General features: G+C 68.3%; 50 protein-coding genes, 1 tRNA gene, 1 other RNA gene and 4 pseudogenes (1 of these 56 running past the window's edge). 27 read left to right on the forward strand and 29 right to left on the reverse strand.

From position 1 onward, the window contains the following. Positions 1 to 988 (forward strand): WS/DGAT domain-containing protein (locus RJ05_RS01220; protein WP_217998991.1); only part of this gene is annotated, 988 nt, incomplete at its 5' end. On the opposite strand, the gene RJ05_RS01225 is transcribed toward RJ05_RS01220, so the two are convergent. Next, complete coding sequence (locus RJ05_RS01225; RefSeq protein ID WP_211357663.1) at positions 989 to 1,441, reverse strand: SRPBCC family protein; 453 nt, start codon at positions 1,439 to 1,441, stop codon at positions 989 to 991. A 280-nt stretch (positions 1,442 to 1,721) separates the two neighbouring features. On the opposite strand from RJ05_RS01225, the gene RJ05_RS01230 reads away from it, so the two are divergent. Beyond that, a complete protein-coding gene (locus RJ05_RS01230) occupies positions 1,722 to 2,498 on the forward strand; it encodes an SDR family oxidoreductase (RefSeq protein WP_036532014.1) in 777 nt (258 codons plus the stop codon). A gap of 10 nt (positions 2,499 to 2,508) precedes the next feature. Here the strand turns inward: RJ05_RS01230 and RJ05_RS01235 are convergent, their stop codons facing one another. Further along, a complete protein-coding gene (locus tag RJ05_RS01235) occupies positions 2,509 to 2,865 on the reverse strand; it encodes a hypothetical protein (RefSeq protein ID WP_228828966.1) in 357 nt (118 codons plus the stop codon). Between the two features lie 178 nt (positions 2,866 to 3,043). Between RJ05_RS01235 and RJ05_RS01240 the strand changes: the two genes are divergently transcribed. Then, the gene (locus tag RJ05_RS01240) at positions 3,044 to 4,063 is read left to right on the forward strand and encodes a phosphatase PAP2 family protein (protein WP_051016069.1); all 1,020 of its coding nucleotides are present in this window, start codon (positions 3,044 to 3,046) and stop codon (positions 4,061 to 4,063) included. On the opposite strand, the gene RJ05_RS01245 is transcribed toward RJ05_RS01240, so the two are convergent. Then, complete coding sequence (locus RJ05_RS01245) at positions 4,044 to 4,748, reverse strand: DUF8020 domain-containing protein (protein WP_036532017.1); 705 nt, start codon at positions 4,746 to 4,748, stop codon at positions 4,044 to 4,046. The two genes, RJ05_RS01240 and RJ05_RS01245, sit on opposite strands and share 20 nt — an antisense overlap. A gap of 240 nt (positions 4,749 to 4,988) precedes the next feature. Here RJ05_RS01245 and RJ05_RS01250 point away from each other — a divergent pair, with 240 nt between their 5' ends. Together RJ05_RS01250 and RJ05_RS01255 are read left to right on the forward strand one after the other, a co-directional pair. Then, positions 4,989 to 5,705 (forward strand): MBL fold metallo-hydrolase, encoded by a 717-nt coding sequence (locus RJ05_RS01250; RefSeq protein WP_036532019.1) that lies wholly within the window; start codon positions 4,989 to 4,991, stop codon positions 5,703 to 5,705. Between the two features lie 10 nt (positions 5,706 to 5,715). Next, positions 5,716 to 6,497 (forward strand): annotated as a pseudogene (locus RJ05_RS01255) (Mut7-C RNAse domain-containing protein). On the opposite strand, the gene RJ05_RS01260 reads toward RJ05_RS01255, so the two are convergent. From RJ05_RS01260 to RJ05_RS01270, 3 genes are all read right to left on the reverse strand, one after another. Next, positions 6,494 to 7,384 carry a preprotein translocase subunit SecD gene (locus RJ05_RS01260; RefSeq protein WP_138445794.1) on the reverse strand — a complete coding sequence of 297 codons (891 nt, stop codon included), beginning with the start codon at positions 7,382 to 7,384 and terminating at the stop codon, positions 6,494 to 6,496. The pseudogene RJ05_RS01255 and the gene RJ05_RS01260 sit on opposite strands and share 4 nt — an antisense overlap. A gap of 114 nt (positions 7,385 to 7,498) precedes the next feature. Then, positions 7,499 to 7,583: transfer RNA gene (locus RJ05_RS01265), tRNA-Ser, on the reverse strand. Between the two features lie 88 nt (positions 7,584 to 7,671). Continuing rightward, positions 7,672 to 8,646: a hypothetical protein gene (locus tag RJ05_RS01270; RefSeq protein ID WP_036532023.1), complete on the reverse strand. Its 975-nt coding sequence runs from the start codon at positions 8,644 to 8,646 to the stop codon at positions 7,672 to 7,674. 120 nt (positions 8,647 to 8,766) lie between these two features. Here RJ05_RS01270 and ffs point away from each other — a divergent pair. Further along, an RNA gene (ffs, locus tag RJ05_RS29720) (signal recognition particle sRNA small type) lies at positions 8,767 to 8,861 on the forward strand. 106 nt (positions 8,862 to 8,967) lie between these two features. Next, a complete protein-coding gene (locus RJ05_RS01275; RefSeq protein ID WP_036532026.1) occupies positions 8,968 to 10,257 on the forward strand; it encodes an aspartate aminotransferase type Ic in 1,290 nt (429 codons plus the stop codon). A 131-nt stretch (positions 10,258 to 10,388) separates the two neighbouring features. On the opposite strand, the gene RJ05_RS01280 is transcribed toward RJ05_RS01275, so the two are convergent. Continuing rightward, entirely contained in the window at positions 10,389 to 11,195 is an 807-nt protein-coding gene (locus RJ05_RS01280) for a methyltransferase domain-containing protein (protein WP_036532029.1), read from the reverse strand. 150 nt (positions 11,196 to 11,345) lie between these two features. Then, complete coding sequence (locus RJ05_RS01285; protein WP_036532032.1) at positions 11,346 to 11,792, reverse strand: acetyltransferase; 447 nt, start codon at positions 11,790 to 11,792, stop codon at positions 11,346 to 11,348. 132 nt (positions 11,793 to 11,924) lie between these two features. On the opposite strand from RJ05_RS01285, the gene RJ05_RS01290 reads away from it, so the two are divergent. The 4 genes and pseudogenes from RJ05_RS01290 to RJ05_RS01305 all read left to right on the forward strand — a co-directional run bounded on the left by RJ05_RS01290 (position 11,925) and on the right by RJ05_RS01305 (position 15,783). Continuing rightward, positions 11,925 to 12,497: an HhH-GPD-type base excision DNA repair protein gene (locus RJ05_RS01290; RefSeq protein ID WP_036532034.1), complete on the forward strand. Its 573-nt coding sequence runs from the start codon at positions 11,925 to 11,927 to the stop codon at positions 12,495 to 12,497. 128 nt (positions 12,498 to 12,625) lie between these two features. Next, on the forward strand, positions 12,626 to 13,186 hold the full coding sequence (locus RJ05_RS01295; RefSeq protein ID WP_036532036.1) for a dihydrofolate reductase family protein: 561 nt from the start codon (positions 12,626 to 12,628) through the stop codon (positions 13,184 to 13,186). A 163-nt stretch (positions 13,187 to 13,349) separates the two neighbouring features. Then, positions 13,350 to 14,063 (forward strand): DUF8020 domain-containing protein, encoded by a 714-nt coding sequence (locus RJ05_RS01300; protein ID WP_036532038.1) that lies wholly within the window; start codon positions 13,350 to 13,352, stop codon positions 14,061 to 14,063. Between the two features lie 452 nt (positions 14,064 to 14,515). Continuing rightward, a pseudogene (locus tag RJ05_RS01305) lies at positions 14,516 to 15,783 on the forward strand (ROK family transcriptional regulator). 191 nt (positions 15,784 to 15,974) lie between these two features. Here the strand turns inward: RJ05_RS01305 and RJ05_RS01310 are convergent. Next, complete coding sequence (locus tag RJ05_RS01310) at positions 15,975 to 17,603, reverse strand: DUF2207 family protein (RefSeq protein ID WP_036532041.1); 1,629 nt, start codon at positions 17,601 to 17,603, stop codon at positions 15,975 to 15,977. Between the two features lie 328 nt (positions 17,604 to 17,931). Between RJ05_RS01310 and RJ05_RS01315 the strand changes: the two genes are divergently transcribed. Beyond that, on the forward strand, positions 17,932 to 18,846 hold the full coding sequence (locus RJ05_RS01315; protein WP_036532043.1) for a neutral zinc metallopeptidase: 915 nt from the start codon (positions 17,932 to 17,934) through the stop codon (positions 18,844 to 18,846). Between the two features lie 422 nt (positions 18,847 to 19,268). Then, positions 19,269 to 20,288 (forward strand): neutral zinc metallopeptidase, encoded by a 1,020-nt coding sequence (locus tag RJ05_RS32085; RefSeq protein WP_228783584.1) that lies wholly within the window; start codon positions 19,269 to 19,271, stop codon positions 20,286 to 20,288. 6 nt (positions 20,289 to 20,294) lie between these two features. Here the strand turns inward: RJ05_RS32085 and RJ05_RS01325 are convergent, their stop codons facing one another. The 3 genes from RJ05_RS01325 to RJ05_RS01335 all read right to left on the reverse strand — a co-directional run bounded on the left by RJ05_RS01325 (position 20,295) and on the right by RJ05_RS01335 (position 24,135). Continuing rightward, the gene (locus RJ05_RS01325) at positions 20,295 to 20,987 is read right to left on the reverse strand and encodes a TetR/AcrR family transcriptional regulator (RefSeq protein ID WP_036532049.1); all 693 of its coding nucleotides are present in this window, start codon (positions 20,985 to 20,987) and stop codon (positions 20,295 to 20,297) included. Further along, positions 20,984 to 23,257, reverse strand: coding sequence for an MMPL family transporter (locus RJ05_RS01330; RefSeq protein WP_036532053.1), 2,274 nt, complete (start codon positions 23,255 to 23,257; stop codon positions 20,984 to 20,986). Before RJ05_RS01330 ends, RJ05_RS01325 begins: the two co-directional genes overlap by 4 nt. A gap of 71 nt (positions 23,258 to 23,328) precedes the next feature. Then, the gene (locus tag RJ05_RS01335; RefSeq protein ID WP_036532055.1) at positions 23,329 to 24,135 is read right to left on the reverse strand and encodes a hypothetical protein; all 807 of its coding nucleotides are present in this window, start codon (positions 24,133 to 24,135) and stop codon (positions 23,329 to 23,331) included. A 262-nt stretch (positions 24,136 to 24,397) separates the two neighbouring features. Between RJ05_RS01335 and RJ05_RS01340 the strand changes: the two genes are divergently transcribed. From RJ05_RS01340 to RJ05_RS01365, 6 genes are all read left to right on the forward strand, one after another. Further along, positions 24,398 to 27,091, forward strand: a complete 2,694-nt coding sequence (locus RJ05_RS01340) for a DNA polymerase III subunit gamma and tau (protein ID WP_036532058.1) — start codon at positions 24,398 to 24,400, stop codon at positions 27,089 to 27,091. 415 nt (positions 27,092 to 27,506) lie between these two features. Further along, entirely contained in the window at positions 27,507 to 28,718 is a 1,212-nt protein-coding gene (locus RJ05_RS01345; RefSeq protein WP_036532060.1) for an acetyl-CoA C-acetyltransferase, read from the forward strand. A 109-nt stretch (positions 28,719 to 28,827) separates the two neighbouring features. Further along, entirely contained in the window at positions 28,828 to 30,978 is a 2,151-nt protein-coding gene (locus RJ05_RS01350; RefSeq protein WP_036532063.1) for a 3-hydroxyacyl-CoA dehydrogenase NAD-binding domain-containing protein, read from the forward strand. After that, on the forward strand, positions 30,941 to 31,564 hold the full coding sequence (locus tag RJ05_RS01355) for a hypothetical protein (RefSeq protein WP_138445796.1): 624 nt from the start codon (positions 30,941 to 30,943) through the stop codon (positions 31,562 to 31,564). Before RJ05_RS01350 ends, RJ05_RS01355 begins: the two co-directional genes overlap by 38 nt. Before the next feature lie 165 nt (positions 31,565 to 31,729). Next, positions 31,730 to 31,921, forward strand: coding sequence for a hypothetical protein (locus RJ05_RS32090; RefSeq protein ID WP_228784616.1), 192 nt, complete (start codon positions 31,730 to 31,732; stop codon positions 31,919 to 31,921). Positions 31,922 to 32,170: 249 nt separating this feature from the next. Continuing rightward, on the forward strand, positions 32,171 to 35,884 hold the full coding sequence (locus RJ05_RS01365) for a serine/threonine-protein kinase (RefSeq protein ID WP_036532069.1): 3,714 nt from the start codon (positions 32,171 to 32,173) through the stop codon (positions 35,882 to 35,884). Positions 35,885 to 35,896: 12 nt separating this feature from the next. Here the strand turns inward: RJ05_RS01365 and RJ05_RS01370 are convergent, their stop codons facing one another. Both RJ05_RS01370 and RJ05_RS01375 read right to left on the reverse strand, forming a co-directional pair. Further along, positions 35,897 to 37,213, reverse strand: coding sequence for a class I SAM-dependent methyltransferase (locus RJ05_RS01370; RefSeq protein ID WP_036532072.1), 1,317 nt, complete (start codon positions 37,211 to 37,213; stop codon positions 35,897 to 35,899). Further along, positions 37,210 to 38,649, reverse strand: coding sequence for an FAD-binding oxidoreductase (locus RJ05_RS01375; protein ID WP_081597112.1), 1,440 nt, complete (start codon positions 38,647 to 38,649; stop codon positions 37,210 to 37,212). The genes RJ05_RS01370 and RJ05_RS01375 overlap by 4 nt, the downstream gene beginning before the upstream one ends. A gap of 207 nt (positions 38,650 to 38,856) precedes the next feature. On the opposite strand from RJ05_RS01375, the gene RJ05_RS01380 reads away from it, so the two are divergent. Further along, complete coding sequence (locus tag RJ05_RS01380; RefSeq protein WP_036532146.1) at positions 38,857 to 39,291, forward strand: SRPBCC family protein; 435 nt, start codon at positions 38,857 to 38,859, stop codon at positions 39,289 to 39,291. A gap of 42 nt (positions 39,292 to 39,333) precedes the next feature. Here the strand turns inward: RJ05_RS01380 and RJ05_RS01385 are convergent, their stop codons facing one another. From RJ05_RS01385 to RJ05_RS01395, 3 genes are all read right to left on the reverse strand, one after another. Next, the gene (locus RJ05_RS01385; protein ID WP_036532076.1) at positions 39,334 to 39,687 is read right to left on the reverse strand and encodes a VOC family protein; all 354 of its coding nucleotides are present in this window, start codon (positions 39,685 to 39,687) and stop codon (positions 39,334 to 39,336) included. Between the two features lie 61 nt (positions 39,688 to 39,748). Continuing rightward, entirely contained in the window at positions 39,749 to 40,561 is an 813-nt protein-coding gene (locus RJ05_RS01390; protein ID WP_036532081.1) for a MerR family transcriptional regulator, read from the reverse strand. A 33-nt stretch (positions 40,562 to 40,594) separates the two neighbouring features. Further along, entirely contained in the window at positions 40,595 to 41,194 is a 600-nt protein-coding gene (locus tag RJ05_RS01395; RefSeq protein WP_036532084.1) for a hypothetical protein, read from the reverse strand. A 338-nt stretch (positions 41,195 to 41,532) separates the two neighbouring features. Between RJ05_RS01395 and RJ05_RS01400 the strand changes: the two genes are divergently transcribed. Next, positions 41,533 to 41,868, forward strand: coding sequence for a YbaB/EbfC family nucleoid-associated protein (locus tag RJ05_RS01400; protein ID WP_036532087.1), 336 nt, complete (start codon positions 41,533 to 41,535; stop codon positions 41,866 to 41,868). Positions 41,869 to 41,887: 19 nt separating this feature from the next. Next, complete coding sequence (gene recR, locus RJ05_RS01405) at positions 41,888 to 42,496, forward strand: recombination mediator RecR (RefSeq protein ID WP_014348574.1); 609 nt, start codon at positions 41,888 to 41,890, stop codon at positions 42,494 to 42,496. Positions 42,497 to 42,518: 22 nt separating this feature from the next. On the opposite strand, the gene RJ05_RS01410 is transcribed toward recR, so the two are convergent. The 7 genes from RJ05_RS01410 to RJ05_RS01435 all read right to left on the reverse strand — a co-directional run bounded on the left by RJ05_RS01410 (position 42,519) and on the right by RJ05_RS01435 (position 48,431). Continuing rightward, positions 42,519 to 43,160: a hypothetical protein gene (locus RJ05_RS01410; RefSeq protein ID WP_036532147.1), complete on the reverse strand. Its 642-nt coding sequence runs from the start codon at positions 43,158 to 43,160 to the stop codon at positions 42,519 to 42,521. Then, positions 43,157 to 43,372, reverse strand: a complete 216-nt coding sequence (locus tag RJ05_RS29730; protein WP_081597113.1) for a hypothetical protein — start codon at positions 43,370 to 43,372, stop codon at positions 43,157 to 43,159. Before RJ05_RS29730 ends, RJ05_RS01410 begins: the two co-directional genes overlap by 4 nt. Positions 43,373 to 43,490: 118 nt before the next feature. Further along, positions 43,491 to 44,201: a type 1 glutamine amidotransferase gene (locus RJ05_RS01415; RefSeq protein ID WP_036532091.1), complete on the reverse strand. Its 711-nt coding sequence runs from the start codon at positions 44,199 to 44,201 to the stop codon at positions 43,491 to 43,493. A gap of 11 nt (positions 44,202 to 44,212) precedes the next feature. Further along, the gene (locus tag RJ05_RS01420; RefSeq protein WP_036532095.1) at positions 44,213 to 45,445 is read right to left on the reverse strand and encodes a MurT ligase domain-containing protein; all 1,233 of its coding nucleotides are present in this window, start codon (positions 45,443 to 45,445) and stop codon (positions 44,213 to 44,215) included. A 37-nt stretch (positions 45,446 to 45,482) separates the two neighbouring features. Beyond that, positions 45,483 to 46,127 (reverse strand): pyridoxamine 5'-phosphate oxidase family protein, encoded by a 645-nt coding sequence (locus RJ05_RS01425; protein WP_036532099.1) that lies wholly within the window; start codon positions 46,125 to 46,127, stop codon positions 45,483 to 45,485. Between the two features lie 76 nt (positions 46,128 to 46,203). Next, positions 46,204 to 47,967 carry a hydroxysqualene dehydroxylase gene (locus RJ05_RS01430; protein ID WP_373365045.1) on the reverse strand — a complete coding sequence of 588 codons (1,764 nt, stop codon included), beginning with the start codon at positions 47,965 to 47,967 and terminating at the stop codon, positions 46,204 to 46,206. Positions 47,968 to 48,092: 125 nt separating this feature from the next. Continuing rightward, positions 48,093 to 48,431 (reverse strand): WXG100 family type VII secretion target, encoded by a 339-nt coding sequence (locus RJ05_RS01435; protein ID WP_036532104.1) that lies wholly within the window; start codon positions 48,429 to 48,431, stop codon positions 48,093 to 48,095. Between the two features lie 90 nt (positions 48,432 to 48,521). On the opposite strand from RJ05_RS01435, the gene RJ05_RS01440 reads away from it, so the two are divergent. Both RJ05_RS01440 and RJ05_RS01445 read left to right on the forward strand, forming a co-directional pair. Further along, entirely contained in the window at positions 48,522 to 50,213 is a 1,692-nt protein-coding gene (locus RJ05_RS01440; protein ID WP_036532107.1) for an alpha/beta hydrolase, read from the forward strand. A 1-nt stretch (position 50,214) separates the two neighbouring features. Then, a complete protein-coding gene (locus tag RJ05_RS01445) occupies positions 50,215 to 50,781 on the forward strand; it encodes an LppA family lipoprotein (RefSeq protein ID WP_051016077.1) in 567 nt (188 codons plus the stop codon). Between the two features lie 28 nt (positions 50,782 to 50,809). On the opposite strand, the gene RJ05_RS01450 is transcribed toward RJ05_RS01445, so the two are convergent. The 3 genes from RJ05_RS01450 to RJ05_RS01460 all read right to left on the reverse strand — a co-directional run bounded on the left by RJ05_RS01450 (position 50,810) and on the right by RJ05_RS01460 (position 52,480). After that, positions 50,810 to 51,184 carry a type II toxin-antitoxin system VapC family toxin gene (locus RJ05_RS01450; protein ID WP_036532109.1) on the reverse strand — a complete coding sequence of 125 codons (375 nt, stop codon included), beginning with the start codon at positions 51,182 to 51,184 and terminating at the stop codon, positions 50,810 to 50,812. Further along, positions 51,181 to 51,438 (reverse strand): type II toxin-antitoxin system Phd/YefM family antitoxin, encoded by a 258-nt coding sequence (locus RJ05_RS01455; RefSeq protein ID WP_036532112.1) that lies wholly within the window; start codon positions 51,436 to 51,438, stop codon positions 51,181 to 51,183. The genes RJ05_RS01450 and RJ05_RS01455 overlap by 4 nt, the downstream gene beginning before the upstream one ends. 70 nt (positions 51,439 to 51,508) lie before the next feature. Continuing rightward, on the reverse strand, positions 51,509 to 52,480 hold the full coding sequence (locus RJ05_RS01460; RefSeq protein WP_036532114.1) for an EamA family transporter: 972 nt from the start codon (positions 52,478 to 52,480) through the stop codon (positions 51,509 to 51,511). Positions 52,481 to 52,573: 93 nt separating this feature from the next. On the opposite strand from RJ05_RS01460, the pseudogene RJ05_RS01465 reads away from it, so the two are divergent. After that, positions 52,574 to 53,465, forward strand: a pseudogene (locus RJ05_RS01465) (LysR family transcriptional regulator). A 28-nt stretch (positions 53,466 to 53,493) separates the two neighbouring features. On the opposite strand, the pseudogene RJ05_RS29160 reads toward RJ05_RS01465, so the two are convergent. Then, positions 53,494 to 54,630, reverse strand: a pseudogene (locus tag RJ05_RS29160) (MinD/ParA family ATP-binding protein); the annotation flags it as partial. Positions 54,631 to 54,669: 39 nt separating this feature from the next. Here RJ05_RS29160 and RJ05_RS31245 point away from each other — a divergent pair. Both RJ05_RS31245 and RJ05_RS31250 read left to right on the forward strand, forming a co-directional pair. Then, positions 54,670 to 54,981, forward strand: a complete 312-nt coding sequence (locus RJ05_RS31245) for a hypothetical protein (protein ID WP_162140619.1) — start codon at positions 54,670 to 54,672, stop codon at positions 54,979 to 54,981. Positions 54,982 to 55,188: 207 nt separating this feature from the next. Next, positions 55,189 to 55,416: a hypothetical protein gene (locus RJ05_RS31250; RefSeq protein WP_138445828.1), complete on the forward strand. Its 228-nt coding sequence runs from the start codon at positions 55,189 to 55,191 to the stop codon at positions 55,414 to 55,416. A gap of 437 nt (positions 55,417 to 55,853) precedes the next feature. Here RJ05_RS31250 and leuA read toward each other — a convergent pair whose 3' ends face one another. Continuing rightward, positions 55,854 to 56,843 carry the 3' portion of a 2-isopropylmalate synthase gene (gene leuA / locus RJ05_RS01475; protein ID WP_036532117.1) on the reverse strand. 804 nt of this gene lie beyond the right edge of the window, so the window shows 990 of its 1,794 coding nt (coding positions 805–1,794); its start codon lies beyond the right edge, outside the window; it ends in the stop codon at positions 55,854 to 55,856.

Below are 56,843 nucleotides of genomic sequence, written 5' to 3' on the forward strand. Positions count from 1 at the left end.
CCCCTCGTCGCCGTCAGCGGCACCGCCCGCTACGCGGCCACAGCTGACGCGTCGCCTCGCGAGAACCGGGTGCGAACTGTTCCGGGCCGCCGTTGAAGCGGTCCGCCTCGGTTCGGCGGTCGCCGCCATTCCGGTGCGGATGGCGCGCACCATGGCCGGCGGTGTCAGCGCGTTTCGCGCCCAACGTGCGCTGGGGGAGTTGACCGAGGCCGGGAAGTTGCCCGCGGCGGGCGGCGGTTTCGCCGCGAGTGTGTTGAACGGCCCTGGCGAAGTCGGCGGCCATCGGGTCCGGATGATCGTGTGCCCGGCGGCGAAGTTGCGGACGTCGGGGTTCAGCGTGACGGTGCTGGTGTCGACTGCCGTGTCGATCGCGCTGCAGCGGTATCTGGCGCGACGGGGTGCGCTGCCGGACCGGCTGGGTGCGCAAATACCGATGGCGCTGCCCGCACCGGACCGCGCGGCTACCGTCGTCGGCAGATTCATGCGGCGGGCCCAGACGCCGCGCAACAACTACCGCAGCCTCGGCGTCGACCTGTGCGCCGACGAGCCGGACCCGACTCGACGCGCCGAGCGGGTCGCCGCCGATCTGGCCGCACGCCGCCGCCGCGCGGTCCACCCGCTGCTGTCGGTGCAGGACCGCGTCACCGCCTCGTTACCGGCCCCGATCCTGCGCCGCGACGTCGACCGCTACCCGATCGACACCGTCCCCGAAGCGCTCGCCGGCCACACCGTCATCTCCAGCGTCTACCGCGGCCCGGCCGACCTGACATTCGGCGGTGCACCCGTCCTGTTCACCGCGGGATTCCCCGCCCTCGGCGCCGTCATGCACCTCACGCACGGTGTCCACGGTCTCGGCGACACCGTCACGATCTCGGTGCACGCCGACCCCGAAACGATCCCTGACCTCGATCGCTATGCCGATCTGCTGTGCTCGGCCCTGGACGAGGTGAGTGTTGTCGGCCACGATCGCGGCCCAGCCATCGGCTGATCAGGTCTTGCGCACCGCAAGCTGATCGAAGACCCGGCGGTAGTAGGTGGTGAAGAACCGGCGGCCCATCAGCCGCATGACCAGCACGCCGATCCGCGCCGAATTGCTGATCGCGGTGTTGTCCCAGATGCCGTGCACGGTGCTGCCGCCGCCGGCGGTCGGCCGGACGATCACCGTGTGGTAGCTGCCGGCGGCGAGGTCATCGCCGCCGGTCACCGTCATCGTCACCGTGCCGGGCTCCGACCAGTCGTAGTGCCAGGTGGCGCTGATCGGCGGGAAGTCCTGACCCTCGCGGACGTCGGCGCTCGTCTCGCCGACGGCGTAGACCTCGTACGACTTGGCCGACAAGGCGGGCCAGCGGTCCGGGCGCTGGGGCGAGAAGTCGGTCAGTAGTTCGACCACCTGGTCTGGTGTCGCCGCGGTCGCGACGTCGAACTCGAATCGGGTACGCATGGCTGCCACTACTCCTTTGTGTCTTCGAGCAGCGCCTTCGGATTCGCGAAGTTCGAGGCGAAGTCTTTGCGCAGGCCGCGTGTCACCAGTGGGTCCGCGAGTGCGAACAGTCGGGCGCGAACTTCCTATCGAGATCTTCGCACCATCCGTGTGACGGTGGTCACTGTTCGGCCGGGCCGTCACATTCGGCTGTCCGTCCTCGTCTCCAGAGAGAGACCCAAAAACGGCTGATCATCACCGCAGGCGCTCGCCCGGTGACGCGACGGAACGGAGTACGGCGATGCCCACCGACATCTTGCTCACCGGCGGTACGGGGACTCTCGGGCGTCAGGTGACGCCGCTACTGCGCGAAACCGGCGTCCCGTTCCGGGTGCTCAGCCGCCGCGCCCCCGGTACCCGCGACGGCATCGAATACGTCACCGGCGATCTGTCGACGAACGAGGGCGTCGACGCCGCGGTGTCCGGCGCCGACACCATCCTGCATCTGGCCGGTGACGCCAAGACCGACGCCGACACCACCCGAACCCTGATGGAAGCGGCGGCCCGCGCGGGAGTGAGCCACGTCGTCTACATCTCGGTCACCGCGCCGGATTCGCTGCCGGTGCGGTACTACCGGCAGAAGGCGGCCGCCGAGCGGATCGTGGTGCAGTCGGGCGTCCCGTGGACGACGTTGCGGGCCGCGCAGTTCCACGACCTGCTGTTCGGCGTCGTTCGCGCGATGGTGAAATCCCCGGTGGTTCCCGCGCCCGGCGGGTTGCGGGCCCAGCCGGTGGAGACGGCCGAGGTGGCGCAGCGCCTGGTCGAACTCACTCTCGGTGCGCCCGCGGGACTGGTGCGCGATCTGGTCGGTCCCGAGGTGCTCGAGCTGTCCGAACTCACCCGTCAATATCTGCGGGCCACCGGCAAACGTCGGCTGCTGCTGCCGATTCGACTACCGGGGGCGATGGGCCGCGCCTACCGGTCGGGCGACAATCTCGTCTTCGGCTGCGACGTGGGCAAGCGCACCTGGGCCGATTTCCTGGCCGAACACACCGGCCCGGCCGCGCACGCCGGATGAGACGGCTCGCTCAGCGGGCGGTGGCTTCGACGGCGCCCGGCCCGACGCTGGCGCCCTCGAAGAACTGGGTTTCGCTCATGCCGAGGCGCGAGGTGACCAGCTCCAGGGCCAGCCGCACGACCGACGTCTCATCGGGCGCCACTACCTGCGACTGTTCCAGCCGGGACGAACCGCGTTCGACACGGATCCGGCAACGCCAGCCGCGCCCGGTGGAGTACGGCTCGGGGCGCCCGATCATCACGCGCACCGCGGCGCCGTCGACGGTGAACTGCTTGGTGGCCAGCAAATCGCCGGCGGAGGTGTCGGCCGCGATCATGCCGCCACGTCCGGCGCGGGCGCGGTGGCAGCTATTGGTGGTGTTCCCCATCGAAATCTCCCGGTCCCATGCGAACGGCCTGGGAGTCGTGCTGCTCCCGTCGGGCATGACCGTATCGGTTGACGACGAATTCAGCAACACATCAGCAAACGAATTCACCCGGGTGTCATCCGGTGGACTTGTGCCGGATGTAGTCCGAGTAACGGCGTCGTGCGTGGAGACTGGATAGATGGGCGTGCCAACGGCGAACGCTCCGGTCTCGCAACAGCAGCGACCGGCGCGCCGACTGTTTCGTAGCGGGGTCTGGTGCGGGTACCTGGCGGCCCTGGCCGTCGTCAGCATTGTCTTCGGTATACCCACCGATCGCATCTATCAGGCCGCGTGGATCATGGTCGGCATCGCGGCCTTCAATCCGTATCGGCCGTGGCGCGAGCACGTGCGGATCCTGATCGACTGGGTGCCGTTGATCGCGGCGCTGGTGGTGTACGACCACACCCGCGGCATCGCCGACAAACTCGGCATGCCGGTGCGGGTGGAGGAATTGGTCTCGGCGGAGAGTTGGCTGTTCGGCGGCACGATTCCCACGGTGTGGCTGCAGCAGCAGCTGATGACCGGCGACCAGCGGCCGTGGTGGTCGATTCTCACCGGCATCGTCTACACCAGCCATTTCGTCGTCCCGTGGCTGGTGGCGGCCATCTTCTATGTGCAGTCGCGCGGCCGCTGGTCGAAGTACATGCGCCGGATCGTGCTGCTGTCGTACCTGGGCCTGCTCACCTACATCCTGGTGCCCGCCGCGCCGCCCTGGTACGCCTCCCGGGAGGGCGTGATCCCCGAGGACGTGGGCCGGGTCAGCGGCTTCGGGTTCGGCATGGTCTCCTTCGACACGAGTGCCGATTGGCTGGAGGCGCAAGGCAATCTGGTCGCCGCCCTGCCTTCGCTGCACGCCGCATTCTCGCTGATGGTGACGGTGGCGCTGTGGCCGTACGCACCGAAGTGGTTCCGGGTGATCCTGGCGCTGTACCCGCCGGCGATGGCGTTCACCTTGATCTACGGCGGCGAGCACTACACCGTGGATGTGCTGCTGGGCTGGGCCTATGTCGGGGTGACGATCCTGCTCGCGCGGGCATGGGAGAAGCGGAGGCCGCCGCCTCCCGATGAACCGCGTGAGCCGCCGGTGGCCGACACGGAGTCGACTACCGACGGCGCTCGAGACGGGGTGAACCGGCCGCCTACTTCGCGCGCGGGGTGAACGGCTGATTGATCGTGGTGAAGTACTGGATCAGCGCCGCGATGGCGACGGGCGCGGTCACCAGCAGCTGGCCGGCGATGGTGCCGAGGGCGCCCATGGCGATGATGCCGCCGAGGCAGCCGACGGCCGCGGCCGGAATGAACGGTCCGAACATGCCGACGATCGTCGCCGCGGCCACCGTGGCGCCCGCGATACCGCCGAGGACGCAGCCGACGGCCGCGCCGCCGAGACCGCCGACCATCGTGCCGATCGAGGCGCCGGTGGCAATGGTGTCCTTCAGCCTGGTGAAGGCCGCGACCTCGCGGTCGTAGGGGGTGGCCCATCGGGCCTGGTCCTCGAAGGGCAGGGCAACCGGCCGGTAAACGGCGTGCTCGAGATCGAAGCGGGGGGTGAGGGTGGCGGTCAGGCCGTTGATCTCGGCGGCGATCGGGAAGACGAAATCGTCGACCCGGAACTCGAGCGGGGTGCCCGCGAGGACGGTGCCGTCGCCGGCCTTGATCGCGAAGATTCCGCCGTCGGTGCTGAGCGAGCCCGAATCGACGCTGATGACGGTGTTGGACGGGGTGGTGGTCGCGGTGAAGTTGACCGCTGCGGGAGTGTGCGGGTCCGCACCGGCAGGCCCGACCGTGAGGACGGTGGCCGCGATGGCCAGGGTGGACACGGCAGCGATCTTGCGCAAGAACATCGGACGAAACCTCCAGGGCGGCTGCTGATTCGAAGACGCCGGTAACCTCGCAGGCGCGGCTGAAGCCAGTCTGAAGCAACCTGAACGCGTCTTCAGCAAACGTGTTCCCGGCAGTGGAAACCGACCGAATACCTGTTCGAAGGACATTCCGGCGGCCGATATTCGCGAGTAAACTGCGAGACCGGTGTTCGACGCGCGTGTTCATGCAGTGGGGGGTAGGTACTAGCAGGGGATTCGGTTATGGATACCCACACCGACGAGATCGCGGACGGCATCTATCGCATCTCGACATTCATTCCTGAGGTCGGGCCCGCGGGGTTCACCTTCAATCAATTCTTGGTCGACGCCGAGGAACCATTGCTGTTCCACTGCGGCATGCGGGCACTGTTCCCGCTGGTATCGGCGCAGATCGAGCGGATACGGCCGGTCGAGCAGCTGCGCTGGATCACCTTCGGCCACGTCGAGGCCGACGAATGCGGCGCCATGAATCTGTTCCTCGCGGCCGCACCGAACGCCCAGGTCGCCCACGGTGTGATGGGTTGCGAGGTCTCCATCGACGATATAGCCGACCGACCGCCGCGCCGGATGGCCGACGGCGAGGTGCTCGATATCGGCGGCCGCCTGATCCAGCATTTCGACACCCCGCACGCCCCGCACAATTGGGAGGCGCGAGTGCTCTACGAGCAGACCACCGGGGTGCTGTTCTGCGGCGATCTGATGACCCAGCTCGGCAAAGGCCCGGCCCTGACCTCTGCCGACCTGGTGGAGCCCGCCGCGGTGGCCGAAGACCTCTTCCACTCGACCTCGCTCGGCCCGGCCGTCCCCGCTGCGCTGTACAAGCTCGCGGAGCTTCAGCCGACCACTCTGGCGATCATGCACGGCTCCAGCTTCGTCGGTGACGGAGCGACGGCCATGCGCGCGCTGGCCGGGGAGTACGAGCGGCGGCTGGCCGCCTGACAAGGCAGCCATGTCAGCAGGTGTCGAACTCCGCGTCTACGCCGAGCTGAACGACTTCCTGCCGCCGCAGGCGCGGTACCGGATGCTGTGGCGCCCGGTGCGCTCGCATCAGACGGTCAAGGATGTGGTGGAAGCGGCGGGCGTGCCGCATACCGAGATCGATCTGCTGCTGGTCAACGGCGAATCGGTCGATTTCGGTCACCGCCCGCGTCCGGGTGACCGGCTCGCGGTGTATCCGATGTTCGAGACCCTCGATATCGGATCGCTGACCCGGGTGCGGCCCCGGCCGTTGCGGGAGCCGCGGTTCCTCGTCGACGTCAACCTCGGCGGCCTGGCCCGGCTCATGCGGCTGATGGGGCTCGACATCCGCTGCGAATTCCACGCCGACGACGCCGAGCTCGCCCAGATCTCGGCCGCCGAACACCGCATCCTGCTCACCCGCGACCGCGGACTGCTCGCGCGGCGCATCGTCACCCACGGGGTGTTCGTGCGCGCGGACCGGCCGGTGGACCAGATCGTGGAGGTATCACCCGGCTCGATCTCGCCGACCGGCTCGCCCCGCTCACCCGCTGCGTGCGTTGCGGCGGCCTGCTGGCCGAGGTCGACAAGAGCCAGGTGGCCGATCGGCTGCAACCGCTGACCCTGCGCTATTACGACACCTTCCGGCAGTGTCGCGGCTGCGGGCGCGTCTACTGGGCAGGTGCTCATCAGCGTCGGCTCGATGACCTGATCGCCCGAATCCTCGCCGGCGTGGAGGCGCGCACGCGGGCCGCGTCCCGTCACGACACCTAGCGTTCGGCGAACGGCACCGGAAGCTTGCCGAAGCGCAGCGAGTTGGCCAGCTCCCCGGCCGATTCGGCGGTGAAGTTTCCGGCGATCTGGGTCTGGCCGGCCGACGTCGGCGAGACGACCATCGGCGCGCTGACCACCACGGTGTCGACCACGAAAGCGATGCGCCGGTTCACGTTCTCGGTGGTGAGGGCCTCGAACCGATCGGCGGCTTCGGCGGTGAACGTCACGTCGACCACATGGCGGTTCGACTGTGGATCGAGGTGGGCGCGCGCATCGGAGATCGCCCGATTGTCGAGCACCGAGGGGCCGAGTAGCAGCACTTCGGAGCCGTCGGCGGCACAGGTGACCAGCGGCAGCGCCGGATCGTCGGCCCCGCGCAGCGGATCGGTTGCGGCGCAGTCGAGTTCGGCGATCGCCTGTTGCTGCACCGCGGGATCGCTGCTCTGCCTGGAAATTTTGGCCGCAGTCGCGTCGGGTGCGGCCGGGCCCGAGCCCGTCGGGGGCACCGCGGTGAGAACCGGGCGGACGGCCAGCTCGCCGGTCTGCGCGAGCCTGCGAGCGGCGGAGCCATCGTCGTCGGGGACGGTGATCACCAGCGTGTCGTCTTTGATCGTGACGGTCGTGCCGGCCAACCCCATACCCTCGGCGCGCCACTGAATGATCTGCTTGGCCGCGCTCATCGTTTCCGGTGTCGGCGGTGTGCCGTCGGCGGTGCGTGCGGTGAGGACCACGGGGATGCCCGGCGGCGCTTGCGTCGTCGATGCGGGCGTCGTGGTCGGCTCGGGTAAGGCCTGACCGGCGGTGTCGCATCCGGTGACCAGGGCCACGCCGCAGATCAGCGTTACCGCGGCCCGCATCCGTCCGGACCGCACCCATTTGCTGCTCATCGGAACCCCCCGATCTCGGCTGTGTCCGTCCGAGGGTAATCGACGGGCCCGACAGCGCCCACCACAAACGAAAACCGGCCCGGTTGCTCATCGCATCCGGGCCGGTTCTCTCGGCGGAGGATAGGGGATTTGAACCCCTGAGGGCGTTAACCCAACCCGCGTTCCAGGCGAGCGCCATAGGCCACTAGGCGAATCCTCCGTGGTGCAGTATACCGGCTGGACCCTGGGCGATGCCAAACGGGCCGGTCGCGGCGCTCATCCGCCCCTGGTGCGCGGTGTGGCGCCGGTTATTTGCGCAGGGCGTCGAGCACCTTCTTGACCTGCGCGCGGGCCGCGGCGTCGATGCCGTCACGGTCGAAGCTGCTCATGGACGAGACGCTGATCTCGACCTTGACCGAGATATTGCTGTCGTTGACGGCGACGACGTGGTCGAGCGTGCTCGGGATGTAGTTGTAGGTGTGTTCCTGGGTGGCGTAGTAGCCGCGCTCGCCGATATCGCTCACCGTGCCGTGGTCGTAGCCGGTGCCGGTGGTTCCGGTGTCGAACTGCTTCCACATGTCGAAGCGGGGTTCGTCCTGGTACTTGGTGTCGAAGGCGACCTCGAGCGACAGCGACGCGTCGCCGCCGTCCTCGCCGGGGTTGGTGTTCTTGGCCCGGCAGCTCAGATCGCCGCCGCCGATGCGATCCATCGGCCCGTCCTCTTTGTGGGTGGTCTCCTCGCGGTTGACCGCCCACTGTTCGAGAACGCTGAGGTCGACCAGCTCGCAGGCGTTGCCCTCCTTGAAGGCGTAATCGCCTTCCCATGGCTCGTCGCCGCCGGAATCGGAGACGCTGGAGGCGATGGCGATCACACCGCCGATGACCACGAGCAGCACCACCGCGGCGATCGAACCGCCGATGATCCACGGCGCCTTGTTGCTCGGCCGCGGTGGCGGCGGCATGAAGCCTGCCGGCGGGACCGGCTGGCCGGGCGCCCACTGCTGTTGCGGGCCCGGCGGGTAGGGGTTGGCGCCGCTGGGATAGGGATTGGCCCCCGGATACGGCGTGGCCCCACTGGCGTAGGGGTTGGCGCCGCTGCCGTACGGGTCGCCGGGCGGGTTGAGATCCGAGCGCAGGATGGTCGGGTCGGCCACCGGCTGGTTCAGGTCGGATCGCAGGATGGTCGGATCCGCCCTGGACGGGTCGGCCCCTTGACCGGTGTTCGGTGTCTCCCACCACTGCGGTTCCGGGCCGCCGCTGCCGGGCGGATTCTGGTTGGTCATCTGTCGATCCCCTCGTGCCTGAGGGCAAAGCCCCTCCGGTATTCCCAAGGATCGTAGCCAGCGATCTTGTCGCGCGCCGCCCCCTGTCTGCACGGCAGGCGAGGGACCGCTACACTGGCCGACGGATCCCGCGCGGCGCGCATCCTGTGAACTCCCCCAGGGCCGGAAGGCAGCAAGGGTCAACGGGCTCTGCCGGGTGCGCGGGGTCCCCTTTTTTATTGCCCCCAATTCGCAGCAATCGCCGGGTAACGTTGACCGGGGTGTGCCGAGTGATCGGCCCCCGTTCCCCTTACCCCACGCTGCTTGGAAAGGCTGCCAAGGATGCCCCGGCAAACGCAGATCGGTTTGATGAGCCATGAGGAGCTCGTGTCCGAACACGAGACCCAGACCGCGAATTACGCGACGCTCAAGACCGAAAAGCTCACGCTGGACCTGACCAGGGGTAAACCCTCGCCGGAACAACTCGACCTGTCCGCCGCCCTGCTCGCGCTGCCCGGCGACGGCGATTTCCGCGACGGCACCGGCACCGACTGCCGCAACTACGGCGGCCTGCACGGCCTGCCCGAACTGCGCGCCATCTTCGGCGAGCTGCTCGGCATCCCGGTCTCGAACCTGCTCGCGGGCAACAACGCCAGCCTCGAGCTGATGCACGACGTCATCACCTTCGCCACTCTCTACGGCACCCCGGATTCACCGCGCCGCTGGGCCGACGAGCCGACGGTGAAGTTCCTGTGCCCCAGCCCCGGCTACGACCGGCACTTCGCGATCACCGAGGCGCTCGGCTTCGAGATGATCCCGATCCCGATGCGCCACAACGGCCCCGACACCCAGGCCGTCGCCGCGCTGCTGGCCGAGGACCCGCAGATCAAGGGCCTGTGGGCGGTGCCGAACTACTCCAACCCCACCGGCGTCGTCTTCTCCGAAGACGTGGTGCGCGAACTGGTTTCGATGCCCGCCGCCGCCCCCGACTACCGGTTGTTCTGGGACAACGCCTACGCGGTGCACCCGCTCACCGACACCGCCGCCCCGGTGCTCGACGTGCTCGGCATGGCCGAGGCCGCGGGTAACCCGAACCGCCCCTTGGTGTTCGCCTCGACCTCCAAGATCACCTTCGCCGGCGCGGGAGTGAGCTTCATCGGCGCGTCCACCGCCAACCTGGACTGGTACCTGAGCCACGCGGGCAAGAAGAGCATCGGCCCGGACAAGATCAACCAGCTGCGTCACCTGCGCTTCTTCACCGACGCCGCCGGGGTGCGCGCGCATATGCAGAAGCATCGGGCGCTGCTCGAGCCGAAGTTCGCGCTGGTGCTGAAGATTCTCGAGGACCGGCTGGGCCCGTCGAAGGTCGCGTCCTGGACCGAACCCAAGGGCGGCTATTTCATCAGCCTCGACGTCATGGAGGGCACCGCAGCCAGGGTGATCAGCCTGGCCAAGGACGCCGGAATCGCGCTGACGGCCGCCGGTTCGGCCTTCCCGTACCGGAAAGACCCGGAAGACAAGAACATTCGGATCGCGCCGAGCTTCCCGTCGCTGGACGAGTTGGCCAAGGCGATGGACGGCCTTGCCACCTGCGTGCTGCTGGCGGCGACCGAGAAGATGCTGGGGAAGTAAGCCGGATCCGGCACCGCTCCGAGGAGGCAGGGGAGGCCGGACGCGCGCCGATCCTGGCTGGGGGTGGCTCGACGTAATGAACCCGCGGCGCCTACCTCGCGCCGCGGGTTTCGTCGTCTCGATGGGCCGGATCAGGCGGGCTTGTGCGCGAGCACCGCGAACATCGTCACCGACAGGTGGATATCGCCGCTCGCCGCACCGGCGGCCAGATCGGCCAGCAGCTGGTCGCGCTCGGCCTCGGTGATCGAACCACGCGCCACCGCCATCGCCGAGATCCGCGAGACGAGCGCGCCGGCACCGGCCGAACGCTGCTGGACCAGGGCGTGCGAGCCGATATCGTCGACGATCAGCCCGGCCTTGGTGAGCTGGCCTGGCAGGTGGCGGCCGGAGAACGGATTGGTGGTCGCGGAGATGAGGGTGTCGACCACCCCGCGCACCACCCGGTGATCGCCGGGATGCACGATCGCGGTGCCCCAATCTGCGTCCACCACCACGACCCGTCCGCCGGGTTTCACCACGCGCGCGATCTCGCGGGCGGCGCGGTCGGGGGCGGTGAGGTGCTGGAAGACGCGCTCACAGAGGACCGCGTCGAAGGTGTCGGCGCCGAACGGGATGCCGTAGGCGTCGCCGGAATGGAATTTCGCCCGCGAGCCGAGCTGGGCGGCGTTGCGCTCGGCCGCGGCCAGCAGATGCGGGTCGGGCTCGACACCGAGGGCAGTGCCGGTCGGGCCGACGGCCTCGGCGAAGGTGATGACCTCCGAGCCGGTGCCGGAGCCGATGTCGACGGCGGTCTCACCGGGACGCAACGCGAGCGCTTGATGCGCCCAGTCGCGCAAACGCGACAATCCGGGCAGCGCGGCCTCCAGGTCGCGCACATCGATCAGTTGTTCCTGGCCCGCCGAGTCGAAGCGGTCGGGACGTAACCCGAAGCTGTTCATTGGTGCATCCATCGTGGGTGTTGCGGATGTGGGTATCGCCGTTTGTGGCATGTGCCGAGCCTACGTGTGCGGGTCGGCACTCGCGACGCAGGTCTGTGACTGCTGTCACTACCGCCGGGTAACCTGGCGGCGGAGTTTGCGCAGGTCCGGCTACCGCAGGCCCAGATGCACGATCGGAAACGGGCGGCCCTCCGAGTCGGTCGCCGAGCGCCCGAGCCGGGCGAATCCGTGGTGCTCGTAGAAGCCGAGTGCCCGCGGATTCTGCTCGTTCACATCCACCAGCAGCCGCGGGTTGTCCGCCACGGCGGCGGCGAGCAGGGCCGACCCGGCCCCTGTGCCGTGCTGGGCCGGGTCGACGAACAGCATCTCGAGTTTGCCCTCGGCCACGCCGGAGAAACCGATGGAAACGCCGTCGCGCTCGGCGACCGAGAGCCGCACCTGCGGCAGATAAGCCGGCATGCGTGACTCGTAGAAATCGATGTCGTCGGGCGAGAGGAAGTCGTGGGTCGCGGTGACCGCCGCGCGCCAGATGCGGATCAACGCAGGCCATTCATCCCGTCCGGTGCAGGCGCGCACCACCACTTCGGCCTCGTCCATGCCGGAGACGCTACGAAACACCGCGTCCGGTTTCCACTCCTTTCCGCGCGCAGGCCGCGACCGGGTTCGTGCATGGGACGCGGCCGGGGTGGGATGATCGGGGAACATCCGGACCGCTAGGAGGAGCGCAGCATGGCCAAGTTGACTCTCGCGCAGGAACCGGAGGCCGACGAGCTGCTGTCGGAGAGCTCGCTGGCCCTGGTCATCGGCATGTTGCTGGACCAGCAGTATCCGCTCGAGCACGCCTTCCGTGGCCCGAAGAAGATCGCCGACCGGATGGGCGGGCTCGATATCCACCGGATCGCCGAGGCCGACACCGCCGAGTTCGAAGAACTGTGCGCGACCCCGCCGGCCATCCACCGCTACGGCCGCTCGATGGCCCGGCGCACCCAGGACCTCGCGCGCTACCTCATCGAGCACTACAACGGCGACGTCGAGGCCATCTGGACGCAGGGCGACCCGGACGGGAAAGAGGTACTTCGCCGCCTCAAGGACCTGCCCGGCTACGGCGATCAGAAGGCCCGAATCTTCCTCGCCCTGCTCGGCAAACAACTCGGCGTGCGACCCGCGGGTTGGGAGGAGGCGGCCGGCGCCTATGCCGAACCCGGCTCGCGCCGCTCCGCCGCCGACATCGTCGACGCCGAATCCCTGCAAGAAGTCCGAGCCTTCAAGAAGCAGATGAAGGCAGCCGCGAAGAAAAGCTGAGCACGCCGTCGAGAACTACCTGAGCGGAGCTGCTCTCGACGGATGCCTCGCTCTTGTGGCTCTCGGCGATGAATCGGCGGGGGCGGGCTCGTCTGTATCGATAGAGGACGAGACCGAGGAGGTTGATCATGCGTTCGCTGGTGATCACGGAGAACATCACGCTGGACGGGTCCATCGAGATGCTGGGGGATTGGTTCGATCCGCAGGAGTCCGGCGAGGCGGATGGCTCCGATCTGCTGGCGGAGCTGCACCGGCAGAACAGCCGGATGGGGGCATTGTTGCTCGGTCGGCAGACGTTCGAGGATTTCCGCGGCTACTGGCCGCTCCAGACCGACGACACCACCGGCATCACGGCCTCGCTGAACGCGGCCGACAAGTACGTGGTGTCGTCCACGATGACCGACCCGCAATGGCAGAACTCCACGATTCTGTCCGGCGACCCGGTGACCGAGGTGCGCGCACTCAAGCAGCGGTCCGGCAACGAGATCGTGCTCACCGGCAGTATCACGCTGTGCCACAGCCTGATCGACGCGGGTCTTGTGGACGAGTACCGGTTGTTCTTCTACCCGACCGTGCAGGGCGGCGGGCGCAGGCTCTTTCCCGATGGCTATCGGATTCCTAAGCTGAAATTGCTGGACACCAAGAGTTTTCGCAACGGGGTGTCCTACTCGTCGTACGCGCCCGCCTAGGAACGTGTGGATGAACACCGCTGCGAGCCGGTCCGAGTCGGGCGGCTCGCAGCGGTGAACTGCTCGACTCATTGGAATCTCGCCGCATTTTAATCTCGGCCCCGGACGCAATTCCGCCGATGCTGTTCCTCGGAAGTTTCAGTGAGATGAGGGATAGCGTTTCATGAAGATGAGGAAGCTGGCCGTTATCGCGGCATTGGTGACCGTCGCGACCGGCGTGGCTGCCGGAACATCGGGTGCGGCGCCGGAAAAAGACACCGGCGCCGTCGGTTTCACCGCACAGGCGACGGAAACACAGTCGATCATCACCACGGATGCCGGATCGCTGGTGGTAGAAGACGACACATTCAAGGTCAAGGCCGCGGACGGAACCGTGCTCGCCGGAACACCGCTGCGTTTCCGGGTCGATGAATTCGAATTCCCGATCGCCGCGCAGATTTCGGACCGCACCGCGACGTTGACGCCGCAATTCGATCTCGCGCACGCGGTCTACAAGCTGGTTGCGTTGCCATTCGAGGACAAAGCGCCCTTCAAGTCCGAATACGATCGGGAAAAGGACGCCTGGACCCGGCTGACGAGCACCATCGCGATGGGAGCCACGGTCGGCACGCTGGTCGGCGGGCTCGGCGGCGCGGCCGTCGGCTGCGTGCTCGGCGGCATCGCGGGCGCAACGGTCGCCTCGGCCACCATCATCGGCCTGTTCGGTCCGTTCATTCCGGCGGCCGCGGTGGGCTGCGTCGGCGGGATTCTCGCCGTCGGCGCGCTCGGCACGGTGGCCGGGCAATTGCTGGTGACCGCACCTGTGGCGATCGGGGCCGCGATTCAGTACTTCTCGACGATCAACCAGCCGTTCCCGGCGCCGGCACCCGCGAAGTAGGTCTCGTGGTCGTCGGCCGATCCCGTCCGGTCCGCGGCTGATCCCTGGCGATCCGAACCCCGCCGAGCAATGCTCGGTGGGGATTTCGGCGTGTTGTCCTCTAGACCGCTGCCCGCTGTCTGGCCTACGTACTGCCACAGGTCTTCATGATTCGTCAGGCAACGCTTTCACCTGCGGAAACAGTTGTGTCCGGGCGCACATCGGCGTGCCGGGGCTTGGTGCGTCGCGCGAATCGGTGTTACCTTCGATCGCATGTTCACCGGCCGCATCACCGCTCAGCGCGTCACCTATGTGACCGCTGGCCTCGGTCTGCGGCTCCCGCTCACGTGGGAACTGTGTTGTCCCTGCTGCCGCGGCTGAGCGAGTTCTCCGGGATCTCCCGCTCGCGCGTTGCCGCCTCGCCACACGTGTAGGCACGTCCCGTTCTCGGGACTTCAGCAAGGAATCCACAGATGTCCCTTCCTACCCTGGAACGTCCCGTTTCTCGGTCCACCGCCCGTGTCCGCAACACCCGTCCGGTCGTCGTCGCGCCGGAGCTACGGATCTCCGACAATCCGGCCGCCGCGGTGCTGCGGGCCGCAACCGGCGGCCCGATCTCTCGCGACAATGCCGCTCGCACAACAGGTTTGAGTATCGCGACGGTCAACCGTCAGGTATCGGCGCTGCTGACGGCCGGTCTGCTGCGCGAACGTCCCGACCTCACTGCCTCCGGTGCGGTCGGCCGTCCCCGCGTGCCGTTCGAGATCGACCACGACTCGTACCTGACGATCAGCGTGCACATCGGCGCTGCTGCCACCAAGATCGTCGCCGCCGACCTGCGCGGACGCATCCTCGGCGGCCTGGCCATCGCCACCCCGCAGACCGGCCAGGAATTCGCCGTCACCACCGTCGCCCGCAGCGCCCGCGCCTTCCTACAGCGCTGGCATCGACGTAAACCGCTGTGGGCCGGGGTCGCGATCGGCGGCCGCGTCGACCCGCAGGCCGGTGTGGTCGACCATCCCAAGCTCGGCTGGCGGGCCGCCCCGCTGGGTGCGGTGCTCGCCGAGGTGCTCGAACTGCCGGTGTCGGTGGCGCCGCACGTCGAGGCCATGGCCGCGTCGGAACTGCTGCTACCCACCGGTGACCGGGACGTCACCGGACTCGCCAAAGGCAGCAGCCTCTACTTCTACGTCCGCGAAACCGCCGGTGTCGCCGTCACTTTGGACGGCCGCGTGCACACGCCCAGCAACGGCCCCGGCTCCATCGCGCACCTACCCACCGGCTCCGACGTCGAATGCACCTGCGGCCGCAAGGGCTGCTTCGAGGTGACCGTCGGCGACCGTGCCCTGCACGCCCGCGCCGTCGGCCGCGGCATCATCCCCGCCCACAACGGCACCGCAGGCACCACCATCGCCGACCTCTACCGCGCCGCCGCCGACGGTTCCCAGCCGGCCCGCGACCTCCTGGCCGAACGCGCGACAACGCTGGGCCAGACCGTCGCCCTCATCCGCGACCTCCTCAACCCCGACCGAGTAGTCCTGGGCGGCCAAGCCTTCACCACCTACCGCCCCGCCCTATCCCACGTCTCCCGAGCCTTCAACCACTCGACAGCCCTCCCCCCACCGACATCCGCATAACCGGCTTCGCCCCCAAAGTCCAAGAATTCGCCGCGGTCGTAACCTCCCTGAGCCCCCTCTACGCCGACCCCCTGACAGCCCTCCGCCGCGCAACCCTCAGCTAGCCGCACGAGGGGGACATCAGACTGGCAAGACCGGCGTGTCGCCTGCCTCATGTACCACTCACCGGCTGGCAATCAGGGGTGGGTGGTGCAAGGCCGGTGCTGTTGGCTGTTTGCGCCCTTGGTGGTGTACGGCCCCGAAAACGAAGCGGAGCCCGGCAGCGGATGGGCTGCCGGGCTCCGGTCGGGGATTGTCAGTTCCCTGCGGGGAACAGCCCTTCCACAGCGGTGATGAAGTACGGGAAGTGGCCGGCGAAGCGGTGGAGGTTGCGGTCGCGGTCGAAGCCGCCGAACCAGTAGAGGCCGGGCCGGCGGTCGGCGCTGGGGTCGAGGTCGCGGAAGGTGCGGATCCAGTTGTCGGCGCGGCCGGTGATGACGGTGAACGGGAGGGCGCGGGAGAAGACGAGCTCCTGGTCGGCGGGGGGAATGGAGTCGCGGCGCAGGGCGTCGAGGCCGCGTTGCAGGGCACGGACCTGGCCGGTGAGGGTGCGGCCGTGGGCGGTGCGGGTGGGCAGGAAACGGGGCAGCAGCAGCGCGGCCACACCGGCGAGTGCGATGGCGACGCCGACGAGGGCGTGGCCGGAGGTGAGGGCGAGGCCGATGGTCGCGCCTACACCGACCACGAGCAGACCGATACCCAACCAGATCGGCAGCTTCCGCCGGGTCTGGTCGATGAGCGCACCGCGCTCGACCGCATCGGCCAGCATCGCTTCGCGCACCGGCCCGGCCTGCACCCGTCCGGGCGCGCGCAATTCGCTCACGGTGACGGCCTCGGCGCCGCCGGGCAGCAGCGCCTCGTAGACGGCGCGCTCGTACGGCCGCAGCTGATCGTCGGCCGGGTTCACCCGGGTGATGCGCCAGTCCGAATCGCTGATCGGCGCGATCCACAGGTAACGCCGCACCGCGAGATCGACCACGGTGGCGGCGATATCGGTCGGGTCGGCGCTCTCGTCGAGCAGCACACCGGCCTCGCCGGGCAGGATGCCGTCGGGTGAAGTGAACTGCGCCTTGCCGTCCTCGCGCAGCACCGGGTCGATGGTGCCGGTGCCCGCCTCGGCCTGCTGACGTCGCGCGCGGAACACATACGCCGCCGCGGCCGCGAGGGCCAGCAGCAGCACACCGAACGCGGCCAGCACCGGAGCGGTGATATCGAAGGCGGTCGAGCCGGTTTCGCGGATCTCGGCATTGGCCGGCACGGTGCCCGGCGGGATCTGCAACGTCAGGTCGATGGCGTCGCCCTTGTTGAGGTCGGTCTGCTCCAGGTAGAGCACGCCGTCGGCCTCGATGTGCACGTCGGCACACGGCTTGCTCGCGTTCGGCGGGCCGAGTTTGCAATCAACGATGCCCATTTCGAAGCTCGGGCTGATCAGCGAGGCGGTGATGGAGGCGATATCGGCGTTCATCACCCCCACCCAGTGGAACAGCTGGGTGCCCTCCTGCTCGCTGACGGTGTTGTTCACCGAGTAGCTGAAACTCGACTGGCCGGGATCGGCGCGCACGGTGAACAGGTCGCCTTCGACCTTCGCCGTGCCCGCGCCCTCGGCGGTGATATCGGTGACCTCGAAGACCCGTTCGGCGCCCTCGCCCGCAGGTACTCGCAGCGGCACCGTCATGGTGAACTTGTCGCCCTCGGGGACGGTGATCTGCTCTTTGACCTCGAGCACGCCCTCCCGGCTGAGTTTGAGGTCGGCGACGATGGTGATGCCGTCGGCGACAGCTTCCTGCGCATGGGCTACCGGTGCGGTCGCGGGCGTTCCCATCGCGAGCAATCCGACGATGGCGATAAGCAGCGCGCCGACGGCGCCCCCCCGAAGAGTCAGCATGAGTGCCTACTCTAAACAGCTTGCTATCCTGCGTCAGCGGCTGTCGGCGAAGATGAGGACGAGGGGGTACGGGGGAGTGACTCAACCACCGTACGGCTATGGGCCGGTCCCGCCCGGTGGACGCCCGATCCCACCCGGGCATCGCCCGCCGCCCTATGGACCACGACCGGGATACGGTCCGCCTCCTGGCCAGCGGCCCGCGCCTGGTTACGCTCCGCCTGGTCACCGACCGCCGCCCGGCCCGCCCGGCTACGCTCCGCCCGGTTACGGCCCGCCGCCGGGATACGGTCCGCGCCCGCCGTTTCCACCGCCCGGCTATGCCCGGCCGATGCCGCCGCCGGTGCCCTACGGCCGTCCGCCCGGTTCGCCCCCGCGTCGTTCCGGTGGTGGCGGCCGAGTGGTCGCGGTGCTGGTCGTGCTGGTGCTTGTCGTCGTCGGTGGGTTGGTGCGCGCCGGGGTCAAGACCGGAATCCGGGAGGACGCCTCCGGCCCGCGCCCCGGGATGACCTACGACAACGGCGAAACCGGCCCCGCCAAGACCGCCGACAACCCGCTGGTCACCGACCCCACCGGGACGTTGATCCCGGCGAGCTGCGACTACGCGCCGTGGGGTACCGGGGTCGAGACCGCGCGGGCGTTCTTCGACAGCGCCGAGAACTGCCTCGAGGCCGCGTGGAAACCGGTGCTGGAGAAGACCGGACTGCCGTTCCAGGCGCCCACGGTGAACGTCTCGGCCACCACCGACGGCATCACCACCCCGTGCACCGGCACCACCAGCAACTTCGCCGCCTTCTACTGCCCGGCCAACAAATCCATCTATATGCCGATCAGCCAGTTGCAGACCGACCTGTTCGGCGACAACTGGGTGGTATACCTGTCGGTGTTCGCGCACGAATACGGCCACCACATCCAGAACATGTCCGGCATCCTGCGCGCCGCCAACAGCGAACGCGTCGATTCCGGTGTGCGCAGCGCCCGCGGTCTGGAACTCTCGCGCCGAGTCGAATTGCAGGCCAACTGCTTCGACGGCATGTACCTGTCGTCGTCCGCGCAGGGCGGCTCGCTGACGTCTGCGCAGATGAGCATGGCCCGCGAAGACGCCGAACACCGCGGCGACCAGCCCGGGGACATGCGTGATCACGGCAGCACCGCCAACGGCAGCCGCTGGTTCAACATCGGCGTCGACGAAAACCGCACGTCACAATGCAATACCTTCGCCGCTCCGGCGTCCGCGGTGAGTTGATGACAGAATCGGTGCACGCCCGGTCCGCACGGCCGGGTACGGGGAGGGTTCGGCGAGGTGGACCACTCGGATAGCCGCACAGCGGGTTTCGGACGGCGGCGCACCCGCCGCTGTCGTACCGTTCGTGCCGTCCGCACGGCCGACATGGTCGGGGAGGGAACGAGAACATGACGCGACCGCCATACGGCCCGCCACCCGGCTACGGCCCGCCACCCCACGGCCGCCCACCGGGAAACGTCCCGCCTCCACCCCACGGCCCGCGTCCGCCGCACGGCGCACCGCCCCCGTACGGTCCGCCGCCGGGCTACGGTGCACCGCTCCCACCACCTCCGCCGTACGGCGCACCGCCACCGTATGGCGCGCCCCTACCTCCGCCGATGCCGTACGGGCCACCTCCGGGTATGCGACCGTACGGCCCGCCCATGCCCTATGGTCGCCCGCTGCCACCTCCGCGCTCCGGCGGTGGCGGAGTTGCGGCGGTCTTCACGGTCCTCGGTGTGTTCATCGTCGTCGGCCTGCTCGTCGCGGCCGGATTCGCGGCGAGCTCGTCGGACAGTTCGACAACGTCCTACACGTCGCCGAATACGCCGAGCTACACCTACAGCCCGTCGCCGACGACGTATTCGTCCAGTCCGACCACCACGTCGCGACCTCCGTCGACCACCGCTGACAGCACCACCACCAGGCGCACGACCACCAGCACGACTCCGGCGGGTCCGAAGCCCGTCGCGGCGCTGGCGACCAACCCGATTTTCGCTCACTCCGATACCGGGCTGATCAACATCACCTGCGGTTATCCCACCTGGGCGCCGAATCTCGCTGCGGCCCAGGCATTCTTCGATGCCGCCTCGGATTGCCTCGGACGGATGTGGAGCAATCTGCTCGCGTATGAGAACCTGCCGTTCTCGCCACCGACGGTCAACGTCACCGCCACGATGGCGGAGGCGACCTCGCCCTGCACGGGCGGGGTGAGCGGTAACTGGGCTGCCTACTACTGCTCCGCGAACAAGGCCATCTATATGCCGATGGAGGCCTTCATGCGTTACGAGGACCCCTACGATTCGGTGACCTTCCTCGCGGTGTTCGCCCACGAGTACGCACACCACGTCGAGTTCTTGACCGGAATCATGGGGAAGGCGCATGACGACAGGTACGACGCGGGGCTCCAGTCGCCGGTCGGGTTGGAGATCTCGCGTCGACTCGAGCTGAACGCGCAGTGCTTCGGCGGCATGTTCATCGGCTCCTCGGCGTTCGTCGGCACCATCAGTGGGGCTGACGCCGAGGCCGTTGTGCAGGACAACTACGGCCGCGGAGACAAGGCCGGCGATATGCGCGACCACGGCTCGAAGCAGAACTACGGCGCCTGGTACGAACACGGGTACCGCAACAACCGCGCGCAGATGTGCAATACCTGGGCGGCGCCCTCGGATGCGGTGGCCTGAGCGGATTCAGGCGCCCCGCTTCTCCTCCCGCAACCGCGCGAACCACGCCGCCGCCTCCTCCGGGCTCGGCTGCTCGCCGATGAGGTTCATGACGATGTGGCCTGCGCAGGCGGCGCCGAGCACGCGTTCGGCGGCGGCCATCGGATCTCCCCAGGGCAGATAGGGTTTCGCGAGCAGCAGCGACGCGATGCCGTGGGCGGCCGACCACAGTTCCAGGACGATGGGGGTGGGGTCGCCGGGGTCGATCAGGCCGTCGGCCATGGCGTCCTCGACGGTGTCGGCCATGTACTGGAAGGCGCTGCTGGTGAGGACTTGGTCGACGGCGCCGCGGGTTTCGGCCGGGGCGGTGGCCAGGCGGTATTGCTCGGGATGGTCGAGAGCGAAGCGCACGTAGGCCATGCCGAGATGATGCAGGCGGACGATGGCGTGCGCGCCGGGGTCGTCGTCGACGGCGGCCCGCATGGCCGCGTCCAGATCCTCGAAGACCTGCGCCACCACCGCGTCGATGAGCTCGTCTTTATCGGCGAAATGCCGGTAGATCGACGGTGCGCTCACCCCGACGAGCTTGCCGACCGCGCGGATCGAGACGGCGTCGGCGTTGCCGGTGCGGTTGAGCAGATCGGCGGTGGCGGCGAGGATCTCGCTGCGCAGCTGGGAGCCGGTGCCGCGCGGCGAGCGGGGTCTGCGGGCAGCGATCATCGATGCCCTGCCGGTTCGGGGACACGGGCTACAGGTTCGGGTTCCTCACTGAGCCCGAACTTGGCGTGCAGCCGGGCCAGCGGTTTCGGCGCCCACCAGTTCGCCGGGCCGAGCAGCCGCATCAGCGCCGGTGCGAGCAGCGCGCGGATGATGGTGGCGTCCGCCAGCACGGTCAGCGTCAGGCCGAGGCCCATGAGCTGGATGAACGAGACCTTCGAGGTGACCATCGCGCCGATCACGATGGCCATCAATACCGCTGCGGCGGTGAAGATCCGGCCGGTGCGGGCCACCCCGATGGCGACGGCCTCGGTGTTGTCCTCGGCCGCGAGTTCGTTGCCCTTGCGCTCGGCCCGCCTGGCGACCCATTCCTCACGGATCCGCGAGAGCAGGAACACCTCGTAGTCCATGGACAGCCCGAACGCGACGCAGAACATCAGGATCGGCATGGTCGGCACCAGATACCCGACGGGCGTGAAACCGATCAGGTCGGAGAAGTGCCCCTCCTGGAAGATCCACACCATGGCGCCGAACGCCGCCGTCAGCGAGAGCGTGTTCAGCAGGATCGCCTTGAGCGGCAATACCACACTGCCGGTGAACAAGAACAACACCACGAAGGTCGCCAGCGCGATGAGCAGGCCCGCCAACAGCAGTTTGGAGCCGAGCGCGTCCAGGGAGTCGGCATTGACCGCTGCCGCACCGGTGAACAGCGTCGGTCCGGGCGCGGGCACGGCACGCAGCTGTTCGAGCTGGTCGGAGCCCTCGGGGGAGAACGGGTCCAGGTCGGTCGCCACCGTCAGGTAGGTGCCGGTGTCGTTGGCCATCTCGGGTTGACCGGGTGCCATCCGCCTGCCCGCGACGTACACACCGGCGCTGGACAGCACGGCCGGAACATCGTCGACCTGGGACAGTCGAGCGGCGTAGTCGGCGACGGCGTTCTGATCGTGGAAGCCGTCGAGCACGATGGTGCCGCTGGCCCCGGTATCGGCGCGCGGGAACTCCTCGCGCAGTGCGTCGCCCACCTGACGGCTGTTGGCACTGTCGGGCATCACCCGATCGTCCGGGTAGCCGAACTTCACGCCGAGGAACGGCGAGCCGAGCGCCAGCAGCAGGGCGATGATCATCACGGCGACCGGGACCGCGAACCGCATGACCTGTTTGGTGGTGCGGTACCAGAGGGTGTGCTCGGGAATCATCGGGCCGCTCGGGTGCGGGTCGCGGCCGAACATCCGCCGCAGCGGAGCCCGCAGATCCAGCGCGTTGACCCGATGCCCGATCAGCACCAGCGCGGCGGGCAGCACGAACAGCGCGGCCGCCGCGGCGGCGAGCACCACGGCCACGCCCGCGTAGGCGAACGATTTGAGGAAGTACAGGTCGAACACGCTCAGCACCGCCAGCGACAGCGCGACCGTCACCGCGGAGTAGAGCACGGTGCGCCCGGCGGTCTGCACGGCGCGGGTGGTGGCCGCCACCGGATCCAGGCCCGCCGCCAGCTCCTCGCGGTAGCGGCTGACGATGAACAGGCTGTAGTCGATGGCCAGCGCCAGGCCCATGGCGGTGGTCATGTTCAGCGCGTAGATCGACACGTCGGTGAACAGCGTGACCACTCGCAGGATGGCCAGCGTCGCGGCGATGGCGAACAGGCCGACCATTACCGGCAGCGAGGCGGCGATCAGGCTGCCGAACACCAGGATCAGCACGATCAGCGACAACGGCACCGCGACCGCTTCGGCCACCGCCAGATCATGGGTGATCTGCTCGGTGACGTCGTGATACACCGCCGCGATACCGCCCTGGCGGACGGTCACGCCATCGCTGGTGCCGGTGAGTTGCTCGGTGAGCTCACCGGCGACCTGCTGGATCCGGTTCTCGTCGCCCTCGATCTCGGCGATGATCAGGCCGCTGTTGCCGTCGGTGCTGCCCAGCGCCGCCGCCATGGCCGGCGGGCTGGTCCAGAACGACTGGATGCCGCTGATGTCGTCGCGGGCGCGCAGGGTGTCGACGAGTTCGGTGGCGCGGGCGCTGGTGGCCGGATCGCGCAACCCGGCCTCGGAGCTGACCAGCAGCACGTAATTCGGGGAGGCGCCGGGGAAGTTCTCCGACAGCAGTTCGGCGGCGCGGGTGGATTCGGCGTCGTCGGTGGTGAATCCGCCGGATTTCATATGCGCCGACGCGGTGGCCCCGACGATGCCGAAGAGCACGGCGAGTGCGAACGCCACCGCGAGCACGATGCGCGGGAAGCGTGTGGTCAGGCGCGCAATTCGGATCAACACAGGAGCCCCCTCCGATAAGTTAGTGGCGTTAGCGTAACGCGGTTAACCTCGCGGTGGAAGGGGCAGATCTCTTATCGGGGCCTGCGCGCGAGGGCGCGCCTGCCGCGTGGACCGAGTGCGGGCCGGTCCTCGTGCACCGTGATCCAGCCTGCGATGGTCAGCCAGCGCTGCTGTGCGAGGGCGTCGGCGCCGTCGAAGAAGATCGGCACGCCCGAACGGTCGCGCATATGCACGGCGAGTTCACGCCAGGTGTGGCCGCCGGCCCGGTCGACATGCCTGGCCACCGTCGCGCCGATCAGCTGGATCGGTTGCGCCGAGACCCGGTCGCCGTACTGCTCGGAGTGGAAACGCCGGGCCGCGCACAGCGAACCCGGCTCGTCGTCGTAGGCGATCCAGCCGGCCCGCTGCGCGCGTTCGATCAGCCACAGATGCTTGACGGCACTCGGCGCGATCTCACCCACCCGGCTCTGGATCAGCAGGGCGACCGGTTCGGAGGCGAGTGCGTCGCGCCGGGTCGGGCCGACGCCGTTGGCGAGCCAGTGCGCCTCGGCGACGGTGGCGAGCAGCCTGCCGAAATCATCGATCCAGCGCTGCGCGCGCCGGCCGAGCCTGGCCACCCGCTCGGCTTCGCGGCGCATCTCGTTCTGTGCGGTGAGCGTGCGGATGGCGGCCATGGTCGGCACCTGGCCGCGTTCGAGCAATTCCAGGATGGTGGCCGAGGTAACCGGGTCGGCGGCGGCGCTGATCGGCAGCGATTCCCGATCGACCGCGAAATCGTCCGGGCTGATCGCCCGGCTGAGCAGATTCACGGCGGCGTGGTTTCCGGCGAATTCGGTGCCGGAAAGCCAGGCGGCGGCAATGTCTTCACACGACGACACGGCAAGTTCCTCCGGGTGCGGGGGCGTGGATTCGTCGAGCTCGGTTGTGCCCCGGCCGGTGGTCCGACCGGGGTCACCAACCTGATGAAGATTGGCTACCGAAGTTGCCGAGAACAGGTTAGCCAGCCGGTTGCGCCGGTATGCGCGAGGTGACGGTTTCGTTATCGGGGTGTCGCTGCCGGCGTTCCTGCGGCCATTCCGGTGGCGCGTGCGCGGCCAGCGCGGGTGTTCACCTGTCGGTGCTCGCCGGTAACCTCTGGCCGTGGCTCTGTACCGGAAGTACCGACCGGCTTCGTTCGCTGAGGTAGTGGGTCAGGAGCACGTCACCGACCCGCTGAGCACCGCGCTCGACACCGGGCGGATCAGTCATGCCTATCTGTTCTCCGGGCCACGCGGTTGCGGTAAGACCTCCTCGGCGCGGATCCTGGCGCGGTCGCTGAACTGTGTCGAAGGCCCGACCTCGCGCCCGTGCGGCGTATGCCAGTCGTGTGTGGCGCTGGCGCCCGGCGGTCCGGGCAACCTGGACGTCATCGAGCTCGACGCGGCCAGCCACGGCGGTGTCGACGACACCCGTGAGCTGCGCGATCGCGCCTTCTACGCGCCCGCCGAATCGCGCTACCGGGTGTTCATCGTCGACGAGGCGCATATGGTCACCACGGCCGGTTTCAACGCGCTGCTCAAGATCGTCGAGGAGCCACCGGCCCACCTGATCTTCATCTTCGCCACCACCGAACCGGACAAGGTGCTGCCGACCATTCGTTCGCGCACCCACCACTACCCGTTCCGGTTGCTGCCGCCGGCCACCATGCGCGGGCTGCTCGGCCGCATCTGCGAACAGGAGAACGTGCCGGTCGAGGAGGCGGTGTACCCGCTGGTGATCCGCGCGGGCGGCGGTTCGCCGCGCGACAGCCTCAGCGTGCTCGACCAGTTGCTGGCAGGTGCCGGGCCCGAGGGCGTCACCTACCCGCGGGCGGTGTCGCTGCTCGGCGTCACCGATGTGGCGTTGATCGACGACGCCGTCGCGGCGCTGGCCACCGCCGACGGCGCCGCCCTGTTCGGCACCATCGACCGAGTGATGGAGGCCGGGCACGATCCGCGCCGATTCTCCGTCGACCTGCTCGAGCGCCTGCGTGATCTGATCCTGCTGCGCGCGGTCCCCGACGCCGCCGAACGCGGCCTGGTCGCCGCGCCCGGCGACCAGCTCGAGCGCATGCACGCCCAGGCCGAGAGCCTCGGCCCCGCCGCCCTGACCCGCTACGCCGAACTCCTGCACGCCGGCCTCGGCGAAATGCGCGGCGCCACCGCCCCCCGCCTGCTGCTCGAGGTCATCTGCGCGCGCATGCTGCTGCCCGCCGCCACCGATTCCGACGCCGCAGCCCTGCAACGCCTGGAAAATCTGGAACGCCAGTTCGCCGCTGGCGCAGTGCCTTCCGCGGCAGGCACCGGCGCTGCCGCCGCGCCCGCAGTCGCGCAGGCTCCGCCTCCCGCCGACCCCAACCGCCGCCGCGGCGCCGAAGCCCTTGCCGCCCTGCGTGAATCGCGCGCGCCGAAGCGTGAAACCGATCGGCCGGGTGCGGCTCCCGGGCAACCGGAAGCGACAGACCGGCCGGTCACCCAGCAGCCCCAGCCGGCGGCAGCCGCGCGGCCTGCCGCTGAGCAGGGGCGCACGGCTACCGATCAGGCCGTGCGCCCGCAGCCGCCCGCCGGCCCTGAGTCCGCATCCGAAGGGCAGCCGGAAGCCGGCCATTCGCCCGAGCCGCAGACGATGACCACCGAAGCGCGCGCTGACCAGACGCCCGCACCAAGCGCGGGGCAGCCGCGCGACGAGCAAGCCGTATCGGACCACGACGCGGGAATCGGCAGCGGAGCGGTACCGCCCGACTCGGTCGCGGCAGGCGGCACCGGCAGCGAACCCGGCGTCCGGCCGCAGGGCGAGCCCGACACCGGCCGCGACCAACAGTCCCGGCCTGCGGCGAGCACCCCCGAAGCGCACCAGGCCGAGGACCACATCGGGGGCGATGCGCCACCGCATCCGATGAGCACGCCGACCCATCCGGTCACCGAGCCCTCGACCGCCGCGGCGTCGCCGGCCGAACCGGTGCCCGCGGCCGCCCGCGACGAAAACGTCGAGCAGGAAACCCCGCCGGTCGACTCCGCGCCCCAGGCGGCATCCGCCCCGCCTGCCGCCGGCGACCCGCTGGCCGAACTCGAAGCCGCATGGGCTGATATCAAGGCCGAGGTCCGCAAGATCGCCATCGCGGTGCACGCCATGTTGACCGCTGCCGCACCGGCCCGCGTGGATGGCAACACCGCTGTCTTCGTCCACCCCCATGACGCCCTCGTGCGGCGGCTGTCGGAGCAGCGCAGCGTGGATGCGCTGCGGGCGGCGCTGCACACGGTGCTCGGACGTGAGTTCGATGTGCGGTTCGAGGCGGGGACAGGGCAGACCGCGCCGCGCGGTGGTGCGGGCACTCGGGGCCGGGGTGGCCGGGAATCCGGTGGCGCCGGGTCGCGGCGATCCGGCGACGGCGCCGCAGAGGACCCCGCGCCGGGAGCATCCGAACCGTCCGCCCCGCGAAGCTTCTCCCGGCCGAGCGCGGCCGCCGCAGCGGGTGACGCGCCTTCGCCCGCCGAACCCGCACACCCCGAGCCGACGGCAGCCAGGCCTGCGAACGCCCGCTCCGCGAGCACGCCACCGCGCTTCTCCCGCCCCAGCCAGGCCAAGGCCGCCCCGATAGCCGATGACGACATTCCGCCACCGGATTACCCCGATCTGCCCGACGATCCGGGCCCGGGCGAGTACAGCAGCGCGCCGATCCCGCCGCCGACACCGGAGGAAGAGCAGGAGATGCTGGCCGAATCCGCGCGACCGGTGGCACCGGGGGACCGGCAGGACCCGGATGAGGTCGCCCTGCAATTGCTCGCCTCCGAGCTGGGCGCGGTCCGGCTGGAGTGAGGCGCATCGCACCCGGCCAGAGGGTTGACAACCATCGTCCGCCCGACGTTAAGTTAACCGGAGTTCGCATCCGGCGGTAGTATGTGCGGGTGGCCGCGAGCTCACGCGAGGCGAGGTTCTATCGTATGCCCAGGCGTACGGGCGACCTTGTCTTGCGTCGGCAGTCCCATGTCATCGTTTGTACAGCGTTAGGCGGTGGCGGCGAAGACTGGGAATGCGGCAGCTCTAGTAACCACCGCGGTTGCGTGAGCAGCGCAAATTGAACATGGGCGGTGCGAGCGTGGTGGCACGACTGGCACCGGGAGTACCGCGAATTGAATACACACGGTCGGTCTCATGGCCGGTCGGCGAGGTTACCCGCGCCGGTACCGCCTAGCGCGGTCCGGGCGCAACCCTAGGAAGGAAACACTCCGATATGACCACAGAGGCCTACATTTTCGAGGCCATCCGCACCCCGCGCGGCCGCAACAAGAAGGGGTCGCTGCACTCGGTCAAGCCGATCGACCTCACCACGGGTCTGGTTCAGGAGCTGCGCAATCGCTTCCCGAACCTCGACGAAGACCGGATCTCGGATCTGATCCTCGGTGTCGTTTCCCCGGTCGGTGACCAGGGCGCCGATATCGCCCGCACCACCGTGCTCACCGCGGGCCTGCCCGACACCGTCGGCGGCTTCCAGCTCAACCGCTTCTGCGCCTCCGGCCTCGAGGCCGTGAACCTGGCCGCGCAGAAGGTGCGTTCCGGCTTCGACGACCTGGTGATCGCCGGTGGCGTCGAGTCCATGTCGCGCGTGCCGATGGGCTCCGACGGCGGCGCCTGGGCCATGGACCCGGCCACCGCCTACGACACCTACTTCGTCCCGCAGGGCGTATCCGCCGACCTGATCGCCACCATCGAGGGCTTCTCCCGCGAGGATGTCGACGCCTACGCGGTGCGCTCGCAGGAACTGGCCGCCAAGGCCACCTCCGGCGGCTACTTCGCCAAGTCGATCGTTCCGGTCAAGGACCAGAACGGCCTCGTCGTGCTCGACAACGACGAGCACATGCGTCCCGGCACCACCCTGGAAGACCTCGCCAAGCTGAACCCCTCGTTCGCCGGTCTGGGCGAGATGGGCGGCTTCGACGCGGTGGCGCTGCAGAAGTTCCACTTCGTGGAGAAGATCAACCACGTCCACCACGGCGGTAACAGCTCCGGCATCGTCGACGGCGCCGCGCTGCTGCTGATCGGCACCGAAGAGGCGGGCAAGGCCTCGGGCCTGACCCCGCGCGCCCGCGTCGTGGCCACCGCAACCAGCGGCGCCGACGCCACCATCATGCTGACCGGTCCGACCCCGGCCGCGAAGAAGGCCCTGGCCAAGGCCGGCCTGACCATCGACGACATGGACCTGGTCGAGATCAACGAGGCCTTCGCCTCGGTGGTGCTGAAGTTCCAGAAGGACCTGAAGGTTCCGGACGAGAAGCTGAACGTCAACGGTGGCGCGATCGCCATGGGCCACCCGCTGGGTGCCACCGGCGCGATGATCACCGGCACCATGGTCGACGAGCTGGAGCGCCGCAACGGCCGCTACGCGCTGATCACCCTGTGCATCGGCGGCGGCATGGGCGTGGCCACCATCATCGAGCGCGTCTGACCTCCCCGCGCGGCGCGAGCGACGGGCCCGGAGGCGGCAGCCTGCGTAACCACGGAGGGCCCGGGAGCGCCGCCATCCGATACAGACTTTCACAAGGAGAACGAACACTGTGAGCGAGACCAACATGATCGGTTGGGAGCAGGATTCGGACGGCATCGTCGTGCTGACGATGGACGACCCGAACCAGGGCGCCAACACGATGAACGAGCTGTACAAGAAGTCGATGACCGCGACGGTCGAGCGGCTCGAGGCCGAGAAGGACAACATCACCGGTGTGGTGCTGACCTCCGGTAAGAAGACCTTCTTCGCCGGCGGCGACCTGAAGAACATGATGAAGGTGGGCAAGGACGACGCCCAGGCCCTCATGGACGAGCTCGGCACCATCAAGGGCGCCCTGCGTCGCCTGGAGACCCTCGGCAAGCCGGTCGTCTCCGCCATCAACGGCGCCGCCCTCGGCGGTGGCCTGGAGATCACCCTGGCGACCCACTACCGGATCGCGGCGGACGTGCCCGGCGTGCAGCTCGGCCTGCCCGAGGTCACCCTCGGCCTGCTGCCTGCCGGCGGCGGCGTCATCCGCACCGTGCGCATGCTCGGCCTGCAGGGCGCGCTCATGCAGGTGCTGCTGCAGGGCCAGAAGTACCGGCCGGCCAAGGCCAAGGAGATCGGCCTGATCAACGAGGTCGTCGGCTCCGTCGAGGAACTGGTCCCCGCTGCCAAGGCGTGGATCAAGGCCAACCCCGACGCCGGTGTACAGCCGTGGGACAAGAAGGGCTTCAAGATCCCCGGCGGCACCCCGTCCTCGCCTGCGTTCGCGGCGAACCTGCCGGCCTTCCCGGCCAACCTGCGCAAGCAGATCAAGGGCGCCAACATGCCTGCCCCGCGCGCGATCATGTCCGCCGCGGTCGAGGGTTCGCAGGTCGACATCGACAACGCCTCGCTGATCGAGTCGCGCTACTTCGTGCACCTGCTGACCGGCCCGGTCGCCAAGAACATGATCCAGGCGTTCTTCTTCGACCTGCAGTCGATCAACAACGGTGGTTCGCGTCCGGCCGATGTGCCCAAGCGTGAGATCAAGAAGGTCGGCGTGCTCGGCGCGGGCATGATGGGCGCCGGTATCGCCTACGTGTCGGCCAAGGCCGGCTACGAGGTCGTGCTCAAGGACGTCACCCTCGAGGCCGCCGAGCGCGGCAAGGGCTACTCGGAGAAGATCGAGGCCAAGGCGCTGTCCCGGGGCAAGACCACCGAGGAGAAGTCCAAGGCGCTGCTGGACCGGATCAAGCCGACCGCCGACGCGGCCGACTTCGCCGGTGTGGACTTCGTCATCGAGGCGGTCTTCGAGAACACCGAGCTCAAGCACAAGGTGTTCCAGGAGATCGAGGACATCGTCGACGCGGACGCCCTGCTCGGCTCCAACACCTCCACCCTGCCGATCACCGGTCTGGCGACCGGCGTGAAGCGCCAGGAGGACTTCATCGGCATCCACTTCTTCTCGCCCGTCGACAAGATGCCGCTGGTGGAGATCATCAAGGGTGAGAAGACCTCGCCCGAGGCCCTGGCGCGGGTGTTCGACTACACCCTCGCGATCAAGAAGACCCCGATCGTCGTCAACGACAGCCGCGGCTTCTTCACCTCGCGCGTCATCGGCACCTTCGTCAATGAGGCGATCGCCATGCTCGGCGAGGGCATCGCGCCCGCGACCATCGAGCAGGCCGGTCTGCAGGCGGGCTACCCGGCCGCGCCGCTGCAGCTGTCGGATGAGCTGAACATGAAGCTCATGCTGAAGATCGCCAAGGAGACCGAAGAGGCCATCGCGCGTGGTGAGGTCACCATGGGCAAGGAGCGTCACCCGGCCATCGACGTCATCGAGTTCATGGTGAACTCGGGTCGCCCGGGCCGCCTGGAGAAGGCCGGCTTCTACGACTACGACGAGAACGGCAAGCGCATCGGTCTGTGGTCCGGCCTGGCCGAGCACTACAAGTCGAACATCGGCTTCGGTGTGCCGATCCAGGATCTGATCGACCGCATGCTGTTCATCGAGGCGATCGAGACCCAGAAGTGCTTCGACGAGGGCGTGCTGGAGAAGACCGCCGACGCCAACATCGGCTCGATCTTCGGCATCGGCTACCCGGCCTGGACCGGTGGTGTGCACCAGTTCATCGTCGGCTACCCGGGCGGCCAGGAGGCCTTCGTGGCTCGCGCCGACGAGCTGGCCAAGACCTACGGTGCGCGTTTCGAGGTTCCGGCTTCGCTGCGCAAGTAGTCATCTGTCGCGGTCGCTGATCGCGAAAGGCAAGGCCCGTCACCGTGTTTCGCGGTGGCGGGCCTTCGCCGTTTCGTCGGGGATTCACCTACTTGGCAAATCTTCTGAAAAAGTTCAGAATTATGGCATGGTGACCGAGGTTCAATGGAGCGAGCTACAGCGCGACCCGAAGGAGGTCGCGCGGCTGGCGGATGAGGGCGATGTCCGAGTCCGGCGTCGTGACGGCGTGCCGTTGCTCCTGGTTCGCGAGGATCGCGCGCATGCGCTGTCGGAAGGGTCGGTCGCGGCGGCTCGGGCGCTGCGGAATGTGCTCGTCCACCTTCCCTCAGATGTCGCCGCCCGGGCGTTGATCGATGAGTTCCCGTGGGTGGATGTGCTTCCCGAGTCGGCCCAGGCGGCGTTCGTCAACGAGTTCGCGAGGGCTTTCCAGGCCTCTGCTGAACTCGGTGAGTGGTCGGTCCTGTCTCGAACCGTTCAGGAGTGGCGCAGTACCGCCGCCATCTACGCGGATCCGGTCCTCGCTGAACAGCTTTCCGGCCCGATCGACGACGATTTCGGCGCCGTACCGGAACCGATGGGGGAGTGACTGTTGCCCGCAAAACGTGGCGACCGGGTGGCGCCACCGGCTCGGCCGGGAATGTGGGAGGCGCGCTTCGCGACATCAGAAGCTGCCAAAGGGTGGGAAGAATTGTGCCGGGTCGCGCGATCGAACACGTGGGAGGCGTGGGTCGTGCTCACCGAGCGTCCCACGATGCCCGAGAATCCTGCGCGGCAACACCGGCTGCGGGGTGATTTCGCAACCCGCGAGATCGGTGGGGAGGAATTGGATCAGTGGCAGTACGAGGTGACGGCTGGTGGCCGCATCTGGTACTGCCCGGCACCGGAGAAACGCATCGTCTGGGTTGTGTTGGCGGGAGCAGGCCACCCCAAGTGGACCGAATAGGCGGGCCCCGGCTCCCTCGTGTCAACGGCGTGCTTCGAAGCATCGGCTGATCGCCGGCCACGCGGGACGGGAAACTCACCCACACCGTCGCGCACCGAGCTACGTTGGAGGTGCGCAGAGGATTCGGATGCCGGAGCCACTCCGGGGCCGGAGGCCGAGCGCACGACGGCCGTCGAGCGATCCGCTCGACCGCCCGAGAACAGGATGTGCTCGTCGGCCGCCGATTCGTCGGGAGTGCGAGGTGGTGAGATGGATCCACGGGCGCGTTCGGACCGCGCGAGCGAGTCGGGCAGCGTCGTCTCCGATACGGCGCGCTGGCAGCCCGATCTCGATACGCGATCACCCGGCCCCGAGTCCGAGGCCGATGCGGAGCCGGCCGAATCCGATACCGCGGCCGGCGTCGGCACGGCAGCCGACGGCCCCGGCGCCGCCGCTCGGCCGGCCGTCTCCGGCAACGGCGACACCGGCACCCGGCCCGAAGACCGCGACACCCAGGAGAACAACCCCATCGCCATCGAGGACGAGCTCGAGGCCATGGGGCTGTCGGGTGCGCGCGAGATCGGGCACGGCGGCTTCGGTGTCGTCTACCGGTGTGTCCAGCGCGCGCTCGACCGCGTCGTCGCGGTGAAGGTGCTCTCCTCCGACATCGACGACGAAAGCCGTGAGCGATTCCTGCGCGAGGAACACGCGATGGGCCGGCTGTCGGGGCATCCGAATATCGTCGACATCCTCCAGGTCGACGTCACCCCCACCGGCAGGCCGTTCATCGTCATGCCGTACGCCACGCGTGGTTCGCTGGAAGTCGTCGTCCGCGACAACGGCCCGCTCACTTGGCCGGACACCCTGCGCGCCGGGGTGAAACTGGCCGGGGCCATCGAGAGCGCGCACCGGGCGGGCATCCTGCACCGCGACGTCAAACCGGCCAATGTGCTGCTCAGCTCCTACGGCGAACCGCAGCTCACCGATTTCGGCATCGCCAGGGTGCCCGGTGGATTCCGCACCTCGAGCAGCATGATCACCGGTTCGCCCGCGTTCACCGCGCCGGAGGTGCTCAAGGGTGAGGAGCCGACGGTCCGTTCGGACGTCTACGGGCTCGGCGCCACGCTGTTCGCGCTGCTCACCGGGCACGCCGCGTTCGAACGTCAGGCGGGGGAGAAGGTGGTGGCCCAGTTCCTGCGGATCACCACCCAGCCCGTGCCCGACCTGCGTGAGCAGGACATCCCCGCCGACGTGGCCGCGGCCATCGAACACGCGATGGCGCAGAACCCGGACGACCGCCCCGCCTCGGCCTACGAGTTCGGCGAGACCCTGCGTGCGATCCAGCGCGCGCACGGGCAGATGCCCGACGAGATGGCGCTGCTGGACACCAGCGACGAGTCCGATGCCGCGCCCGCGCAGGGCGGCCGGACCGCGGTCACCGCTCGGCGTAGCTGGCCGCTGAACCTGAGCCCGCCCACCCCGCGCCCCGGCTACGACCTGTCGCCGACCGCGACCCTGCCACCCACCGCGGCGACGAAATTCCGGCCACCGACCCCGGCTCGGGAACCGATCGCGCGCACCCGGCTGCTGGATATCCTGCGCACGGGTGGTCGCCGCAGGCTCGCGGTGATCCACGCCCCCGCGGGGTTCGGTAAGAGCACCCTGGCGGCGCAGTGGCGCGGCGAGCTGACCGCCGACGGCGTCGCGGTCGCCTGGATCGGCATCGACAGCGACGACGACAACGAGATCTGGTTCCTCGCCCATCTGATCGAGGCGATCCGCCGGGTGCGCCCCGATATCGGCACCGGCCTGGATCAGGTGCTCGAAGAACAACCCGCCGACGCCGTCGCCTACGCCATCTCCACCCTCATCGACGACGTGCATGCCGGCGGCGCCACAGTCGTTGTCGTCATCGACGACTGGCACCGGATCACCGACAAGGGCACCCGCCGGGTGATGGATTCGCTGCTCGACAACGGCTGCCATCACCTGCGGTTCGTGGTAACCAGCCGGGACCAGTCCGGGCTGCCGATCAGCCGGATGCGGGTGCGCGATGAACTGGTCGAGATCGGCTCGGCGCAGCTGCGACTGACCCGCGAGGAAACCAGGCAGATCCTGGTGGAACGCAACCGCTTCAACCTCGACGACGCCCAGATCGACGAGCTGCACCGCGCCACCGACGGCTGGCCCGCCGCCGTACAGCTGATCAGCCTGGCGCTGCGCGGCAACCCGGATCCGGCACCGCTGATCGCGCATCTGGCCGAGGGCGGACACGGCATCCGCGAATACCTGGCCGAGAACGTCATCGACGGGCTCGAACCGCGCATGGTCGACTTCCTCACCGCCATCTCGGTCGCGGAGAAGGTATCCGGTTCGCTGGCCGCGGCGCTGTCGGACGATCCGGAGGCCGAGCACCTGCTCGAACAGGCCGAACAGCGCGAACTGTTCGTGCGGCGAGTCGAATACGATCCGGAATGGTTCCGGGTGCAGCCGCTGTTCGCCGAACATCTGCGGGCCCGGCTCGAACGCAGCGATCCGGCGCAGCTCAAGGCGCTGCATCGGAAGGCGGCCCGCTGGTATGCCGAACATCAATTGCTGCGCAAGTCCGTCGATCACGCGGTGGCGGCCACCGATCTGAAGATGGCGCTGGATCTGCTGGAGAGCGGCGGCATGGATCTGATCGACGGATCGCGGCTGGCCACCCTGCTCGGCACGGTCTCGAAACTGCCGGTGCAGCAGGTGGCTTCCCGGTCGAAGCTGCTGATGGCGGTGGCGCGGGCCAATGTGAACCTGCAACAGTCCGGTGCGGCGCGCAGCGCGCTGGGCCGGCTGTCGAATGTGCTCTCGCGCGGCCCGTCCGGTGACGCCGACGTCATCCGGCAGCGCTGTCAGGCCGCGGTGCTCGCGGCCGCCGATCAGGTCGCCCGTGATCACACCGAGGGCGTGGTCGACCAGATCGCCGACTGTCTGGAACATCCCGACGAACTTCCGGCCTGGACGGTGTCGACCGCGGCGAACCTGACCTCATTCGTCCGGTTGTGCGATTTTGACTTCGACGGTGCCCGTGCGATCCAGGATTGGGCCGCCGAGTACCACGAACGATCCAAGGACCCGCTCGGCAGCGTCTTCGGGTTGTGCAGCCGCGGTGCGGTCGCCTACGAGCAGCTCGATATCGCCACCGCGGCCCGCTGTTTCCAGCAGGCCTGGGATGTCGCGCGGGCACGTTCGGGCCCGCGGTCGCATGCGGTGCGGGTGGCAGCGGCGTTGCTCGGCGAGCTGCACTACCGGCGTGGTGAGCTCGACGCCGCCGACCGGTTGCTGGACGAGAGCCATCAGCTGGTGGCCCGGGTCGGCCCGATCGATTTCCTGATCTCCACCTTCGTCATCGGGGCACGGGTGAAGGCGGTGCGTGGCGATATGCGCACCGCCGCCGACCGGCTCGCCGAAGGTGAACGCATCGCCGTCGAGCAGAATCTGGCGCGGCTGGCCGCGCAGATCCGCGCGGAACGGGTGCGGCTCGGTCCGGCCGCGGAGCCCTCAGGCCCGCTGTCGGCGACCGCGCGCTGGAACGGCGACCTGTTCCGCGATACCGCCCGCACCGGCCACCGGTTCACCGGCACCGCGGCCCTGACGCTAGAGGCGCAGGAAATCGCCGCCATCCGGGAACTGCTGGCCGGCGGCGGCATCGAAGATCAGGATCGGGCGGTGCGCCGGGCCAGGGCGCTCTACGGGCGCACCCATGAGCAGCACCGCCCGCGTGCCCAGCTCGACACCTCGCTGCTGCTGGCCGAATGCCTGGCCGCGGCCGGCTGGGTCGGTGAGGCCGCGGCGCAGCTGGTGCCCGCGGTGAGCACCTGCGCCGAACTCGACTGGACCCGGCCCCTGCTCGACGCGGGGCCGGGCGTCGTCGCGATTCTGCGGGTGCTGCGCAACGACCTGCCCTCGGAGCTGCCCGTCCGGTTCGTCGACGAGCTGCTCTCCTGAGCGGTCAGGGCTTTACGGCTGCCACCACGGCCGCAGCGGCAGCGGATTGCGGCCGTCCGGACCGAGCTTCACACCGAGCACCTGATGCAGCTGAACCACATTGCGCTGGAAGCCCAACCGGCTGCCCGCCATATACAGGCCCCACACCTTCGCGGTGCCCTCACCGGCTTCGGCGACGCAGGCGTCCCAGTTCTCGACCAGGTTCTTGCACCATTCGGCCAGCGTCAGCGCGTAATGCTCACGCAGGTTCTCCTCGTGCATCACTTCCAGCCCGATGTTCTGGATCTCGGAGATGATCCGGCCCGAACCGATCAGCTCACCGTCGGGGAAGACGTAGCGGTCGATGAAATCGCCGGCCTTGGTGGTGCGGGTGTTGTCGGGGCGGGTGATGCAGTGGTTCAGGAACAGCCCGCCGTCGCGCAGCTTGCTCTTGATGAAGCCGAAGTAATACGGGTAGTTGTGCACGCCGATGTGTTCGGTCAGCCCGATCGAGGACAACGCGTCGAATCCGGTTTCCTGGACGTCGCGGTAATCGGAATGGCGCACTTCGGCCAATTCGGACAGACCTTCTTCGGCGATCTTCTTCTGCGCCCATTCGGCCTGCTCCGCCGACAGCGTCGCGCCGATCACCTTGACGCCGCGCTTGGCGGCATAACGCACCATTCCGCCCCAGCCGCAGCCGATATCGAGCAGCCGGTCGCCTTCCTTCAGCCGCAGCTTGTCGAAGACCAGCCGGTACTTGTTCTCCTGCGCCTGTTCCAGCGTCCAGTTCTCGTCGCCGTAACAGGCGCAGGTGTAGGTCATCGACGGGCCGAGCACATGCTCGTAGAAGGCATTGGAGACGTCGTAGTGGTGGTGGATGGCCTCGGCGTCGCGGGTCTTGGAGTGGCGCAGGCCCTCCATGGCGATGCGCCGCCAGCGCGGCACCGTCTCCTGCGGCGGCGGCGGAACCGGGCGCAAGCGCTCCCAGCCGAGCGAACGGGCGATGGTCAGCAGCGCCAGTGCCGACGGGCGGCGGAACTTCAGGCTGTCCATCGCCCGCAGGATCTCGTACGGATCGCCGGGATGGACGCCGGTGACCGTCATATCACCGGAAATGTAGGCGCGCGCCATGCCGAGATCGCCGGGCGCGGTGGCCAGATAGTTGATGCCGCGCGGGGTCTCGATATTGAGCGCGAACGGCGAATCCTCCGGTCCGGTGGCGCTGCCGTCGTAGGCGGTGAACCGGATGGGGACCTCGCCCTCGACCAGGGTCTCGAAGATTTCGGCGATCGTGAGCTTGGTGCCCAGATCCGCGAAAACATCGGATCGATCCTTGAACGTCGTCATTTGCGTTGCACCGCCTTCGAATACAAATCCAGCAGGCGCTGGTCCGGGTCGTAGCGTTTCTTCAGTTCGGTGTAGCCGTCGCCGCCGTAGAGTGCCGCGAACTCATCCTTGTCGTAGTACGAATCCGAGTACAGCGATTTGTGCCCGTCGAACTCGGTGACGGTCTGCTCGATCGCGCGGTTGGCCGCACCCTCGATCTGGCCCGGCACGGTCGGTACCGCCGACCAGAACCCGACATTGACGTAGGTGCGGTCCGGCTCCAGCGGATACAGCGGCCACGGGCGCGCGGTTGTTCCCGGAACCCTCGGCTCGCGCAAGCGCAGCGGGCACAGCCAGATCGGCTCGATCGGAATCTCGCGCAGGAACCACTCGACGAAGTCGGCGGTGCGCTCCACCGGCACCTCGATGTCCTGCACCACCCGCTCCTGCGGCGGGTTGCCCTTGCGCGCCTCGAGCTTGTCGCCGATGTGGTAGCGGCGGTCGAGGGCGACCAACTTCCAGTAGAAGCTGCTGCGCCGGTACTTCTTCGGCCAGAACCGGCGGATCTTCGGGTTCTGCGTGCCGAAGGCGCGCGAGCACCAGAACCAGTCGGTGTCCCAGCGCCACAGATAGTCGTGGATGGTGAGCCGGTCGCGTTTCGGCGCACCGGAATCGTGCTGGATGGACCGGTAGTAGATGTCCATGCCGGTGTAGTCGCTGACCGGGCCGGGCTCGTCGGTCTGCCTGCCGAGGGTCAGGTAGCTCTCCTCGGCGGTGAAGACCACGCCGTCCAGGTAGTCGACCTGTTCGCCGTCGTAGCTGCGTTCGTCGACGATCCTGGCCAGGGTCGCCTCGAGTTCGCGCACATCGTGGAAGCGCAGGTGGCGCAGCGCCACATACGGCTGCACGGTTTCCAGTTCGATCTTCAGCCGGGTCGAGTAGCCGAGGGTGCCGTAGGAGTTGGGGAAGCCGCGGAACAGATCGGCGTTCGGGCCGTCGGGGGTGGCGGTGATGATCTCGCCCGCGCCGGTCAGCACGTCCATTTCCAGCACCGATTCGTGCGGAAGGCCGTTGCGGAACGAGGTCGATTCGATACCGAGCCCGGTGACGGCGCCGCCGAGGGTGATGGTCTTCAGCTGCGGCACCACCAGCGGAGCCAGTCCGTACGGCAGGGTCGCCGCGACCAGATCCTCATAGGTGGTCATGCCCGCGACATCGGCGGTCTTGGTGACCGGATCGACCGCGATGACCTTGGTCAACCCGGAGACGTCCAGGCCGGGAGCGGTGTTCTTCGCTCTGGCCCGGAACAGGTTGGAGGTCTTCTTGGCCAGGCGCACGTCGGCATCGCGTGGGATGGCGCGATAGCTCGCGAGGAGGCGTTGCACGCCTTCTCGATGCGCTGCGAACCCGGATTCATATGCGGCCGGAGCGTGGCCGGCCTTCCCCAACAGACTCACTGCCACTCCTCGACGCTAATACTCGCGATCATGGTCGGCCACTGTGAGGTCCCCGACTCGGATGAAATGTCACGCATATGTTGCACCGTGTTCGAACCGGCGGCGAGCGGAATTCGGCAAAGCGGTCGCCGACCGGGCGCCGGGCGGGCGCCGGAGGCGGCAGGGCAGGATGGGGTCGAGATACCGCATCCGGACAAGGAGTTCATCGTGGGACAGGTCAGTGCCAGCAGTTCGATCGTGGTGGGAGCGGATCCGCAGCGCACACTGACGGCGATCGCGGACTACGTCGATGTGCGCCCGCGCATCCTCACCTCGCACTACCGCGACTACCAGGTGATCGAGGGTGGCCAGGGCGCCGGAACGGTGGCCCAGTGGACCCTGCAGGCGACCGAGAGCCGGCAGCGCAATGTGCGTGCCACGGTGTCGGTCTCGGAGTCCGAGGTCGTCGAGCGCGACGCCAACTCGTCGATGGTCAACACCTGGACGGTGACACCCGACGCCGCCGGTTCGCAGGTCACCCTGTCCACCACCTGGCAGGGCGCGGGCGGCATCAAGGGCATCTTCGAGGGCATCTTCGCGCCGTTGGGGCTGAAGAAGATCCAGGCCGAGGTGCTGGCCAACCTGAAGAAAGAGCTGGGCTGAGCCGGGTGCCGGCCGGGTCGTCGCCCGGCCGGCATCTTCCGGTCAGTCGTGGTCGCCGATATCGAACAGATTTCCTTCCGGGTCGGCGAGGGTGGCCCACTTGATCCCGTACTCGTCGTAATCGGCGATGTGCCGGGCGCCAAGGGAGACCGCGCGTTCGATTTCCTCGCGCCACTGCCTGGTCGCCAGATCCAAGTGCACGACATTCTTTCCGGGCGTTTTGTCCGGAACGCGGAGGAACATCAGCGGCGTCGTCATTCCGGAGCTGCGGCCCACTGTCGAGTAATACTCGGTCGCGTCCGGATCCACCGGATGGCCGAGTAACCGGGAATAGAAATCGGCCAGCTTGCCGGGATCGTGGCAGTCGATGGTGACGTTGGCGATGGACAGGGTCATCGGTGATCTCCTTCTGGCGTGCGCGGGTCTGTTGACTGCCGGATAACCGGCGCGGTGCGGCTCACGCGGCGATCGGCCAGCACAGTTCGGTGCGGTAACCGGCCGGATCGGGGCAGCGGTCCGGTCCGATCAGGTAGAGCTCGCGGATCGGTTCGGCCACCGCGATGTCGTGTTCGGCGACGTGGGTGCCGAGCGCGCCGTAGACGCGGTCGATCTCGCTGTAGGGGCCGTCGTGGACGGCGACGGCGAAATCGCGGGCAGGCAGCGTCGTCAGGGTGAGCCCGTCCGGGAAATCGCCGGTCGTGTCCGCGGTGACGGGGACGAATCCGACCACCTCGCCGGCCTCGGCGGTGAAGAACTCGGGCGCGTAGCCGGCTCCGGCCACCCCGGCGGCCCCGAGCCCGGCCGAGGCGAGCGCCTCGTCCAGCATCGGGAACGTCTCGGCGCACCACCGGTCGATCTGTTCCCGCGCGACGACCGCGGTACGGGTGAGCGCGGTGAACGCCGGAACCCGGCGATATTCCACCCGCAGCGGCGGCGCGGCGGTGAGCAGCCCGCGCAGCGACGCGACCACTTCCTGGGTGCGCCGCAGCTGCCTCTCCATGCGCAGCAGATGCGCGCGCAGCGCCGCGTCGCGATCGGCCACATCCTCGGCCGCGAGCACCGCGCGGATCTCCGGCAGCGGCATGTCCAGCTCGCGCAGCCGGCGGATGAGCTGTGCGTCGGCGACCTGCTCGGTCGAGTACCGCCGATAGCCGGTGCCCGCGTCGACCTGGGCGGGCACCAGCAGCTCGATGTCGTGGTAGTGGTGCAGGGCTTTCACGCTCAGGTGGCTCAGCCTGGCGAACTCGCCGATCGGGACGATCGCTGTCATGACCTGAGCAAATACCCTCCGGCTACCGGAGGGTCAAGCCAGCACGAACGCGAGCAGCAAGGTGGTCTGGACGGCGCCGCGCCACCAGGAGTAGCCGAACCAGACACCGGGGCTGACCTCCCGGATCTCGTCATAGACCTGCGGTGTCGGCGAGGGGGCGTAATTCAGCGCCCAGGTAGGCGCACCGTCGACCAGGGCGGGTGCGGTGTAGATGTCGGCGCGCCAGGCTTCGATGCCCGCTCCGGTGACTCGATTCATCAGCCACCCGCCGTCCGGGCCGGTGTAGAAGGTCTTACCGATCCACAGCGCCGGCGCCAGCGCCTGCATCACCGGCGGACGCGTGACCCAGCCGTTCTTGACGCCGCTGGGTACTGCTCCGCGCGGTGCGGCCTTGAAAATGGCGTCCTGCTGTTCCGGACTGCACCGGAAGCGCAGGGAGTCCACGGTGGCCGCGCGGTTGGCCGGGTCGATGACACAGCCGCCGCCGTAGTCGGTGGCCACCGGTGCCGGGTCGGCGCTCGCGGCGGGAGCGGAAATCATCAGCACCGCGGCCGCGGCCGCACACAGGACGGTGACCGGTCTGCGTGTGGTCCGAGCGCGCCGGATCGGGTTCGTCGGGTTGTCGCGGGCCATCCGAGCCTCCTCGGTGTGGGTTATCCCCCCCCGGGGGTCGGCGTCGAGGAACGCTGCGTGATCGCGTATCCACGCGGTCTCTCGGCGGGCCCACCGGGGTGGAAGCGGGCCTATCGCTGATCCTATGCCCGCCCGCGCGCCTCTCGTCGGGGATTCGAGGCAGGTCAGTGCGCCTCCCTGCGTCCGCGAACCCAGCCGGTACTCCGTCCCGCCGGTCATGGCTCGGCCGCCCGCGCGATCGCTGCGGCGGCGCCGGGCGTGCGGCCGCCGCGACGTGGCGAGTCCACTAGGCTGGCGATGACAGGTTCCGCAGATCGGCTGGAGAAGAGGTAACAGGCGTGCAGCCCGGTGGTCAGTTCGATATGCAGCAGATACTCGCCCAAGCCCAGCAGATGCAGGAGATGATGGTCGCGGCGCAGGCCGAGATCGCCGCCGCCGAAGTCGAGGGCCAAGCCGGCAATGGCCTGGTCAAGGTCACCATCAAGGCCACGGGTGAGGTGCAGTCGCTGACCATCGATCCCAAGGCCGTCGACCCGGACGACGTCGAAACCCTGCAGGATCTGGTCATCGGCGCGATCAACGACGCCATGGCCAACGCCCAGCAGCTGGCCTCGGAGAAGCTCGGCCCGCTGGCCGGCGGCGCGGGCGGGCTGCCCGGCCTGCCCGGCATGTGACCGACCGGAGTCAGCGCAGGTGTACGAGGGCCCGGTCCAGGATCTGATCGACGAGCTGGGCAAACTGCCAGGCGTCGGTCCCAAGAGCGCGCAACGCATCGCCTTCCATCTGTTGCAGGTGGAGCCGCCGGAAATCGACCGGCTGCAAGCGGTGCTGCAGAAGGTGCGTGACGGCGTGCGCTTCTGCGCCATGTGCGGCACCGTCGCCGACGGCGAGCTGTGCCGCATCTGCGCCGACCCGCGCCGCGACCGAACCATGATCTGCGTCGTCGAAGAACCCAAGGACGTCCAGGCCATCGAGCGCACCCGCGAATTCCGCGGCCGCTACCACGTACTCGGCGGCGCGCTCGACCCGCTCAGCGGGGTCGGCCCCGACCAGCTGCGGATCCGGGAACTGCTGGCCCGCATCGGCAATCAGGAAGACGGCGTCGACGTCACCGAGGTGATCATCGCGACCGACCCCAATACCGAGGGCGAAGCCACCGCCACCTACCTGGTGCGGATGCTGCGCGATTTTCCCGGGCTCAGCGTCACCCGGCTGGCCTCCGGCCTGCCGATGGGCGGCGATCTGGAGTTCGCCGATGAGCTGACGCTCGGCCGGGCACTGTCGGGGCGGCGCGCGCTGTAGACCGCCGGGTTCGGCCCGGTTCTCAGAGTTTCAGCTTGCTCCAGGTGACGTCGTCGAGCGCGGCGCGGTCGCCGGTGGCCCAGGCCCAGATCAGCTCCGACACCCTGGACGCATCGTCCAGGGTGGTGGTGAAGTGCTTCTTCGGCGACCCGTCGCGGTACTCCAGGATGTATTCCGGCTCCTGGTAATAGGTCTGGATGTAGTCCTGCTCGCCCCGTGACACCACCAGGTACGGGTTCGGCGCGGCCAGCTCGGCCACCCAGCGATCGGTCAGTGGCTTAGTCAGATACGGGAACTCGCCCGCCCCACCGTGCGACACCTCCACCGGCACATGTCCCGCCGGATCAATCAGCCAGGTGAGCTGCGGATCGTAGACAGCGTAGTTCTGCGGCGTCGCGAGCCGGAACAGCAGCTCACGCACGAATCCGATGGCGTCGTACGGGCTCGAGATCTGCAGCACCGTTCCGGTGTCGGCACCGCCGACCGGCGCCGAGTTGAGAAAGGTGTCCTCCTCGGGCAGCTCCTCATTGCGCCGATTCACCTCGGCCGCGATGGCCGCGACGATCTCACTTTCCGGTTGCCCCTGCTGGGCGGTCAGGTACGCATCGACCTCGGCCGGAGTCGCGGCCGCGCCGGAGGGCAACAGAATGTGGTCGTAGCTCACCCGGCCAGCGTACGGGTGAGCGCCGGCAAAGGAGAACCGCAGCCACACCCACCCGCGAGATCCGTGCATTCGACGATGAAGGTGTGTCTGGCATGGTCGAAATCGAAGCAGTCGGCGTCGGTGCATTCCGCAATACGCCCCGCATGCAGCACCAAGGTGCCATGGCAGTGATCGAGCGCCGCCGCACAGGACGGACAGTTCGTCGCGCGCATATCGCCTCCAACCGTCTGAGTCCGTACCTCGTGCATAGCACCGGGGTGTGCCGGGCAGTGGGACGTTACCCCGGCGCGTGTCGTGATCAGGCACACGCCCTCGTCCTGCCGTCCGCAGTCAGGCGCGCAGTCGTTCGCGCCGCAGCTGGTCCACCTCGGGCAGATCCAGCGGTTCCAGGGAATCGACGCCAAGTGCGCGGGCGAGGATGAGGTCGGCGAGTTCCGGGTTTCGGGCGAGGGCCGGGCCGTGCATGTAGGTGCCGATGACCGAGCCCTGGACGACGCCCTCGAGGCCGTCGCCGACGCCGTTGCCGACACCGCGGGTCACCCGGGCGAGTCCGGTGGCGCCGGGGCCGAGGGAGGTTCCGCCGCGGTGGTTTTCGAAACCGGTGAGCGGCGCGGACAGGCCCGGGATGAGCGGGGTGGTGGTCACTTCGCCGATGGCGCGGGTGTCCTGGGGCGAGGTGGTGGCGTCGAGCAGGGCGACGCCCTCGACCCGCTCACCGGATGACGTCTCGTACCACTGGCCGAGCACCTGGATCGCCGCGCAGATCGCCAGCACCGGTGCGCCTTTCGCGGCGGCCTGCTGCAAACCGGGGTAGCGCTGGAGGTGGCGCGTGGCCAGCCGCTGCGCCGAATCCTCCGCGCCGCCGAGGGTGTAGATGTCCAGCGAGTCGGGCACCGGATCGGACAGCGTGATCTCCACGATCTCGGCGTCGTGGCCGCGCATCCGCAGCCGCTGGCGCAGCACCAGCGCGTTGCCGCCGTCGCCGTAGGTGCCCATCACATCGGGCAGGACCAGCCCGATCCGCACGGTCGATTCACTCATCGGGTTGCCTTTCAGCGGGCGTCGAGATCGCGGTTCAGGTCGCGGAACGCGGTGTAGTTGGCCAGCACTTCGACCCGGCCCGCGGGGCAGGAGGCGATGGCGCGCAACGGGTCCGCGATCGTGGTGTGCTCGACACCGGCGTAGGTGAGCCGGACCGCCAAATCGGTGGCGCGCTCACCGGCGGCCACCACCTGCACGCCTTCGAAGTGTTCGAACCGCACGTCCCACAGCCAGGACAGATCCTCACCGTCGGGCACCTGCCCGTTGACGGCGATCACCAGCCCGGCGGCATCGTGATCGATCATCGACAGCGCTTCCTGCCAACCGGCCGGATTCTTGGCCAGCAGCAGCCGCGCCGAATGCTCACCGACCTGCACGGTCCGGTAGCGGCCCGCGATCTCGCGCACCGTACCGGCCGCCGCGGTCGCCTGCGCCGGATCCGCGCCGAGCGCGACCGCGGCGGCCACCGCCTGCGCGGCATTACCGCGATTGGCCCGGCCGGGCAGCGCCAGCCGCAGCTCGGCGGTGAATTCGTCGGGGCCGCGTAGCTTTTCCCCGTCCAGCCACCAATCCGGTTGCGGGCGCTGGAAATCGGCGCCGGTGCTGCGCCAGTGCTCGCCCTCCCAGACGATCGGCTCGCCGCTGCGCGGGCAACTGGTGGCGTCCATCGCCCAGCCGCTGCCCGCGGCCACCCACACCACGTTCGGGTGGTCGTAGGCGATGGAGGTGATCAGCACGTCGTCGCAGTTGGCGATCACGACGGTGTCGGGGTGGCGGGCCAGGCCCGCGCGCAGTTTGCGCTCGATCATATTGATCTCGCCGACCCGGTCGAGCTGGTCGCGGCTGAGGTTCAGCAGTACCACCGCGGCCGGATTCAGCGAATCGGTGACGTGCGGCAGGTGCAGCTCGTCGACCTCGATCGCGGCCAGGCCGGCGGTCCGGTTCACGCTGAGCGCGGCCACGATGCCGGCGTCCATATTGGCGCCGTCGGCCTGGGTGGCGACATCGCCGAGGGTGCTCAGCGCCGCCGTCGTCATCCGGGTGGTGGTCGATTTGCCGTTGGTGCCGGTGACCAGCACCGTTCGCCGTCCGCGACCCAGTTGATCCATGATCGTCGGATCGATTTTCAGGGCGATCAGCCCGCCGATCATCGACCCCTTGCCGCGACCGGCCTTCTGCGAGGCCCACGACGCCGCAGCCGCCGCCCGCAGCGCGATCCGCCCGCGCACCGATATGTCTGCCACGCCGCGAGTCTATGTTCGCCGCGCGCGGCGGGCCGGGTCAGGTCGGGGAGTCGTTATAGAGCTTGCGCTCGTAGTTGGCCGCCGAATAGTAGGCCTCCAGGTCTTCGACACTTTCGGTGACATTGGTCTGCACTTCTTTGACCAGCCGTGCCGGGCTGGGCAGGGTGTCGACGGGCCAGTGCTGCGGCTCCCAGAGGTGGCTGCGCATGAACGCCTTCGCGCAGTGGAAGAAGATCTGCTCGATGTCGACCTCGACCGCGAGGATCGGCCGGTGCCCGCGCACCACCATGTCCTCGAAGTACGGCGCGTCGCGGACCAACCGCGCCCGGCCGTTGATGCGCAGCGTCTCGCGCCGGCCCGGGATCAGGAAGATCAGCCCGACGTGCGGGTTGGCCAGGATATTGAGGTAGCCGTCGGCGCGCCGGTTGCCCGGACGTTCCGGGATGGCGATGGTGGTGTCGTCGAGCACCTTGACGAACCCGGCCGGATCGCCCTTCGGTGAGGCGTCGCAGTTGCCGTCGGCGTCGCTGGTGCACATCACCAAGAACGGGGTGAGCGCGATCCACTCCCGGTCGCGCGGATGCAGGGCGACACGCTCCTTGCTGACCGCGCGGGGCATGACCGCGCCGAGCAGCTCCCTGAGTTCGGCGGGATCGGTGATCTCAGGGGCGTTGTCGCTCATGGCAACGATTCAAACATTCGCGGTGGTGCGCGACGAACCCATTTTGTCCGGGTTCATCGAGTCGGATATCTCACCGTCAGATATCGAGATCGAACAGGTTCGGCTCGCCCCTGGCGTAACGGTCGGCGTCGACCTGGCGCAACGGCTCCAGTTCCGGCGAACGGTACAGCGTGAAGGTGCGGCAGCGCGGGGCATTCGATTCGGTCACGTCGAGCAATGCATTGACAGCCCCGCGAGCAGACTCGCTCGCGCCCTCCATGGTGGCCAAGTCGATATCGGTGCGTACGTAATCACCGGCGAGGAACAGGTTTTCCAGCGCGCCATGGGGATTCGGGCGCGCATCCCAGGAGCCCGCGGTATTGATGAGCAGCGGGTCGGCATTGACGTTGCGGCGCTGCTCAGGCCGCCAGGTGATGCCGGGATCGAGGAACCAGGAGTGCAGATCGGCGTCACGCAGCACCGGACCCCGGTCGTTGAGATGAGCGGTGATCTGCGCCCAGGTCTCGCGGGCGATCTCCTCGTGGGTGCATTCCTTGGCCGGCTTGCCGTACAGGATGCCGGGGGTGTTCCAGTTGGAGATGTCCACCGACAGGCAGTCGGCCACGGTGCCGTCACCGAATTCGGGGAGCTTGCGGGTCCAGAGCTCGTTCTGGCTGATCGAGGTGAGGGCCCACGGCGAATCGATGAAGGCCGCGTGCCCGGAGACGATGTCGGGTGCGGTGCGCAAATAGAACTGGATGCCGTTCATCCAGTCGGTGGAGAGGCTGTCCATGGCGGCCAGTTCGGGGCGGATCGCGCGGATATCCGGCGACCAGAGCGTGCGGGCGCGTTCGGCGGGCAGCGCCACCACGTAGTGGTCGGCCTCGACGGTGCGCGCGGATCCGGTGCCGTCGACGATGCGTGCCCCGCTGATCCGCCGGTCGCGCACGTCGAGCCCGCGCACCTCCGCGCCCAGTTCGAAACGCACGCCGAGCCCGCGCAATAACGCCACCCACGGGTCGATCCACGCGTCGTTGGTCGGCCCGTTCAGCACCCGGTCCAGATCGCCGTCGTTGCCGATCTTCAGCGGATTGCCGAGGAACTGCTCGCCCATATTGCCGATGGTGCGGGCACTGGCCTTGTCCTCTTTGGCCGCCACCAGCAGGCTGGTGAGGGTGCGCGAGAGCAGGGCGCGGAATTCGTGGGATCGCTTGTGCCCGTGCACGAAATCGTGCCATGACATGTGCTCCCACTGGCCGAAGCGGCGGGCGTCGCAACTGCTGAAGAAGACCAGCAGCCGGTTGGCGAAGAACGCGCCCTCGGCCGGCGGCATCTTCAGCGCGGTCGCGATGGCGGCGCCCATCGTTTCCCGGAAACCCTGCGGGGTCGCCGTCGCCAGATGCGCGGCGCCGAGCGGGAGCCGGAAGTCGTCACCGCCGCGGCGCGCGAACCGCGCTTCGGACGCGGTGACCAGGTTGTTCCACACACCATTCGGGTTGGCGCCGAACGGTATTCGCCGCATGGTGTCGGGAACATGGTGGTAGAAGCCGGGGAAGAAGCGGAAGCCGTGCTCGCCGGGCAGATCCGGGCGGCCACCGGTCCCCGAGCCCGGAACCCCCATGCTGCGAGCCTTACCGCCCAGTGCCCGGCGTTCGTAGACGGTGACCTGGAAGCCGCGTTCGGCCAGCTCGTGCGCCGCCGTCAGCCCCGCGACCCCACCGCCGAACACCGCGACCCGCGTACCCGGTCGAGCGGCCGCCGACCCCGCCCCGAGCGCCCCCGCCGATGCCAGACCGACCCCCGCCGCGACCGCCCCGCGAAGCACCGCCCTCCGCGATACGGTCCACTGTTGTTTCGCCATGCGCCGCTCTGCTGCCTAGCCTTAGGGACCTCACTGATTGCCGACCACTTTAAGCGCACGTCGATGGGGCGGATGTCCGGGTTGGCCAAAGTTGCGGTGTACCGCCCGAGCGGGCGATGTGATCGCTATGTGTCAGGCTGGAGATTCAGACTCGTCGGCTGCTGCGGCGCCTGCCCGACCAGCACATCCGCGGTCGCCTGGTCCTGGGCGGCGAGGCTGTCCGCCGTTGTCTTCAGCGACTCCGCCATCTCGCCGAGGTTCTTCGACAGCAGCGTGCGGCGGTCGTCGAGGTAAGCGATGAACCGGGAGAAGGCGGGCACGGCCTCCCCCTTCCACGCCTCGTGACTGTCGGCAATGGCTTGATCGGTCTCACGCAACGCCGTGCCGGAATCGGTGAACAACACGTCGAGGCGCCCCGCCGCGGCACGCAACACTTCAGGATCGGCAGAAATCTGATCAGCCATCTTTCCCCCTTGGCCTATTGAAATCGCCTGTCCCCGATACAATACCCATCGACACTGATAGCGCACAGAGTCCGGGGGGACGCCGAATTCATGATTCTGCCCGATATCCGCTGGTGGAACGAACTGGCACTCGAGATGCTCGAGACATCGCTGTCACGCCGGATCAGCACAATCGAAGACGTCAACAAGCAGCTGGCCGACATCGCGAAACTCCCCGGTTGGGAAGGTGACGCCGCCGACGCCGCTCGCCGCCGGTTCGCCGACACCTCCGATCAACTCACCGACGAAGCGGCCGCACTCGGCGCGGTCCGAAACTTGACAACCCAAACCCGCGAGGCCGTTAAGCACTTGAAGCAGACCCTCGCCACCATCGACCGGCGCGCCACCGAAGCCGGCCTCGAAGTCTGGGACCACGGCCACGTCACCATCGCCGACAAGCCCGACGCCCCCGACCCGGCCTCGGTGGAAGCGCTGCGCCTCGAATTGATCGACGCCGCTCGCGCCGTCATGCGCCAAGCCGACGACATCGTCGCCGACGCCGCCGTCGTCCTGAACAAGGCCGCCAACGGTGAGATCACCGACAACGGCGCCACCGATGTCGTCGCGGCATCCGCCGCCGGTGCCGCCCAAGGCGGCCTCACCGCCCCCGCCCCACCCGAAAACGCCTCCCCGCGTGAGAACAACGCCTACTGGGACGCCCTCGACGACCGCCAACGCCGCGAAATCATCGACCAGCACCCCGAGTGGATCGGCAACCGCGACGGAATCCCCTCCATGGCGCGCCACGAGGCCAACGTCAACCGCATCGACGACGAGCGGACACGGTTGACGGCGGAACGGGACCGGTTGAAAGACGAGCTGAAGGACGACCCGGGACCGCCCAAGAATCCGAACGCGCCGATACCGAACGCGGACAAGAAGGCCGAACTCGCCCAGGTCGAAGCGAAGCTGACAGATCTGGATTCGCTCGAACGCACGCTGGACAAGCATCCGTTGGATCCGAACAACCCCGACACGGGTGCACGACTGTTGTTGCTGGATATGCGATCAGGAGACAAAGGCATGGCCGCGATTGCGATCGGGGACCCCGACAATGCAGATCATGTCTCGGTCACTGTGCCAGGGGTTTCCACCACCGTGCCCTCGCTCGATGGTATGGCCAATGAGGCAGTGGCAGTCCAGCGCGAAGCTCACAAGCAGTTGGCATCCAACGGACAACCAGACGATCGAGTGGCAACCATTGCTTGGCTAGGGTACGAGCCCCCTCCAGACCTCGGGCTAGATGCGGCCGGTACAGGTCGCGCGGAAGCAGGGGCACCGAAGCTGGCAAGCTTCTTCGACGGGTTGGATGCAGCTTCGAACAAGCCAAACCCGCATATCACAGCCCTGGGCCATTCCTACGGCTCGTATACGACAGCACTCGCACTCCAGGAACTCGGCCCGGATAACCCCGTCGATGATGCGGTCTTCTATGGCTCGCCAGGTATCAATGCCGACGACGAGAGCGACCTAAATCTCGGTCAGGGGCATGGATTCGTCATGCGAGCACCGGATGACCCCATCTCCTGGGCTGACGACTACGGCGTCTTCGGTCCAGATCCGGTAACCACCCAGCTCGAGCAACTCTCGGTACTCGAAGCGACCACACCCGATGGTGTCCAGCGCGAAGACTCCAACGGCCACAGTGAGTATCCGAGGCCGAGTGGAAACGGTGAGCTGCGCACGGCCGGATACAACATGGCGGTAATCGTTGCGGGCTTACCACATTTGGTGGTGCGTTGAGATGACCGCTGTCAGTATCGCCCGGACATTGATTCCGATCCTCCTGACGGTCGTCGCACTCAGCGGATGCGGCAGCCGGCTTGATGATCCCGACCATCCACCTACCCCCGAAGAAATCGCACACGCCGAAGAAATGATGCGGCGATTGCCATCAGTTCATGCCACCGAGTCGCAGCTCTTCGGCCTCATCCAGAGGATCGCTGAAACCGCGGCACCCGCACTCAACTGGGAGATAAAAGTCGATCGAGGCCAGAACACACTGGGGTGTCCGGGCCCCTACTCGAAGACCGACGGCGTGTCGATGGCAACCGATAGTCTTTACTCGCCGATCCCGATTACCGATACGGAATGGCCTGAGGTCCTCCGAATCACCCGTGACCTCGCCGCACAACACGGCATCACCGCACTCACTGTGCGCGCCGACGAACCCGGACACCACGACGTCACACTGCACTCCCCCGACCACGGCAACGAGATCAGCATCGGATCGCGCAAAGCCGCGCTTATTACCGGTTTGACCGGCTGCCGCTTCCGCGCCGACGACCTCCAGAACCCGCCGGCGAAGTAGATGAACCGCGTACGCCTACACGCCTGAATCACACCGGCAGGATGTCCACGTCGTACTTCTGACACCACGGGTCGGCGGTGACCAGCCGAAGTCGCTCACATTGGGCCTGCGCGACGAGCATTCGGTCGAATGGATCCCGATGGATCAGCGGGAGTCTGCCCGCGACGGTGCCATGGCGGTGACCGATCGGCAGTTCGAGGAAGCCACTGTCGCGCAGTAGTTCGGGGAGGTCCGGCGGTCCATCAAGCTTCCCCACCGCCTGCTTGATCGCGACTTCCCAGATCGTCGCCGCGCTGAGATACACCTCGGGTTCGTGATCCAGTATGTCGTTGAGGTCGTCGGAGAGCCGGGGATCACCGTCGAGCCACCACAGCGCGACGTGAGTGTCGAGCAGCAGACTCATGTCGTCATCCCGAAGTCGCGGGCGATCTCGGCGTTCGTTTCCTCCGAATCCCAGTCGGGCGCGAGCCGGAGGGCGCCCCGAAGGGAACCGCGGCCTCGGCGATCGACGCGCCGCTTCAGTGGGACAACCTTCGCCACCGGGTGCCCGGCGCGACTGATGATGATCTCTTCGCCGTGCTCGACGCGCTCGATGATCCGCGACAAGTTCGTCTTCGCATCGTGAATATTGAACTGCTCAGCCGCACTGCCCGACATGAGAACCTCCTTAGCTAAGAGGTTAGTCCACTGCGTTCGGTTTGCCCAGCGGGCGCAAGCAACGGGCGGGTCAGCACATGACGTGAGATTCGGACCGGCTAGGCGTGGTCGAGGGCGAGACGGTGGGATCGGCGGAGGGTTCGCTGCTCGCCGAATCGATCCGCTTTCGCGGCGCGGCGGTTGCCGCGAAGGCCCCCGCGATGACGACCACACCACCGATGAGGCTTGCCGCTGTGGGTGTTTCTTCGAGGAAGGCCCAGCTGGCTGCGATGCCCACCACCGGAACCAGCAGCGAGAAGGGGGCGACGGCGCCCGCCGGGTAGCGGCTCATGAGGTAGGTCCACAGGCCGGAGCCGACGACGGTCGCGAGCAGGGCGATGTAGGCGAGGGCTGCGAGGGCGGGCCAGCCGGTGGGGGAGAAGGTTGCGGCCAGGTCGTGGAAGCCGGTGGTCGGGCCTTCTAGCGCGGCCGACAGGGCGAACAGGGGCAGGACGGGGACGACGGCGATCCACAGGGTGAGGTGCAGCGGGTTGACGTCCGGTGATTCCTGGCCGGCGCGGCGGGCGCCGATATTGCCCAATGCCCAGCCGAAACCGCCGGCCAGCGTGAGCAGCACCGGGATCAGGCTGGCGTGCGCGAAGCGGTCCCAGCCGATGATCGCCATGCCCGCGACCGCCGTCACCAGGCCGGCGACCTGGATCGGACGGATGCGTTCGGCCAGCAGCAGTGCGCCGAGCGCGACCGTGAACGGTGCCGACGATTGCAGCACCAGCGACGCCAGCCCGGTCGGCATGCCCACGCGCATGGCGGTGAACAGGAACGCGAACTGCAACATGCCGAAACCGAGGCCGTACAACAGGATCCACCGCCAGCGCACATCCGGGCGCGGGATGAACAGCAGGACCGGGACCGCGATGACGGCGAAGCGCAGCGAAGCGAAGAAGAACGGCGGCAGATGGTCGAGTCCGATGCGGATGGCGAGGAAGTTCAGCCCCCACAGCAGGACGACGGTCAGTCCGAGCAGGCGGTCGCGGGTGGTCACGCATTCCAGGATGGACGCGGCGAATGCTCAGAACAATCGAATTGATCTGCACTATCTGTGTAGCATTGCTTAATGGATTCCGTGGGTTCGCCGATGTCGCTGGAGCGCCTGCGGGTGTTGCGGGAATTCGCCGACCGGGGCACGGTCGCGGCGACGGCGGCCGCGCTGTCCATGACGCCATCGGCGGTATCGCAGCAGCTGAAGGTGCTCGCCAGGGAAGCGGGTGTGGCGCTGCTCGAACCGGACGGGCGTCGGGTGCGGCTCACCGACGCCGGTCACGCGCTGGTGGTGCGTGCCGATGAAGTGCTCGCCGCGATGGATCGCGCCGTCGCCGAGATGGCGCACTACCGCGGCTCACCGCGCGGGCGGGTGCGGGTGGCGGTGTTCCCGTCCGGTGGTGCGTTGCTGCTGCCGCGGGTGCTGCCGGCCCTCGCCGACAGCGGGGTGGAGGTCGTCGCGCGTGATGAGGATGTGCCGCCCTCGGAAACCCATCGCCTGCTCGCCGATTACGACATCGTGCTCACCCACCGCGACGAACGCGCCGCGCCGCTGGCCGGTCCGCGCATCGCCGCGCGTGTGCTGATGCGCGAACCGATCGATGTGGTCGTCGCACCGACGCATCGGCTGGCCGGCCAGGAGTCGGTGACCCCGGCCGAGCTGGCAGACGAGAGCTGGCTGAGTGTGCGCGGCGGCTTCCCGGTCGACGATGTACTGCGCTCGATCGCCACGGTCACCGGCGTCGAGCCTCGAATAACGCAGCGCCTCAACGAGTTCCGCATGATCGAGGTGTTGGTGGCGACCGGTTACGGTGTGGCGCTGATGCCGCGCCACGCCGTCACGCACCCGGATCTGTCGGTCCTGCGACTATCCGGGGTACGTGCCGCGCCTGTACGAACTCGCTACCCGTCCCCGCGCGGACGCCCGCCCGGCCATAGCCACCGTGCTCGACGCCTTCATCGCGGCCGCCGCCGCCATCCCGGGCTGAGCCTTTCCGCGACCCCGGCGCCCGACTATTAGCGCCCGTACGGCTGCTGACTCGCCGCGTACCCGAAGTCGTCGGCCACCATCGCCGCCAATTCCAGCAGTGCCCGCCTGGTCGGCTTGCTCACCAACTCCAGATCGATTTCCGCGCCCTCGGCGAGGTGGTCGTCGAACGGCACCACCTGCACCGCGCGGGTGCGGTCGAGGAACAGCTTGCGCAGCTGGTCGATATCGACCGAGGAGGCGCCGCGTCGAGAGGCGTTGACCACCACGACCGTTCGCTCCACCAACTTGCTGTAGCCATGGTGGTCGAGCCAGTCGAGGGTGGCCGATGCGCTGCGGGCGCCGTCGATCGCCGGCGAGGTGACCAGGACCAGTGAGCTGGCCATATCGAGCACACCGGCCATGGCCGAATGCATCAGGCCGGTACCGCAGTCGGTCAGGATGATGTTGTAGAACGACTGCAGGATGCCGATGGCCTTGCGGTAATCGGCCTCGCTGAAGGCTTCCGAGACCGCTGGATCCTGTTCACTGGCCAGCACTTCCAGTCGGCTCGGTGCCTGTGAGGTGTGCGCGCGGACATCGGAGTACCGGGTGATGTGCTGGTCTTCGAGCAGGTTGCGGACCGTCGACCGGGTTTGCCGCGGCACCCGATGCGCGAGGGTGCCGAGGTCGGGGTTGGCGTCGATGGCGATGACGCGGTCACCGCGCAGCGAGGCGAAGGTGGAGCCGATGCCGACGGTCGTTGTGGTCTTACCGACACCGCCCTTCAGCGACAGGATCGCGATCCGATAGTCGCCGCGCACCGGCTGGTTGACGCGTTCGACCAGGTCGGCGTGCACCACATCGGCCGCCGATTCACCGGGGTTGATGAGGCCACGGGAGGCCTTGTGCACGGCCCGGCGCCAACCGCTGCGCGGCGCCTTGCGCGCCCGCTTGAGCAGGTTCAGGTCGTTGACCGAGTGTCCGGGTTGACCGGGCTGCGGCATGTGCTGCGGCACGAACGGCTGCTGCTGCCCCGGCTGCTGGGCCTGCGGCGGGCCGCCCTGCCAGTCCGGTGTCTGGTACTGGCCGGTCGCTGGTCCGCTCATGCCGGTCGGCGCGGACTGCTGCATGGGTGGCTGGTAGGTCGGCTGCGGCGGCACCGGCGGCGGGGCCCAGCTGTTGATGGCGCCGCCGTGCGGGTCGCCGCTCTCGGGCATCGGATGATGGTTGCTCTGCTCGGGCGCCGCCGGCGGCGCCTGGAACTGCTCGCCCTGCGGCGCGAAACCGCCCCCGGCGAACTGACTCTGGCCCGCGTCGAACTGCTGGCCCGGCGGCTGCGAGAACTGGCCGGGGCCGCCCTGCTGCTCGAATTGGCCAGGGCCGGGCTGCTGCTCGAACTGCCCGCTGCTGTCCGGCGCGAACTGGCCTTGATTCGGCTGGTCGAACTGTCCGGGCGCCGGCGGCTCGAATCCGCCCTGATTCGGCTGCTCGGGGTAGGGACCGGGGCCCGTCTGCGAGAACTGACCCTGCCCTGACGAATCGAACGGCCCGGGCGGCGCGAACTGGCCGGGAGCCGCGAAAGTCCCCTGCTCGGGGAACTGGCCGGGAGGTGCGAAGGAACTCTGTTCGGGGAACTGGCCGGGGGGAGCGAAGGAGCCCTGTTCGGGGAACTGGCCGGGGGGAGCGAAAGTCCCCTGTTCGGGGAACTGGCCGGGAGGTGCGAAGGAGCCCTGTTCAGGGAATTGACCGGGGGGAGCGAAGGATCCCTGCTCCTGGAAAGGCCCGGGAGCCGGCGCGGGGAACTGGCCGGGCTGGGCAAACTGCCCGCTGGTGTGCGGTGCGGGCTGTTCGGGGAACTGACCGGGCTGCGCGAATTGTCCGCTGGTGTGCGAAGAGAACTGCCCGGGTTGCGCGAACTCGCCACTGCTGTGCGTATCGAACTGCCCGGGCGCCTGCTCGAACTGCGCTGATGCCGAAGCGCCGGCAGTGGCGAACTGATCAGCGCCGGACGATGATTCGTCGACCGAATACACCGACGTCGCGTCCGCGGGACCGGAGCCGTTGCCAGAATCGGCCTCGGGTGCCTCGCCCGCGGAGCTCGATTCGGCAGCCGCGGACGGCTCGGCTTCACCGGTATCGTGCTGCGGCTGCTGCGTCGGGTCGGAATCGGTGGTGATTCCGGCGTCCGCCGGATGACTCTGCAGCCAGGGCGGAGAAGTCGGGTTGTCGTTGTCTGTCACAGTTCCCCCATCTGCTCGGGATGTCGAGCAGAGAGCTCGGTGGCGCAGTTGCGGGTCAACGCTAGCAGGTGAGTTCGGGCCCGTGCATGCCGTGGCTTACCAGGTCCGAGACGACACCGGCGTGGTCCGGACCGGCGCAGAGCCGTCCGGACCACGCCGATTGTTGCTCAGTTCGCCCGGTTGACCGCGGAAACCACCGCGCGCAGCGAGGCGGTGGTGATGGAGGTGGCGATGCCGACACCCCAGACGGTCTTGTCGCCGATCGCGCATTCGACGTAGGCCGCCGCCTGTGCGTCGTCACCGGCGGACATCGCGTGCTCGGAGTAGTCCAGCACCTGCACATCGAAGCCGACGGTCGCGATCGCGTCGACGAACGCCGCCAGCGGGCCGTTGCCGGTGCCGGTGATCTCCTGCTCGACACCGTCGACCTTCACCGTCGCGGTGATGGTGTCGGTGCCGCCGTCGGTCTCCGCGGCGGTGACCTTCTGCTTGATCCGCTCCAGCGGCCGCACCGGCTCGAGGTATTCGGTGGCGAAGACGTCCCACATCTCCTTGGGCGTCACCTCGCCGCCCTCGCCGTCGGTGATCTGCTGGATCGCCTGGGAGAACTCGATCTGGAGGCGCCGCGGCAGCGCCAGCCCGTGATCGGTCTTCATGATGTAGGCGACACCGCCCTTGCCGGACTGCGAGTTGACCCGGATGACGGCCTCGTAGGTGCGGCCCACGTCCTTGGGGTCGATCGGCAGGTACGGCACCTCCCAGGTGATGTCGTCGACGTCGGCGCCTGCCGCGTCCGCGGTCGCCTTCATCGCGTCCAGGCCCTTGTTGATGGCGTCCTGGTGGGAGCCGGAGAACGCGGTGTAGACCAGGTCGCCGCCGTAGGGGTGACGCTCGTGCACGGGCAGCTGGTTGCAGTATTCGACCGTGCGGCGGATCTCGTCGATATCGGAGAAGTTGATCTGCGGGTCGATGCCACGGGAGAACAGGTTCATGCCGAGGGTGACCAGGCAGACGTTGCCGGTGCGCTCACCGTTGCCGAACAGGCAGCCCTCGATGCGGTCGGCGCCGGCCTGGTAGCCCAGTTCGGCGGCCGCCACGGCGGTGCCGCGGTCGTTGTGCGGATGCAGCGACAGCACGATCGCCTCGCGGCGGGCCAG

Origin of the sequence: Nocardia cyriacigeorgica NBRC 100375 (genome assembly GCF_000308555.1) — a bacterium.
Lineage (GTDB): Bacteria > Actinomycetota > Actinomycetes > Mycobacteriales > Mycobacteriaceae > Nocardia > Nocardia cyriacigeorgica.

Bases quoted from the DNA above. Each gene is read 5' to 3' on its own strand.
- RJ05_RS01290 (WP_036532034.1), top strand. From the start codon at position 11,925: ATGGCCAAGTTGACTCTCGCGCAGGAACCGGAGGCCGACGAGCTGCTG.
- RJ05_RS01260 (WP_138445794.1), bottom strand. From the start codon at position 7,384: ATGAGCAGCAAATGGGTGCGGTCCGGACGGATGCGGGCCGCGGTAACG.
- RJ05_RS32085 (WP_228783584.1), top strand. From the start codon at position 19,269: ATGCCCTATGGTCGCCCGCTGCCACCTCCGCGCTCCGGCGGTGGCGGA.
- RJ05_RS01245 (WP_036532017.1), bottom strand. From the start codon at position 4,748: ATGTTCTTGCGCAAGATCGCTGCCGTGTCCACCCTGGCCATCGCGGCC.
- RJ05_RS31245 (WP_162140619.1), top strand. From the start codon at position 54,670: ATGGTTGCTCTGCTCGGGCGCCGCCGGCGGCGCCTGGAACTGCTCGCC.
- RJ05_RS01325 (WP_036532049.1), bottom strand. From the start codon at position 20,987: ATGATCGCTGCCCGCAGACCCCGCTCGCCGCGCGGCACCGGCTCCCAG.
- RJ05_RS01315 (WP_036532043.1), top strand. From the start codon at position 17,932: ATGCCGCCGCCGGTGCCCTACGGCCGTCCGCCCGGTTCGCCCCCGCGT.
- RJ05_RS01310 (WP_036532041.1), bottom strand. From the start codon at position 17,603: ATGCTGACTCTTCGGGGGGGCGCCGTCGGCGCGCTGCTTATCGCCATC.
- RJ05_RS01440 (WP_036532107.1), top strand. From the start codon at position 48,522: ATGATTCTGCCCGATATCCGCTGGTGGAACGAACTGGCACTCGAGATG.
- RJ05_RS32090 (WP_228784616.1), top strand. From the start codon at position 31,730: ATGCCCGAGAATCCTGCGCGGCAACACCGGCTGCGGGGTGATTTCGCA.
- RJ05_RS01345 (WP_036532060.1), top strand. From the start codon at position 27,507: ATGACCACAGAGGCCTACATTTTCGAGGCCATCCGCACCCCGCGCGGC.
- RJ05_RS01370 (WP_036532072.1), bottom strand. From the start codon at position 37,213: ATGACGACGTTCAAGGATCGATCCGATGTTTTCGCGGATCTGGGCACC.
- RJ05_RS01395 (WP_036532084.1), bottom strand. From the start codon at position 41,194: ATGGCCCGCGACAACCCGACGAACCCGATCCGGCGCGCTCGGACCACA.
- RJ05_RS01225 (WP_211357663.1), bottom strand. From the start codon at position 1,441: ATGCGTACCCGATTCGAGTTCGACGTCGCGACCGCGGCGACACCAGAC.
- RJ05_RS01285 (WP_036532032.1), bottom strand. From the start codon at position 11,792: ATGGACGAGGCCGAAGTGGTGGTGCGCGCCTGCACCGGACGGGATGAA.
- RJ05_RS01430 (WP_373365045.1), bottom strand. From the start codon at position 47,967: ATGGCGAAACAACAGTGGACCGTATCGCGGAGGGCGGTGCTTCGCGGG.
- RJ05_RS01415 (WP_036532091.1), bottom strand. From the start codon at position 44,201: ATGAGTGAATCGACCGTGCGGATCGGGCTGGTCCTGCCCGATGTGATG.
- RJ05_RS01385 (WP_036532076.1), bottom strand. From the start codon at position 39,687: ATGACCCTGTCCATCGCCAACGTCACCATCGACTGCCACGATCCCGGC.
- RJ05_RS01250 (WP_036532019.1), top strand. From the start codon at position 4,989: ATGGATACCCACACCGACGAGATCGCGGACGGCATCTATCGCATCTCG.
- RJ05_RS01240 (WP_051016069.1), top strand. From the start codon at position 3,044: ATGGGCGTGCCAACGGCGAACGCTCCGGTCTCGCAACAGCAGCGACCG.
- RJ05_RS01445 (WP_051016077.1), top strand. From the start codon at position 50,215: ATGACCGCTGTCAGTATCGCCCGGACATTGATTCCGATCCTCCTGACG.
- RJ05_RS01235 (WP_228828966.1), bottom strand. From the start codon at position 2,865: ATGGGGAACACCACCAATAGCTGCCACCGCGCCCGCGCCGGACGTGGC.
- RJ05_RS01450 (WP_036532109.1), bottom strand. From the start codon at position 51,184: ATGAGTCTGCTGCTCGACACTCACGTCGCGCTGTGGTGGCTCGACGGT.
- RJ05_RS01425 (WP_036532099.1), bottom strand. From the start codon at position 46,127: ATGAGCGACAACGCCCCTGAGATCACCGATCCCGCCGAACTCAGGGAG.
- RJ05_RS01280 (WP_036532029.1), bottom strand. From the start codon at position 11,195: ATGAACAGCTTCGGGTTACGTCCCGACCGCTTCGACTCGGCGGGCCAG.
- RJ05_RS01455 (WP_036532112.1), bottom strand. From the start codon at position 51,438: ATGTCGGGCAGTGCGGCTGAGCAGTTCAATATTCACGATGCGAAGACG.
- RJ05_RS01435 (WP_036532104.1), bottom strand. From the start codon at position 48,431: ATGGCTGATCAGATTTCTGCCGATCCTGAAGTGTTGCGTGCCGCGGCG.
- RJ05_RS01390 (WP_036532081.1), bottom strand. From the start codon at position 40,561: ATGACAGCGATCGTCCCGATCGGCGAGTTCGCCAGGCTGAGCCACCTG.
- RJ05_RS01365 (WP_036532069.1), top strand. From the start codon at position 32,171: ATGGATCCACGGGCGCGTTCGGACCGCGCGAGCGAGTCGGGCAGCGTC.
- RJ05_RS01230 (WP_036532014.1), top strand. From the start codon at position 1,722: ATGCCCACCGACATCTTGCTCACCGGCGGTACGGGGACTCTCGGGCGT.
- RJ05_RS01300 (WP_036532038.1), top strand. From the start codon at position 13,350: ATGAAGATGAGGAAGCTGGCCGTTATCGCGGCATTGGTGACCGTCGCG.
- RJ05_RS01270 (WP_036532023.1), bottom strand. From the start codon at position 8,646: ATGACCAACCAGAATCCGCCCGGCAGCGGCGGCCCGGAACCGCAGTGG.
- RJ05_RS01295 (WP_036532036.1), top strand. From the start codon at position 12,626: ATGCGTTCGCTGGTGATCACGGAGAACATCACGCTGGACGGGTCCATC.
- RJ05_RS01275 (WP_036532026.1), top strand. From the start codon at position 8,968: ATGCCCCGGCAAACGCAGATCGGTTTGATGAGCCATGAGGAGCTCGTG.
- RJ05_RS29730 (WP_081597113.1), bottom strand. From the start codon at position 43,372: ATGCGCGCGACGAACTGTCCGTCCTGTGCGGCGGCGCTCGATCACTGC.